This is a genomic window from Pararhizobium arenae, assembly GCF_001931685.1.
In the GTDB taxonomy this organism is placed as follows: domain Bacteria; phylum Pseudomonadota; class Alphaproteobacteria; order Rhizobiales; family Rhizobiaceae; genus Pararhizobium; species Pararhizobium arenae.
Map to the genome: position 1 here is coordinate 1 of NZ_MOOY01000007.1, position 56,574 is coordinate 56,574.

Annotated in this window: 57 protein-coding genes and 2 pseudogenes (1 of these 59 only partly in view); 26 read left to right on the forward strand and 33 right to left on the reverse strand. The window is 53.2% G+C overall.

From position 1 onward, the window contains the following. Positions 1-301: 301 nt before the first annotated feature. The 3 genes from BLX89_RS16055 to BLX89_RS16065 form a co-directional block, all read right to left on the reverse strand. Positions 302-565 (reverse strand): sunset domain-containing protein, encoded by a 264-nt coding sequence (locus tag BLX89_RS16055; RefSeq protein WP_075291977.1) that lies wholly within the window; start codon positions 563-565, stop codon positions 302-304. A gap of 315 nt (positions 566-880) precedes the next feature. Next, complete coding sequence (locus BLX89_RS16060; RefSeq protein ID WP_075291978.1) at positions 881-1,330, reverse strand: carboxymuconolactone decarboxylase family protein; 450 nt, start codon at positions 1,328-1,330, stop codon at positions 881-883. A gap of 89 nt (positions 1,331-1,419) precedes the next feature. Continuing rightward, positions 1,420-1,998: an RrF2 family transcriptional regulator gene (locus BLX89_RS16065; protein WP_075291979.1), complete on the reverse strand. Its 579-nt coding sequence runs from the start codon at positions 1,996-1,998 to the stop codon at positions 1,420-1,422. Between the two features lie 505 nt (positions 1,999-2,503). On the opposite strand from BLX89_RS16065, the pseudogene BLX89_RS16070 reads away from it, so the two are divergent. Continuing rightward, positions 2,504-2,725, forward strand: a pseudogene (locus BLX89_RS16070) (transposase); the annotation flags it as partial. A 139-nt stretch (positions 2,726-2,864) separates the two neighbouring features. Here BLX89_RS16070 and BLX89_RS16075 read toward each other — a convergent pair. The 6 genes and pseudogenes from BLX89_RS16075 to BLX89_RS16100 all read right to left on the reverse strand — a co-directional run bounded on the left by BLX89_RS16075 (position 2,865) and on the right by BLX89_RS16100 (position 8,727). Further along, entirely contained in the window at positions 2,865-4,919 is a 2,055-nt protein-coding gene (locus BLX89_RS16075) for a hybrid sensor histidine kinase/response regulator (RefSeq protein ID WP_075291981.1), read from the reverse strand. Then, positions 4,912-6,420: an ATPase domain-containing protein gene (locus BLX89_RS16080; RefSeq protein WP_075291982.1), complete on the reverse strand. Its 1,509-nt coding sequence runs from the start codon at positions 6,418-6,420 to the stop codon at positions 4,912-4,914. The genes BLX89_RS16075 and BLX89_RS16080 overlap by 8 nt, the downstream gene beginning before the upstream one ends. A 310-nt stretch (positions 6,421-6,730) precedes the next feature. After that, positions 6,731-6,961, reverse strand: coding sequence for a 30S ribosomal protein S21 (rpsU, locus tag BLX89_RS16085; protein ID WP_075291983.1), 231 nt, complete (start codon positions 6,959-6,961; stop codon positions 6,731-6,733). 133 nt (positions 6,962-7,094) lie between these two features. Continuing rightward, positions 7,095-7,613: pseudogene (locus tag BLX89_RS25055) on the reverse strand (cupin). Between the two features lies 1 nt (position 7,614). Beyond that, positions 7,615-7,845: a hypothetical protein gene (locus BLX89_RS16095; RefSeq protein WP_075291984.1), complete on the reverse strand. Its 231-nt coding sequence runs from the start codon at positions 7,843-7,845 to the stop codon at positions 7,615-7,617. 162 nt (positions 7,846-8,007) lie between these two features. Continuing rightward, positions 8,008-8,727 carry a Crp/Fnr family transcriptional regulator gene (locus BLX89_RS16100; RefSeq protein ID WP_075291985.1) on the reverse strand — a complete coding sequence of 240 codons (720 nt, stop codon included), beginning with the start codon at positions 8,725-8,727 and terminating at the stop codon, positions 8,008-8,010. Between the two features lie 94 nt (positions 8,728-8,821). Here BLX89_RS16100 and BLX89_RS16105 point away from each other — a divergent pair, with 94 nt between their 5' ends. After that, positions 8,822-9,049 (forward strand): DUF6894 family protein, encoded by a 228-nt coding sequence (locus BLX89_RS16105; protein WP_075291986.1) that lies wholly within the window; start codon positions 8,822-8,824, stop codon positions 9,047-9,049. Between the two features lie 122 nt (positions 9,050-9,171). Here the strand turns inward: BLX89_RS16105 and BLX89_RS16110 are convergent, their stop codons facing one another. The 6 genes from BLX89_RS16110 to BLX89_RS16135 form a co-directional block, all read right to left on the reverse strand. Beyond that, a complete protein-coding gene (locus BLX89_RS16110; protein WP_075291987.1) occupies positions 9,172-9,501 on the reverse strand; it encodes a hypothetical protein in 330 nt (109 codons plus the stop codon). 330 nt (positions 9,502-9,831) lie between these two features. Further along, entirely contained in the window at positions 9,832-10,194 is a 363-nt protein-coding gene (locus BLX89_RS16115) for a response regulator (protein ID WP_075291988.1), read from the reverse strand. Between the two features lie 175 nt (positions 10,195-10,369). Further along, complete coding sequence (locus BLX89_RS16120; RefSeq protein ID WP_075291989.1) at positions 10,370-12,391, reverse strand: PAS domain-containing sensor histidine kinase; 2,022 nt, start codon at positions 12,389-12,391, stop codon at positions 10,370-10,372. A gap of 124 nt (positions 12,392-12,515) precedes the next feature. Further along, positions 12,516-12,953, reverse strand: coding sequence for a DoxX family protein (locus BLX89_RS16125; protein WP_075291990.1), 438 nt, complete (start codon positions 12,951-12,953; stop codon positions 12,516-12,518). A 66-nt stretch (positions 12,954-13,019) separates the two neighbouring features. Then, on the reverse strand, positions 13,020-13,769 hold the full coding sequence (locus BLX89_RS16130; RefSeq protein ID WP_342587601.1) for an SDR family oxidoreductase: 750 nt from the start codon (positions 13,767-13,769) through the stop codon (positions 13,020-13,022). Between the two features lie 231 nt (positions 13,770-14,000). Further along, positions 14,001-14,900, reverse strand: a complete 900-nt coding sequence (locus BLX89_RS16135; RefSeq protein ID WP_075291991.1) for a LysR family transcriptional regulator — start codon at positions 14,898-14,900, stop codon at positions 14,001-14,003. Positions 14,901-14,992: 92 nt separating this feature from the next. Here BLX89_RS16135 and BLX89_RS16140 point away from each other — a divergent pair, with 92 nt between their 5' ends. Both BLX89_RS16140 and BLX89_RS24880 read left to right on the forward strand, forming a co-directional pair. Further along, on the forward strand, positions 14,993-15,823 hold the full coding sequence (locus BLX89_RS16140) for an SDR family oxidoreductase (protein ID WP_075291992.1): 831 nt from the start codon (positions 14,993-14,995) through the stop codon (positions 15,821-15,823). A gap of 650 nt (positions 15,824-16,473) precedes the next feature. Beyond that, on the forward strand, positions 16,474-16,743 hold the full coding sequence (locus BLX89_RS24880) for a hypothetical protein (RefSeq protein ID WP_210187156.1): 270 nt from the start codon (positions 16,474-16,476) through the stop codon (positions 16,741-16,743). A gap of 29 nt (positions 16,744-16,772) precedes the next feature. Here BLX89_RS24880 and BLX89_RS16150 read toward each other — a convergent pair whose 3' ends face one another. Next, positions 16,773-17,522, reverse strand: a complete 750-nt coding sequence (locus BLX89_RS16150) for an SDR family oxidoreductase (RefSeq protein ID WP_075291993.1) — start codon at positions 17,520-17,522, stop codon at positions 16,773-16,775. 94 nt (positions 17,523-17,616) lie between these two features. Here BLX89_RS16150 and BLX89_RS16155 point away from each other — a divergent pair, with 94 nt between their 5' ends. The 3 genes from BLX89_RS16155 (at position 17,617) to BLX89_RS16165 (ending at position 20,189) form a co-directional block, all read left to right on the forward strand. Continuing rightward, a complete protein-coding gene (locus BLX89_RS16155) occupies positions 17,617-18,513 on the forward strand; it encodes a LysR family transcriptional regulator (protein WP_075291994.1) in 897 nt (298 codons plus the stop codon). A 255-nt stretch (positions 18,514-18,768) separates the two neighbouring features. After that, a complete protein-coding gene (locus BLX89_RS16160) occupies positions 18,769-19,665 on the forward strand; it encodes an alpha/beta fold hydrolase (RefSeq protein ID WP_245292844.1) in 897 nt (298 codons plus the stop codon). Positions 19,666-19,775: 110 nt separating this feature from the next. Continuing rightward, positions 19,776-20,189, forward strand: coding sequence for a cupin domain-containing protein (locus BLX89_RS16165; RefSeq protein WP_198935163.1), 414 nt, complete (start codon positions 19,776-19,778; stop codon positions 20,187-20,189). A gap of 150 nt (positions 20,190-20,339) precedes the next feature. Here the strand turns inward: BLX89_RS16165 and BLX89_RS16170 are convergent, their stop codons facing one another. After that, on the reverse strand, positions 20,340-20,819 hold the full coding sequence (locus BLX89_RS16170; protein ID WP_075292275.1) for a carboxymuconolactone decarboxylase family protein: 480 nt from the start codon (positions 20,817-20,819) through the stop codon (positions 20,340-20,342). A 420-nt stretch (positions 20,820-21,239) separates the two neighbouring features. Here BLX89_RS16170 and BLX89_RS16175 point away from each other — a divergent pair, with 420 nt between their 5' ends. Next, positions 21,240-21,890: a cysteine hydrolase family protein gene (locus tag BLX89_RS16175; RefSeq protein WP_245292845.1), complete on the forward strand. Its 651-nt coding sequence runs from the start codon at positions 21,240-21,242 to the stop codon at positions 21,888-21,890. 136 nt (positions 21,891-22,026) lie between these two features. Continuing rightward, entirely contained in the window at positions 22,027-22,776 is a 750-nt protein-coding gene (locus tag BLX89_RS16180) for an SDR family oxidoreductase (protein WP_075291998.1), read from the forward strand. A gap of 141 nt (positions 22,777-22,917) precedes the next feature. Here the strand turns inward: BLX89_RS16180 and BLX89_RS24325 are convergent, their stop codons facing one another. Further along, entirely contained in the window at positions 22,918-23,178 is a 261-nt protein-coding gene (locus BLX89_RS24325; protein ID WP_143523652.1) for a hypothetical protein, read from the reverse strand. 206 nt (positions 23,179-23,384) lie between these two features. On the opposite strand from BLX89_RS24325, the gene BLX89_RS16185 reads away from it, so the two are divergent. After that, positions 23,385-24,932 carry a PAS domain-containing sensor histidine kinase gene (locus tag BLX89_RS16185; protein WP_075291999.1) on the forward strand — a complete coding sequence of 516 codons (1,548 nt, stop codon included), beginning with the start codon at positions 23,385-23,387 and terminating at the stop codon, positions 24,930-24,932. 4 nt (positions 24,933-24,936) lie between these two features. Here BLX89_RS16185 and BLX89_RS16190 read toward each other — a convergent pair whose 3' ends face one another. Further along, complete coding sequence (locus BLX89_RS16190; RefSeq protein WP_075292000.1) at positions 24,937-25,356, reverse strand: Rrf2 family transcriptional regulator; 420 nt, start codon at positions 25,354-25,356, stop codon at positions 24,937-24,939. A 105-nt stretch (positions 25,357-25,461) separates the two neighbouring features. On the opposite strand from BLX89_RS16190, the gene BLX89_RS23930 reads away from it, so the two are divergent. From BLX89_RS23930 to BLX89_RS16240, 10 genes are all read left to right on the forward strand, one after another. Further along, a complete protein-coding gene (locus BLX89_RS23930) occupies positions 25,462-25,950 on the forward strand; it encodes a preprotein translocase subunit TatC (RefSeq protein WP_198935159.1) in 489 nt (162 codons plus the stop codon). 196 nt (positions 25,951-26,146) lie between these two features. Further along, positions 26,147-27,358, forward strand: a complete 1,212-nt coding sequence (hmpA, locus tag BLX89_RS16200; RefSeq protein WP_075292001.1) for an NO-inducible flavohemoprotein — start codon at positions 26,147-26,149, stop codon at positions 27,356-27,358. Between the two features lie 54 nt (positions 27,359-27,412). After that, positions 27,413-28,558: a hypothetical protein gene (locus BLX89_RS16205; RefSeq protein WP_245292846.1), complete on the forward strand. Its 1,146-nt coding sequence runs from the start codon at positions 27,413-27,415 to the stop codon at positions 28,556-28,558. A 149-nt stretch (positions 28,559-28,707) separates the two neighbouring features. After that, positions 28,708-30,129, forward strand: coding sequence for a mechanosensitive ion channel domain-containing protein (locus tag BLX89_RS16210; RefSeq protein WP_158025960.1), 1,422 nt, complete (start codon positions 28,708-28,710; stop codon positions 30,127-30,129). 289 nt (positions 30,130-30,418) lie between these two features. Continuing rightward, positions 30,419-31,246: an alpha/beta fold hydrolase gene (locus BLX89_RS16215; protein ID WP_143523667.1), complete on the forward strand. Its 828-nt coding sequence runs from the start codon at positions 30,419-30,421 to the stop codon at positions 31,244-31,246. 262 nt (positions 31,247-31,508) lie between these two features. Then, entirely contained in the window at positions 31,509-33,044 is a 1,536-nt protein-coding gene (locus BLX89_RS16220) for an ABC transporter substrate-binding protein (protein ID WP_075292004.1), read from the forward strand. 30 nt (positions 33,045-33,074) lie between these two features. Next, positions 33,075-34,649, forward strand: a complete 1,575-nt coding sequence (locus BLX89_RS16225) for an ABC transporter ATP-binding protein (protein WP_075292005.1) — start codon at positions 33,075-33,077, stop codon at positions 34,647-34,649. Next, positions 34,637-35,491 (forward strand): ABC transporter permease, encoded by an 855-nt coding sequence (locus tag BLX89_RS16230; RefSeq protein WP_075292006.1) that lies wholly within the window; start codon positions 34,637-34,639, stop codon positions 35,489-35,491. The genes BLX89_RS16225 and BLX89_RS16230 overlap by 13 nt, the downstream gene beginning before the upstream one ends. Position 35,492: 1 nt before the next feature. Next, a complete protein-coding gene (locus BLX89_RS16235) occupies positions 35,493-36,485 on the forward strand; it encodes an ABC transporter permease (protein ID WP_075292007.1) in 993 nt (330 codons plus the stop codon). A gap of 100 nt (positions 36,486-36,585) precedes the next feature. Next, positions 36,586-37,047: a helix-turn-helix domain-containing protein gene (locus BLX89_RS16240; protein WP_083637572.1), complete on the forward strand. Its 462-nt coding sequence runs from the start codon at positions 36,586-36,588 to the stop codon at positions 37,045-37,047. Between the two features lie 5 nt (positions 37,048-37,052). Here BLX89_RS16240 and BLX89_RS16245 read toward each other — a convergent pair whose 3' ends face one another. After that, positions 37,053-39,332: a PAS domain-containing protein gene (locus tag BLX89_RS16245; RefSeq protein WP_075292009.1), complete on the reverse strand. Its 2,280-nt coding sequence runs from the start codon at positions 39,330-39,332 to the stop codon at positions 37,053-37,055. Between the two features lie 125 nt (positions 39,333-39,457). Next, complete coding sequence (locus BLX89_RS16250) at positions 39,458-40,105, reverse strand: response regulator transcription factor (RefSeq protein ID WP_075292010.1); 648 nt, start codon at positions 40,103-40,105, stop codon at positions 39,458-39,460. Between the two features lie 260 nt (positions 40,106-40,365). Here BLX89_RS16250 and BLX89_RS16255 point away from each other — a divergent pair, with 260 nt between their 5' ends. The 4 genes from BLX89_RS16255 (at position 40,366) to BLX89_RS16270 (ending at position 43,052) form a co-directional block, all read left to right on the forward strand. Then, positions 40,366-40,773, forward strand: coding sequence for an EF-hand domain-containing protein (locus BLX89_RS16255; RefSeq protein ID WP_075292011.1), 408 nt, complete (start codon positions 40,366-40,368; stop codon positions 40,771-40,773). A gap of 185 nt (positions 40,774-40,958) precedes the next feature. After that, a complete protein-coding gene (locus tag BLX89_RS24330) occupies positions 40,959-41,798 on the forward strand; it encodes a sensor histidine kinase (RefSeq protein ID WP_143523653.1) in 840 nt (279 codons plus the stop codon). Next, positions 41,795-42,427: a response regulator transcription factor gene (locus BLX89_RS16265; protein WP_075292013.1), complete on the forward strand. Its 633-nt coding sequence runs from the start codon at positions 41,795-41,797 to the stop codon at positions 42,425-42,427. The genes BLX89_RS24330 and BLX89_RS16265 overlap by 4 nt, the downstream gene beginning before the upstream one ends. A 220-nt stretch (positions 42,428-42,647) precedes the next feature. Continuing rightward, positions 42,648-43,052, forward strand: a complete 405-nt coding sequence (locus tag BLX89_RS16270; RefSeq protein WP_075292014.1) for a response regulator transcription factor — start codon at positions 42,648-42,650, stop codon at positions 43,050-43,052. 14 nt (positions 43,053-43,066) lie between these two features. Here the strand turns inward: BLX89_RS16270 and BLX89_RS16275 are convergent, their stop codons facing one another. Next, complete coding sequence (locus tag BLX89_RS16275) at positions 43,067-43,828, reverse strand: hypothetical protein (RefSeq protein WP_075292015.1); 762 nt, start codon at positions 43,826-43,828, stop codon at positions 43,067-43,069. A gap of 172 nt (positions 43,829-44,000) precedes the next feature. After that, on the reverse strand, positions 44,001-44,966 hold the full coding sequence (locus BLX89_RS16280) for an SDR family NAD(P)-dependent oxidoreductase (protein WP_075292016.1): 966 nt from the start codon (positions 44,964-44,966) through the stop codon (positions 44,001-44,003). A 39-nt stretch (positions 44,967-45,005) separates the two neighbouring features. Here BLX89_RS16280 and BLX89_RS16285 point away from each other — a divergent pair, with 39 nt between their 5' ends. Further along, positions 45,006-46,025, forward strand: a complete 1,020-nt coding sequence (locus BLX89_RS16285) for an AraC family transcriptional regulator (RefSeq protein ID WP_083637579.1) — start codon at positions 45,006-45,008, stop codon at positions 46,023-46,025. Positions 46,026-46,191: 166 nt separating this feature from the next. Here the strand turns inward: BLX89_RS16285 and BLX89_RS16290 are convergent, their stop codons facing one another. The 7 genes from BLX89_RS16290 to BLX89_RS16325 all read right to left on the reverse strand — a co-directional run bounded on the left by BLX89_RS16290 (position 46,192) and on the right by BLX89_RS16325 (position 53,390). Beyond that, the gene (locus tag BLX89_RS16290; protein WP_143523654.1) at positions 46,192-46,575 is read right to left on the reverse strand and encodes a hypothetical protein; all 384 of its coding nucleotides are present in this window, start codon (positions 46,573-46,575) and stop codon (positions 46,192-46,194) included. 1,073 nt (positions 46,576-47,648) lie between these two features. After that, positions 47,649-48,569 carry a TolB family protein gene (locus BLX89_RS16295; protein WP_075292019.1) on the reverse strand — a complete coding sequence of 307 codons (921 nt, stop codon included), beginning with the start codon at positions 48,567-48,569 and terminating at the stop codon, positions 47,649-47,651. Continuing rightward, on the reverse strand, positions 48,547-49,137 hold the full coding sequence (locus BLX89_RS25475; protein WP_075292020.1) for a ribonuclease H family protein: 591 nt from the start codon (positions 49,135-49,137) through the stop codon (positions 48,547-48,549). The genes BLX89_RS16295 and BLX89_RS25475 overlap by 23 nt, the downstream gene beginning before the upstream one ends. Beyond that, complete coding sequence (locus BLX89_RS16305) at positions 49,130-49,456, reverse strand: hypothetical protein (RefSeq protein ID WP_075292021.1); 327 nt, start codon at positions 49,454-49,456, stop codon at positions 49,130-49,132. The genes BLX89_RS25475 and BLX89_RS16305 overlap by 8 nt, the downstream gene beginning before the upstream one ends. Before the next feature lie 716 nt (positions 49,457-50,172). Further along, positions 50,173-50,982, reverse strand: coding sequence for a metallophosphoesterase (locus BLX89_RS16315; protein ID WP_075292023.1), 810 nt, complete (start codon positions 50,980-50,982; stop codon positions 50,173-50,175). 84 nt (positions 50,983-51,066) lie between these two features. After that, the gene (locus tag BLX89_RS16320; protein WP_083637580.1) at positions 51,067-53,070 is read right to left on the reverse strand and encodes an AAA family ATPase; all 2,004 of its coding nucleotides are present in this window, start codon (positions 53,068-53,070) and stop codon (positions 51,067-51,069) included. Then, positions 53,067-53,390 (reverse strand): uracil-DNA glycosylase, encoded by a 324-nt coding sequence (locus BLX89_RS16325; protein WP_075292024.1) that lies wholly within the window; start codon positions 53,388-53,390, stop codon positions 53,067-53,069. Before BLX89_RS16325 ends, BLX89_RS16320 begins: the two co-directional genes overlap by 4 nt. Positions 53,391-53,534: 144 nt before the next feature. Here BLX89_RS16325 and BLX89_RS16330 point away from each other — a divergent pair, with 144 nt between their 5' ends. Next, positions 53,535-53,810, forward strand: a complete 276-nt coding sequence (locus BLX89_RS16330; protein ID WP_075292025.1) for a helix-turn-helix transcriptional regulator — start codon at positions 53,535-53,537, stop codon at positions 53,808-53,810. A gap of 65 nt (positions 53,811-53,875) precedes the next feature. Here the strand turns inward: BLX89_RS16330 and BLX89_RS16335 are convergent, their stop codons facing one another. The 3 genes in view from BLX89_RS16335 to BLX89_RS16345 are tightly spaced (each overlapping or abutting the next) and all read right to left on the reverse strand, a layout consistent with a single transcriptional unit that may run on beyond the window. Continuing rightward, positions 53,876-55,522, reverse strand: a complete 1,647-nt coding sequence (locus BLX89_RS16335; RefSeq protein ID WP_143523655.1) for a phage integrase family protein — start codon at positions 55,520-55,522, stop codon at positions 53,876-53,878. Then, on the reverse strand, positions 55,509-56,099 hold the full coding sequence (locus tag BLX89_RS16340) for a hypothetical protein (protein WP_075292027.1): 591 nt from the start codon (positions 56,097-56,099) through the stop codon (positions 55,509-55,511). Before BLX89_RS16340 ends, BLX89_RS16335 begins: the two co-directional genes overlap by 14 nt. Continuing rightward, on the reverse strand, positions 56,099-56,574 hold the final stretch of the coding sequence (locus BLX89_RS16345; protein WP_075292028.1) for a hypothetical protein. The gene runs 1,909 nt beyond the window's last position; only the last 476 of its 2,385 coding nucleotides appear in the window; its start codon lies off the right edge, out of view; the stop codon is at positions 56,099-56,101. The genes BLX89_RS16340 and BLX89_RS16345 overlap by 1 nt, the downstream gene beginning before the upstream one ends.

Genomic DNA, 56,574 nt, shown 5'->3' on the forward strand with positions numbered 1-56,574 from the left:
AATGAAAATGGCTATGGAAAAACAGGCCGCATGAGGCCAGATTAAAAGCCCAAGACTCTCCCCAAAACTGGAGGAAGATTGGGTCTCAGGTCAGCTGAAACACCCGTTTTCGTTTCGCCAGATTTCACTTGGATGGCGAAACGTTGTCCGTTTTTTTCGCAATTATATCCGCACCGAAGTCCGGATTTTTTCCTCTGTGTAATTTTAAAACCAAGCTCAATAAGTCGTTCACCTATCTCATTTTCATAGGCGTGACGATCATTGTATCGGTGTGTTTAAGGCGTTGGGGAAGGGCGAGCCGTTACCGCCCTGCTTTGCGCCAACCAGCCGCGCGTGCGTCGGCCTCTGAACAAAACCAGCGCTCGCCGTACTCGACGCGGATAACTGTATCGAGGTAATTTTCCTGTCCAGGAACGTAAAAAATGCGTTCTCCGCTGCCGATGGAAATGTTGCCTTTGATGTCGCAGGAGCTGTCAAAAGTCTCCTTTGGAAAAAGAGCGTAGCCGCCCGCCCCAACAAAAGAGACAGCGGAGAGCCCAATTACGAGAAGGGTGAAGTTGCTCATTATGTGGGCTTATCATGGAAGGGTTGCTTTCACCTTGCTACGATTACTAGGATTTTGCACGTCTAACCACAACTTACGCTCCGGGAACTGTTGAAGTGCTTGTCGCCACCGGTTTTTCTAGGTTTTCCTGCTGGATATAACACGTTTGGAACTTGTAGCAGCTCGGTCCACTACGGCGGGATGCTTAACTGACGTGCAGGTTACAACAATCAGCCTTTGAACTCGGCTTGCGCGGATATGGAAGTCGCGCGTTGTTTAATCGCTGGAACACAAAGGACGGCGGAGCGGAGTGACCGCCCGCTGTGACTGCTTAATTTAGGCAGCCTTGGCTGATACAGGGAGACGGAAAGGTGCGCCCAAACGATTGAAAGCGTTCATGGCGGCGATGGCAATCGTGAGATCAACCAGGTCCTTAGGTTCGAACGCAGACGAGGCAGCCGCATACGCTTCATCGGATGCATGCGTTTCGCTTACCCGTGTGACTTCTTCCGCCCAAGCCAGAGCCGCTTGTTGTTGGTCGCTGAAAATGTGGGGCACTTCCTCCCAGACCGGTACTAGCGCGACTTTATCGACTGACATGGTCTTTCGAAGATCACGGCTGTGCATGTCAATACAATGGGCGCAACCGTTAATCTGGGAAACCCTGAGAAACACGAGGTGGATCAGCTCTTCAGGCAAATTGGTGTTCTTCATGACGTAACTATGGACTCCGAGCAGAGCCTTTGCGCCGTCCGGGGCAACTTCATACCAGTTCATGCGGGTCATCGGATGGTTCCTTTCGTTTTCTGATCGTTGCAGTTCTCTGCCGTCGATACGTCATGTCGCCGTTAGGTATCGTCGGATATGCAAGGCAGTTACCGGGGAGGGCGGCGTCCTCCCTTGACCGCCGTCATGCGAGCAATCTCACGTGCCTCAGTACGGTTGCGAAACCAGTCGGAAACTGAGTTCTCGAAGGCTTCGGGACGCCCCCCTTGGATCAAGTCGGCCAAGCTGGTCTTCTCCAGCTCCGCGCGCATTCGCTTTTCGGCCCGCAGCATCACAGCGTGAATACGGCAGACGCCGTCTACAGCCCAAGACGGCGGGCTGCCACCAAACAACACGCAACCGCGACGCACTTCCTTACAGTCGAACAGCTTTCGATCACCATCGATAGCGTCAACAACGTCCAGTACCGACACGTCCGCAGGAGATTTGGCCAACTCATAGCCACCACTAATTCCATCGGCAGAGTTGACGATCCCCGCCTTTTCCAGTTTCGGCATGATCTTTGCCATCATGGCAGCAGGTACGCCCTGCATCTCGGCCAGGTCCCGGCTACTGGCACGTTTTGGGCTCTCCGACACTAACCAGAGGAGGGTATGGAGACCGTATTCGACTGAAACACCGAAGAAACTGCCCCCCTTACGATGGCTTTGGCCTTCGTCGTCTCTCACGGCATGATCGTGTTCAATCCCGTTCGATGGACCTCTTTCCATAACGCAACCCATTTATATCCGCGTCCGTATATAACGCTACCTATATGAGTCCGCGTTATGGAGTCAACCAGAATTCAATCGGGCTGGCGATTATTGCAAAGCTCGGCCACTGTTTCGGCTACGAACAAATCGTGCTGGGTCAAAGGTAGCCACGCGAAACGCGCGTGAGGGATCGCAGAAGAGGTACGTTGGGGTTGAGGCTGCAGACGCTCGCAGTCGCGCCTGAGGCGACAGAATCAGAAGACCTATCCCAAGAGCGCCACCGCCAGCCCGGTCCGACACTCACACGCAGTCTGTAAACCAGTTGCGTACCGCGACCATCCCCATAGAATATACACGTCCCCAACCTCCCGTAGAGATCGCGCCTCCTTGGTCGCCTCGCCCCAATAACGTGACCTTCGACCATTCATGGGAATTGTGCTCGAATTCATCTGCATCGACGACAATGGCCAAAAGCAGGAAGATCGCTGCGTTCACTCTCCAGATCGTCAAGCGGACCGACAAGGCGAAAGGCTTCGAGGTTCTGCCGCGTCGCTGGGTCGTGGAGCGCACCTTTGCATGGCTCGGCAGGTGCCGACGATTGGCAAAGGATTGGGAAAAGTCCATCGCATCAGCCGAGGCCTGGACCACTATCGCCCACATCCGGGTCCTGACACGACGCTTGGCAAGGTACGGATATTGTTGAAACCTTTTTTGAGTCAGGCTCTAAGAAGCGTTAGTCGAGATAAGTGAGCTGAGCAGCTTGATTTCGAAAGATGTACATAATGGCCCAGCAAAGCGGGCTTTTACTGACTACCCGCGACGCTTCCCGGATGTGGCGTCTGTCAATCAATTGCGTCAGTGAGGGCTTTAGCGATTTCAATGGCCAGTTGGCTTTGCGTGTAAGGCTTTCCAAGTCTAGGCACTTCAAGGTCTGAACCAGGCGGGAGTTCTGCGTATCCCGATGCGACAAGAACTGGAAGGCTGGGTGATATTGTCCTTGCCGCTTTGACAAGGTCACCGCCATTCATGCCAGGCATCGAATAGTCAGTAATCATGAGGTCGAAATTTGAGTCGTCACGTAGATATTTGAGGGCCTCCTCGCCGGAGTGCGCTTCCATAACCTCATGCCCGAGGTCCATCAGCATATCGACGGAACTCATGGCGATTAGAATATCATCATCTACGAACAGTATTCGCTTTGGCCCAGTGGCCGCATGGGGGAGAATTTCAGAGTTGCGCTCCGGTGTGTCCCTACCCGCCGTCACCTCTGAGACCGGTATCCAAAGCTCTGCCGTCGTTCCGGTCCCCACGGTACTCGTAAGGCCGAGGTGACCATTTAGCTGTATGGCCAAACCATGGATCATCGAAAGCCCGAGACCTGTTCCCTTTCCCAGCTCTTTCGTCGAGAAAAATGGCTCCACTGCTTTTTGAAGCGTCTCCTCGTCCATGCCATGGCCCTGGTCTGCAACGGACATGACAACGTATTTTCCTGCGGAAAGCTGGCTGGTCGAGGATGAAACGTTTTCTTGCCTCAAGGCAATGCGAATGGTGCCGCCGCCCGGCATTGCGTCTCGCGAATTAACCGCAAGATTCAAAAGGGCGAGTTCGAGCTGATTGGCGTCAGCAGACACCGATGGAAGGTTTTCGGGCAGGTCGGTTACAATTTGTATCGAGGACCCAACTGAACGTCGAAGCATATCTTCCATGCCTCTAACCAGGTCACAAAGAGCAACGGGTCCGATCTTGAGGTCTTGGCGACGTGAGAAGGCAAGCAACCGTTGTGTGAGGGACGCACCGCGCCTAGCCCCCTGCAACGCTCCATCGATTAGGCGCTTCGCCCGGCTGTCGTCGCCGACGTGCCGCTCCAGCATTTCGAGATTTCCCATCACCGCCATTAGCAAGTTATTGAAGTCGTGTGCCACACCCCCTGTTAATTGGCCTATTGCTTCCATCTTCTGAGATTGACGCAGTTGCTCCTCAGCTCTTTCTCGCTGACTGACTTCTGCCATCACATCCGCATGCGCCTCCTGGAGCTGCCGAGTTCGCTCCGTAACTCGCTGCTCCAATATTTCATTCAGCCGACGCTGATCTTCTTGGGTTTGAATTCGGGCAGTTATGTCAGCTGACACGCCCACCAATTTAACCGCTGTCCCAGACCGATCTCTATATAACTGAGCGCGAATTTCTGCCCAGTGACTGGAGCCGTCTTGCCAGACGGTTCTGTACTCAATCGAATAATCATCGCCAGTTTCAACTGTCGTGCGGACCGCCGCCTGCATGCGCTCTCGATCATCGGGATGAATTGCGGATAGCAAATCCGCGTAGCTGAACAGCTGGTCCGGTCCACGTCCGAAAATGGCCTTACACGTCGCCGACGTCGTGAGCACTTGTGTTCCCAGGTCGAGTTCCCACGTGCCAAGCCTTCCCGCTTCAAGCGCCGTTTGAAGACGCCGCTCGCCTTCATCAAGCGCCTCCATTCTCAGTCTGGCGTCGTACTGCCTCCGTCTACCTCTCAACGCGGACCGGGCGACACTAATGAAAGTTGTAGCGTGGAAGGGGCGTTCAATGAAGCTTACGTTCCCCAGCACCTCGGATAGCCGAGCTGCAGAAGGATTTCGTTCCGGTCCACCCCCACGTGATGTGAGAACGATGAACGGCAAGTCCGACCAACTAGGCTGGTTCTCAATCCAGAAAGCTATTGACCGCAAATCAATGGAGCGTAGCGCTTCCTCAGTGACAACTGCAAACGCTACATCATCACCCAGGTCGAAAACGAAAGAATGTATATCCTCGACGACCTTCCCCTTTGTGCCTGCTTCTTCGAGAAGAGCCAAAGCGATCTGAGCGTCGCGCCCGTTTGGAGTAAAGACCAGCCCAAAAGCATCTTTGTTAGGAATCGCTGCTGTCCTTGTCTATGAGCTTGAGGACCGACGTCTGGTCGCCAACGAACGAAGGTACGCCACGCAAAACACCTTGAAAGGCTGTCAGCGCGTCGCCTAAGGTGAGCCCCCTGTGCGAAATACGATATTCTCGAATAGTATACTCATGTCTGCCGGTTCGCTTCTTGATGACCGACACGGCACGGCGAACTTGTCCTAATGCTTCGAAATATCGCAGCAAGACAACTGTGTCCGCCAGGTAGGTGACATCAACTGGCGACTTCATATCGCCTACAAGACCATGCTGGGCGACAGTGAGATAAGTGTTAACGCCCTGCCGGTTTAGATATTGCAGCAACTCATGCATGTGCAGGATGAGTGCGTTCTCTTCCGGCATAGACGCTTGGTAGCCATTGATGCTGTCAACTACGACGGCCTTGGCATCGAAGCTAGTGACCCTGTCTCTCACGCGCTGAGCGAATTCGCCCGGCGACAATTCAGCCGCGTCAAGCTGCTCGATATGTATCAATCCTTGATCGCGCAATCTCTCAAGATCGAGGCCCATTGCTTTCGTTCGCGAAAACAGCAGTCCTAGCTCTTCATCGAAAATAAAGATGGCTGCTTTCTCTCCGCGCTTGACCGCCGCGTCGACGAACTGCAAAGCAAAGAGGCTTTTCCCGGTACCGGCCGGACCGATTAAAAGCGTGCTCGATCCACGCTCGATCCCGCCACCGAGAAGTTCGTCGAACTCCTGAATTCCGCTTGGTAAAGTCGTCCGCTCAAAACGTGTTTTATGCTCGATAGCCCGTAGACGAGGGAAAACGGCTGCACCACCTGTTTGAATGACAAAATCATGAAATCCGCCGCGAAAAGATTGACCACGGTATTTGATTACGCGCAACCGCCTCCGTTCGGAGCCATAATCTGGGGCAAGCTGTTCTAGATAAACCACGCCGTGCACCACGCTGTGGACGGTTTTATCAAGGTTGTCAGCCGTCATGTCGTCAAGCAGCAGAACCGTAGCGTTCGACCTAGAAAAATAATGCTTCAGAGCTAATATCTGTCGGCGGTATCGTAGGGAGCTTTGAGCAAGCAAACGAATTTCCGAAAGGCTGTCGATCACCACGCGATTCGGCTTTACTCGTTCGAATGCCTCAAAGATCAACTTTGTTGTTTCACCTAATTCGAGGTCGGAAGAATATAGTAAGCTCTGCTGCTGATCAGCATCGAGAAGACTTTCCGGCGGTACAAGCTCAAATATTTCGATATTGTCGCTTATTCTAAGGTCATGTGAAGCTGCAACTTCACGAAGCTCCTCTTCCGTTTCGGAAAGACTAATGTAAAGACACCGCTCGTTTAGCCTCGCGCCTTCGCAGAGGAACTGCAATGCAATCGTCGTCTTGCCGGTACCGGGCGATCCCTCCAGCAGAAAAACGTGACGCCGGGTGAACCCACCAGCCAGTACGTCATCTAGGCCTGCGATGCCTGTCTCGGCTTTCTTTGTCAGAACGTCGTCCATTTTTTCTCCTGCTTCAGCCGATGTAGAGCGCCCCTTTACCTTCTCAAGACGAGGGCGCTGCTGAATGCATACATCAGTGCGCTCGAAACGTTTACCTTACGTCATACTGCCGCATAGGTACTTTTCGAAATGGGAGTGAAGGACATGACGATCAGTTGTTCGGCAAATGCTTGGAAAATTGCCTAGCTGGCATGACGAATTCCTCCCTAGAAGACGCCCGCCGCTCTCGCGCCAAGTAAGGCCATTTCAGCTTCGCGCAGCTCAAGACTATCTAGGCTCTTTAAGACGCAAGCAGCTCAGTACAGACACGTCATCTGCTCGTCCTCGCCTTCGAGGGAAGCAGGCCCTCACGCTGTAGCCTTTTGCGCGCATTTTTCCGTTGACGGCTCACGGCTTCCGCCTTTTCACGAGCACGCTTCACTGATGGCTTTTCAAACGCTTCACGCAACCGCATTTCGCGGAAAATCCCTTCGCGCTGCATCTTCTTCTTTAGTATGCGAAGCGCTTGATCAACATTATTATCCCGAACGAGTACCTGCATTTGCCCCTCTGGCGTTGTTTTCGCGCGTCAACATACCGTCGTTTTCACGAAAGCCAAGGCAGATCATTACTCACGTAGTCACGACTCCTTCCCGAGCCCTAAGGGTGGTTACCCGCCCGACCGGTACGCATTGTCACCTTTGTGGCTCGGCCAAGAAACGGATGTGCCAAGCCATCTGTAGCGGTCCTGCCACCCCTTGGTCTGGGTCACTTTCAGGGATGGGCAATTCGGATATTCTGGTGAGCATTTCTTTCGACGGAGCCGACGTCTGTACATCGGCATCCTGGCGAACTGGATATGCGCCGACAACTTCAAAGTCAGCAGAGCACCCCAAGTTCATATGGCCCGTTCCGGCCGGTAGGACCAAACAATCACCTATTTCCACTCGGATTGGATGCCCTTCTGGGCCGCCAATCAACAAAGTCGCGCTACCCCGGCCAATTCCCAGGACCTAGTGTGCCCCGGAATGATAATGCTGGTAGTCAAAAACTCCATTTCTCCAAATGCCACTCCAACCATTGTTGGCGAACAACTCCTCGAAATCGTCGGACGTCGATGCGCCGGACAGCGCGTTTTTGTAGACCAGAACTGGAAGTCGTTGGTTGTTAGGAACCCATTCGCTGACGGGGAAGATGATTTTCTCGACGTTCACGTCAGCGCCCATCAGGTTCGTCGCTCTCGTCGTTGAGTGACGGCAGAAAAGTTTCGACATCCCGTCTCTCACGGTCCGGCAAAGATGAAATGCGCTCCTTCCAGAATTTGCTGGCCTCGGGAGTATCCCCTTCCCAATCTCGCGATGAACCCAGGTTGTCGTCGATGACTGCGACACGACGCCCGCCAAGCCGCCGATATTCATCAGCAAGGTCTTTTGATGCGTTTTCCATTATCCACTCCTAGCAAAGGTTACAGTCTTGGGAGCAACGGATAAGCTATTGAACTGTTCCGGAGATCGGATTTCAAATAGTATTCGAAGAGAGCCATAAATCGAGGCACCTGGCCGTCGCAGAGTTCTGCGTTTCGCATCTCATTTTCTGTCACAAGAAGGGTCATCGTGCCTCGCGATTGAGGCAGAGGTACGCCGGATCAAATTCTGCTATCTGAGAAAGCTCTCCCCAGTCCAAGACCGTAATCTGGTGATCAACCCAGCGAATGAGGCCATCCGCTCTCAAAGTTTGCAATGTCTTGTTCAAATGGACCAGAGAGAGTCCTAGAACGTCGGCGACTTCGGCTTGGGAGAGTGGCAAGCGAATGGTGTTTTCCTCGACCATTCCGACAATAGATAGACGCGAGAAAAGCTCGCAAATGAGATGTGCTAGGTGAGACCTCTTGCTGCGACGTCCCATGGCAACGATCCATTCCCGATGGATTGCACCGTCAATAACGGTAGAAAGCCACAGGAGTCTCGTAAGATGAGCATTTGTGGCGGTGACACCACCTAGGTCTCTGTGCGCAGCCGTAGCAATTTTGCACTCCGAAAGCGCCAAGACGCCATGGTCCATCGTCTTCAGCAGAAATGCATGAAGGTCGACGAAATCTCCCGGTACATGCAAGGCGGTAATTTGCCGCTTGCCATCTTCCAGTACGCGGTACCGGGCTGCGAACCCGTCGAGGAGGAGCGTACTTTCAGCAGGACGTGAGCCTTCCACCACGATATCGCCGCCTTTGGGAACAAGACGATCATTTTTGATGATGCGTTGGAGAATGCCAATCTCGCTACTGCTCAAGGTATCTCGTGCCTCAAGATTTCGGACAAGCAATTCAATCATTAGCTTCTTCGACCCCGGGAACTCCTATCACATATTTGCTCCAGCGGAACAAAGGGGAGTCCTGCACATTGCCTTGCGAAATGGGTATACGCAAATGGCAAAATATTATTTCGATCTTCATAACGGCGGTGGCTTTTTAAAAGACAACGATGGGCGCGAGTTGCCCGACAAGCTGGCTGCCCATAAGGAAGCTGCGACAATTTTGATGGACGTCGCGGGTGATGAACTGAACGGTTTCGATCCATTCAGTGCTAAAGTCACCGTTCGAGATCACCAAGCTGCTGTGATATTCACAGCAACACTTTCCTTTCGCATCGATTAGGTACGAGAAGGGCATTAAAACCCTTCGAATTTACCCACCGACCGAAACAATTTTCTCGGCGTAAAGGTCACCGCGATGGGTCGAGACGGCAATCACACTTGGCCTGAAGCATCTTTCTGTCGTTATTTGGTGGGTGACAGAGATAAGAACCACTCCGCATAAGGGCTGCTTTTGGCCATGCGCCGGTTATAGTCTGGAGCACCGTCCGTCCACCAAGGCGCACCCCCTTCACCGAGCGCGACTTTAGCCTGATCTACGGCTTGGCGGGCTTGTCGGAGAAGGCGGACGTCATTTTTGTTTTCCCGGACGGCACGTCTCGCCGCCATCAAATCTTTAATCAAGAAGTGCCGGGATTCTTCGTCGAGCGACGGGTTGGTTGTACGCCACAATCGGCCACGAACCACAAAGTATCGCCCATCTGGCGTCTCGGGATATTTCTTTCTACCGGTCATTCATCGAACTCCCATCGCATGGGAACAATTGACCAGGCTTTTGGTTTCAAAATCGAGGTCGCGGCGTGTCAAGCCGACGCGATGGAGATGGTGAACACGGTGGTTTTTCGGCTTTCTCACCGTGGCCAACGAATAGGCAGTCGAGCGCCCCACCCATCCGCCGCGATCTTATCCAACCATAAACCTCCCAGTCACTCAATCTACACTCGACCGACCATTTTCGTTTAGGGGATGGCGGATAGCAGGCATTTCAATGTGGCGAACGCTTCCTCGCGAGATTCGTGTCATGAACGGAGGCCCTGTGGGAATTCTCTCTCGCCGACGCGTTAGTTAGCGACATGAACGTGAAATAGCGGAGAGAAGCGCGGAGCTATCGAATGGCTTTCGAAGGATTAAGCTGTCATCATCTGCCGATAGCCCTTCGATTAGCTCATATCGCCCCGTGATCAGAATCACGGAAATTTCTGGATTGGACAGATGCAAAATCCGCTTCAACTCGAATCCGTTAATCTCAGGCATGCCGATGTCGGTTACGACAATCGTAATTCGATAAAGCACTCCACTGTCGAGCAACGCATTCGGACTATCGAAGGGAAGCGCTTCATATCCTGCCGATTCCAAAAGCTCCAGTAAGGCCTGCAAGACCCTCTTGTCATCGTCCACAATTGCGATGACTGGGCTCGAAGAACACATGCTTTCGGTCTCCGTTGTAAGACATCGGTTTACAGGCCAACAAGCTCAACCTCCCGACCGATACGCTATATAGTAAATCTTCACCGTACAAAGACACCAGACACAGAGTTTCGTCTGACTCGCCGCTTGAACATCACCGCATGCAAATTCTTGCACATTTTAGCCTGCCGACATGTTAAGGTTTGGCATCGGTGAGGGGCAACGAAAAGCCAAAAACTGTCCCTCTTGGGAAGTTCGGTTTGTGCCAAATACTACCGCCATGGGCCTGCACCACAGTCTCGCAGATCACCAGTCCCATTCCCATGCCACCAGACTTGGTCGTAAAGAATGCCTGTCCCAATCTGTCGTCCGAAGGCAAACCAACCCCTTCATCAATGATCTCGATCACAACCTCTCCTGGTTGTCGTCGGCTGCGAACGATAACAGGCGGACTTGCTGAGTTGTGTGCGTTCACTGCTTCCAGCGCGTTTCTTACCAAATTGACCACGACCTGCTGGATTTGAACTCTGTCAATTGAGACCATAGGGAGGTCCGCGTCTAGAGCGGTGTGAATGCGGAGCCGCCCGCTCGATACACTACCTGAAACCATACGTGTAACTTCCTCAATAACCACATTGAGGTTTTCCATCGTTCGCTCGCGTGGAGTTCTTCGGAACAGGGAACGAATACTGCTGACGATTTCAGCGGCATCCTTTGAGTTATTGATCATGGCTTCCGTAGACGATAGCGCTCTGGCGACATTTGGCGGTTCGAGATTCAGCCACCGCCTACAAGCCTCGGCATTAGATAGGATTGCCGTCAGTGGCTGATTGATCTCATGAGCGATTGAAGCTGCGAGTTCGGCCAAGCTCGCGGATCGGGCTGCGTCGCCCAGTTTCTCCTGCATATTTTGTAACGACGCTTGGGATTGGACCTCTTCTTCGACATCAATTAAAAAGCCATACTGTCGTAGTGTCACGCCGGTATCATCCGTTAACCCAGCATAACGTCCTTCCACCCAGCGATAGACACCGTCGTTACGTCTCAGGCGAAACCTGGATATAACGACGCCTCGATCACCGGGGTTTCTCTCGTAAAGGCTGGCGAGGGTAGGCATGTCGTCTGGATGCACGAGTTCTGCCATGGCTCGTGTGGCATCTAAGCCGCGAATGTCCTCTCCAGTATCCGGTGTGATACCGGTAAACTCCAGCAATTGCTTGTTGAAATAGGTAATGCCTTTTTCACGCCCGACTGTCCAAATCATCATCGGGATAGCATCGACAAGCAACCTAAGCTCTTGTTCCCGGTAGCGAAGCGCATCCTCCTCCCGCTTTAGTTCGTCGATATCGATTGCGACGCCGTACCATTGAACGGGGTTGCCCTCATCGTCACGTAATAGTTCTCCCCGTTGCTGGGTCCAGCGGTAAACACCGTCATGTCGTCGCATTCGGTAACGACCAGAAAGGGGCTCCCCAGTTGCGAGACTATGTCTCAACAGGTCCTCGGCAAGCGCAGCGTCCTCCGAGTGAATGAGTCCCGGATTGCTTCGTGTGACGCGGCGTTGTTCAAAGGGTATGTCATCTAACTGACACCCGAAAAACTCTTGGAGCTGCTTACTGAAATGAGTCACATATCCGTCTAGATCGCAGCACCAAATGTTTGCTGGCAATGCATCAATGAGTATCTGCAGCTCTTTCTCACGCTTCCTTAGCGCAAGCTCGGCTACTTTCTGATCCTCGATATCGATCTGAGTGCCATACCAGGCCGTGATATTACCGTCCTGGTCACGCGAGGGGTGCACGGCAAGTCGATGCCAAAGGTAAACCCCATCATGCCGTTTCAGCCGGTACTCGTATGTGGCGGGCCTACCTGATTGAAGCGTTGCCGCCCAATGGTCTAGTGTACCTTGCAGGTCATCGGGATGGATGATGTGCGCTAACATTTCAGCGTAGGCTTCGTGGAAGTTGCCGACCGGATAGCCGCTCATCTTGATGAACGTGTCTTCAAGTCCGTAGTAACGAAGAGCCGGGGGGCTCACGTAGGTGAACCGTCCACTAGGGTCATTTGACCAACCATGCCCAGGCATGCCTTCGACAATAGCGCGCGCATACTTGTCGACGGTGCGTTCGCGGCGAGTGGACCACATGTGCCACACGTAACCGCCGATGAAGCCGAATATCAGGGCATGGACCACAATCACAAGCATAGACGTCGGCATTCAAACTTCCTACAAGCGACAGTGATCGCTGAGGTTAGCCTGCGCTTCAGTTTTAGTCACGATATTAGTGGCTTGGTCAGGCGTACGTTTGCCGATGTCGCAGCAACTAATTCCGAAATTGCAGCTACCTGCTTCGCAGAACGTCGACACTGAAGCCGCCCGGGCCAAACGCCGCAATCTGCAATAAGCCACCGGCTATCGCCAAGTTTTTCCAGAAATGAAGAAACTGGTTCTGGTCGGCGAAATCGCTATGGAAGACGACAGCTGTCAGCAGGCTAAATACTGCGAGAAGAAATGACGCTATCCGGGCACGGTACCCGACGACCAATGCCAAGCCGCCGCAAATCTCCAGCGCAATTGCGCCGAGCAGAGCGATCAATGGGAAGGGAAGCCCAGATGCCGAAATATAGGCCAAGTAGCCTTCGAAGCCTGTGATTTTCCCTATGCCTGATAGGACGAAAATTGGGCTGAGGAGTAGACGTCCGGTTATCGCCGCAATTGATGTGTAACGCTCCGTCGCGGTCACAATATTTCTGGACGCGGCTGTATCGTAGGTGTTCATTGAAACATCCTTGAGTGGGGCAGTGAAGGGATCGTTGACCGTCGAACCGGGTAATGCTGCTGCTATTCAGAGCGCGGACAGAAGCCACTCACTGAACTTCGTTTTTCCAAGGTGCACCTTGCCCTGCGGAACCAGCGTGTCAGGATCGAGCTTGGAACCGAAGTAGAGCGCTTCGGGATCAGCGGTGACTGACCGGCTATCAGCCTTCGCTTCGAGAAAGGTTGCAACGACGTCGCTCATCCGTCGCCGTTCGGGGCCAGCGACCTGGAGAATACCGCCAACCGGGTTCCCCAACAGCGTATCGCAAAGAAGTGCTACAAGATCATTCGCCGCGATCATCTGGACGTCAGCTGTAGGAATCCGGGTTTCGCTTAGCTTGCCACCCAGGTCGGCGATTGTCCCTAGGTACTCCATAAACTGCGTGGAACGGACAATCGTGAACGGTATGCCTGACGATTTGACCAACTGCTCCTGGAGATTCTTGCCCCGGAAATAGGGATTGTTGCCTAGCTTCTCTGTCCCAACAATCGACAGAACGACATGATGGCGCACATGTGCGGAATTTTCCGCATCAAGCAAATTCTTCGTTGAGGTTCCGAAGAAGTCAAGGATACCCTGGGGATCGAAGGTGGGGGAGTTCGTCACGTCGAGGACGGCATGGGTTCCGTCCATCGCTTCCGACAAACCTGCTCCCGTGATGCTGTTCACGCCGGTCTCCGGAGCTGCGGCTACCGCTGTGTGCCCTCTTTCCTTTAGAGCTGTCACAACTTGCGATCCGATGAAGCCTGTTCCGCCTACGACTACGTATTTCATCATCCAACGCCCTTTTGAAATTTTTTGTCAGACTGTTCCGAACAGGGCTTGAGGCCAAGACATACGCATGTATGCCTTCTATGCGTCGTGCGGCTTATGCTAAGTCACAGATAACATTGATACGACCAAACGGGTTTTCTGCGCACATCAGCCATCGTTCTGCGTCGCGATTTGTTGAGGAATGGGCACGGAGTTAATTCTCTATGGCTCATCTACCGCTACTTCCTTATGCGCTTATCGGTGCTCTCGACGCCATCGAGCGGCATGGTCGATAAAGGCTCGTAGGCCTGCGGAGGGAAGCCTGCTGCTGGGATAGTAAAGGCAAATGCCGGGATAGGGCGGTGTCCAGTCGTGTAAAAGCTGAATGAGCGCGCCGGTGGCAAGGTCCTGTTCTACAGCTCGTAGGGAGGCGTATGCGATACCCGCATGTTGGCGAGCGGCCAAAACGCTTAGCTCAGTGCTTCCTGCAATCAAGCGCCCCTTCACGTCTACCGACAGCGTCTCCCCGTTTCGCTCCATTTCCCAGGTCACAAGACTTCCGCTTGGAAGCCGCGCCCGAACACATTCATGTTGCAGCAAATCGCCAGGAGATTTCGGAAGTGGCTTACCCTGAAGATAGATCGGTGACGCTACAAGCACGAAAGACTCTGTCTGCCCGAGTGAAACACAAATCATGTCCTTTGGCACCACCTCTTGGAGGCGTAGACCTGCGTCAAAACCCTGAGCAACAATATCTACCAATCGGCCCTCAGTTACGAGATCGACTTTCATCTCGGGATAAGAAGCTAAGAAATCGAGCACAAGTGGAAGCACCCTTTCAGCGCCGCCCTCTGATGTGTTCAAACGCAATAGACCAGCGGGGACGCTTCGCAGCTGATCCACTGCCAAAAGCGCCGTGTCGATCTCGTTGAGGGCAGGGCGGACTTTGTTCAGTAAAGCTTCACCAGCTTCAGTCACTGAAACGCTTCTGGTTGTGCGGTTGAAGAGGCGAATCCCCAATCGCTTCTCAACGTTCGCAACTTGGTGGCTGAGCGATGAGACAGCGATACCCAACTCGCCAGCTGCAGCGCGAAAGCTGCCAGTTGCTTCAAGTACGGACACAGCTCTCAGGTCAGCAAGCGTCATCCCTGACATTGTCCAGTTTCCTTCAATGGTCTGTTCGATATTGTCCGGCTTATAACATGGATTCCCTAGCCCTATCTACGAATTCGTAAAAGGAGAATACTATGACAAAAACTGTTCTGATCACGGGTTGCTCGTCGGGTTTTGGCGAGGCAGCGGTACGTCTGTTCGCCGCGAAGGGCTGGAATGTTATTGCGACAATGCGTAATCCGACCGACGGGAACGAGCAGCTACCGAATGTTTTGGTCACACGGCTAGACGTTCAGGATCGACAAACTATCCAGTCTGCGGTGGCAGAAGGAATAGCAAAATTTGGTGGGATCGACGTTGTTGTAAACAACGCAGGATATGGCCTGTTCGGAGTCTTCGAAGGAACATCCAGGGAGAAAGTTCAAGACCAGTTCGAAGTCAATGTTTTTGGCGTAATGGACGTTATCCGCGAGACGCTACCGCATTTCCGCGCCAAACGCTCGGGGCTGTACATCAATGTTAGTTCCGGAGCAGGCGTGTTTGGCCTACCCATGATCTCGCTTTACAACGCATCGAAGTTTGCGTTGGAGGGCTTCTCGGAATCTCTGTCGTACGAACTCGCCTCGTTGGGCATTGGCGTAAAGATTGTGGAACCAGGCGGAGTGTTGGAGACCAAATTCGGGCATCGAAGCGGCGAAGAGTTTTCCTCCACAGCCACTCCGTCTGAGTACGACCCCTTCATCAAGGGTGCCAACGCTGTCTTTGAAGGCCTCCGCAAATCTCGTGGCCTTGCAACAAGCGATGAAGTTGCGGAGGTAATTTTTGAGGCGGCTACCGATGGTACAGATCAACTACGCTATGTTGCGACCGAGGACATCAAACCTTTGATCGAAAAGCGGCGAGGTAGCTCTGAAGACGAATACATGACGTTTATGCGCGAGCGGCTAACTCCGAAGCTCGCCTAACTGGATAGGGCGAGCGGTCAGAAGTGAACTTTTCGACTGCTCGCCCCTCCATCGCCAAGTCGATGTGTTCCGCTTTAGCTGTTCCAGGTACACCTGAGTATAGTTGTGTCACCCAGTTACTGCGACGATGCTTTAAATCTCACTTTTGAAAGAGATTTGAAATGCTCAGAACAACGGTAACAACTCTTGTGCTAGTGATGTCTGCCTCCCAGGCGAGTGCAATCCAGCGGTTTAACACAGCCCACGCTTCGTGTGATGTTATTCAGGAGACCATCGCAAAAGATGGCGAGGTAATCCTGCGCTTCCCATCCAAGCGTGTCGCGGGCCTCATCCTTTACACGCGCTTCGTCAGGAGCGGTCAACAGTGCGAAAGCAACAATGCCCGCGCCTCGTCGCGCGTCTCAACCGCTGGCGACGTGGGATGCCAACTCTTTACCTGCGCGCCACGAACACATTCACGGAAGTAGTGATGTCGACCAGGCGGCGGCACAAAGCCGCCGCATGATCAACTAGTCAACCTATCGTTTACGGGGAGGAAGAAAGCCGCTGACCGTGGCTAGGTCGGGCCACGGCACTACGGTTTCACCTGCAACTTTCCAATTGCCACCGAGCTTTTCGAGGCGCAACTCATTGAACGCGGCGGGGGTCGTTTGGCTCATCCGGCGGTAAAGGATCGCAGTCGCATCATTACCCTGTTCTTCGATGTGAAGAATGGGATTCTCAGTCGAGAGCGGTGGTTCGTTGGCATCCCGTCGGGACCGGAACTCGTCGAACATTTGTTGCTTAGAGAACCTGGATATATCACCCCCGGGAGAGAGAACGAGAAACGCCAGGTCATCCGTTTACAATGGTTCCATTTCCTCGATCCGATAGTTGCTGCCTGTTGCCGCCAGCACATTAATAAAATCGACGATTTCTGAATTCCTGCTCGGTGTCATCTGACAACTCCTTAAATTAGAGACATTCCGCCGTCTACGTTGAGTTCAATGCCGTTCACGTAGCGACCAGCATCCGAAGCGAGAAACAATGCCGCGCTCGCGAGTTCATCACTTGTTGCCAAGCGTCCTGCGGGAATCGTGTTAGCCATATGCTCTAGGAACGGACCGCGTTGATCCTCGGTGATCCCCAGTTTCCCAAGAATTTCCGTATCCGTAGGGCCTGGGCTAAGGATGTTGACCCGGATACGACGGTCCTTGAATTCGATGGCCCAGTTCTTCGCGAAGGCCGCAGCAGCCGCCTTGGAGCCCGCATATGCGGTGTGGTTAGGAAGAACTTTGGTGGCAGCCAACGAGCTGGTTATGATGATACTTCCACCATTGTTCATAATCGGCGAGATGGCTTGCACGCCGAAAAATACCCCTTTGGTGTTGATGCGGAAGTGCTGATCGTAAATTTCTTCCGTAATCGCATCGGAGGGCTTGAGGTCGATCACGCCTGCGTTGGCCATGTATATGTCGACAGCTCCAAACTCCTTAGAAATTTGCGCCGCAAGCGCTCTATGATGATCGAGATCACCAACATCACCTCGAATGCCAAACGCACCAAAGCCGATATCGGCGACCGCTCGGTCGAGTACGTCTTGCCGTCGAGCCGTTATGATAACTTGTGCACCCTGCTCGGCGAAAAGCTTTGCTGTGGCTTTTCCAATTCCGCTGTTGCCTCCCGTGATGAGGGCAACCTTTCCTTCAAGTGTTTTCATTTTCGTCTCCATGGTAAGTGCCATAGAGGTATGTCGGCTGCGAAAAGGGTATTAGCCCAATCACGAGCACATCATTTGTGCCTGGGAGATGCAGATGCCAAATTTGCTTGACGAGACGCCAGGTTTGATCGCGTTCGTCAGAACTGTGGAGTGTGGATCGTTCAGCGCTGCCGCAAAGATGATGAAAACATCCCCTTCGGCAGTATCGAAGAGCGTCGGCCGTTTGGAAAGGCTGGTTAGCGCAAGGCTATTTCTCAGATCAACCAGAGCTTTGGTTTTGACCGAAGAAGGGCACTCGTTGTTCAAAAAGGTCGGACCGCTTCTTCGACAATTCGACACCTCCGAGGAGATCACACACGACGAGGCAAAGCTAAGTGGTCGTCTGCGATTCAGCATGCCAAGCGAACTCGCGCAGTTCTTTATGACGCCGATTTTCCGAGATTTTGCGACGTCATACCCGGCCATAAAACTGGAGGTGGGTTTAACAGATCGCCACGTCGATCTTATCCGCGAAGATTATGATGTTGTGTTTCGAATTGGTGATGTGTCGAACGGCGAATTGAAGGTTCGGAAACTCGCCGACGTCAAGATGGTGATAGTTGCATCGCCCTCCTATGTCGAAAAGTACGGAATACCTCGCACGGCCGATGATGCGTCCAAAATTCCCTTTGCCCGCTATACCGTTCATGGAATGCCGATTCCTGTGTCTTTTACCGATGGAGCGCACTTCATTCCGAACGGGCGCGTAGACTGCGATACAGGGCAGGCCTTGCGAGCCGCCGCACTCCAAGGGTTAGGAGCCGCACTTATCATGCGATGTGCCGTCCAGGATGAGATGCATCGTGGACACCTTGTTGACATCTCGGGCCAACTTAATCTGCCACCCCTTCCATTCAATGTTGTTCATGCGTACGGCCAAATGGTGCCTGCACGGGTAAGGCGGCTCTCAGATTTCGTGGCTGCGCAAACGAAAGCAATTGCGAACCTTTAGTACAGTGATCTCCACTTCACCGCAAAACTACTGCAGACCTGTGTATATCTATCATCGTCTTTCATCCCCGCCTTAATGATTGTTCAGTTCGAGCCGACCCAGCATCGGCCCGAGGAGACTTCCTTGTCTGTTGTAGCAAGATAAGACCATCCGAAAGGCGGTGATATGGAACGGCGAGCTTTCATACTTGGCAGCGTGACGACCGCCTTGAGCACCCTTACTTCATCAGCAAATGCTCGATACCAAGAGGTTCAAATGTTTGACACCGCCAAGCAGATTAACGCCGGGGTTCTCGACGTCGGTTACTACGAGGGCGGTGCTGAAAATGGTCAAGCAGTCGTGCTTCTCCACGGATTTCCGTATGATGTTCAAAGTTATCGGGAGGTTGCCCCGGAGTTGGTTCGGCGAGGCTATCGGGTGATCGTTCCGCACCTCAGAGGACATGGCACCACCACCTTCCTCGATCCTGCAACGCCGAGGTCAGGGCAGCAAGCTGCGATAGGTCAAGACCTTGTGCACCTCCTTGATGCGCTTTCGATAGAGCGCGCAATCTTTGCCGGTTATGATTGGGGTGGCCGTGCTGCATGCGTCGGTGCCGCGCTCTGGCCCGAAAGGTGCAGTGGTTTGGTCTCCGTGAACAGCTATCTCATCCAGGATATTGCGAAATCGTCTGAGCCTGCGTCCGCAAAAGTCGAGCGAGGTTATTGGTATCAGTTTTATTTCCAGACGGAGCGAGGTCGCCGAGGCTTGAGCCGCAACAGGGCCGACATCGCAAAGATTATGTGGCGAGATAACTCACCAACCTGGGACTTTGACGACGAGACGTTCGTCCGCAGTGCGACCTCATTCGAAAATCCTGACTATGTGGATGTTGTAATCCATTCCTATCGCCATCGATTAGGTGGGGCGGACGGGTTTCCCGAATATGTAGGTCATGAGGACAAGCTCGCAAAGCAACCGGTCATATCCGTTCCAGCTGTTACGCTGGATGGCGGTGCTGATGGTGTTGTAGCGGCGACAGACGGCAAGGCGTCGGCTTCCAAATTTTCAGCAAAGCGAGTTCATCGTGTGATCCCAAACGTGGGACACAATCTTCCCCAGGAGGCTCCGTCGGCGTTCGTTGACGCGATACTGGAAGTTTCGTCGCTATAGCGATGCAATCACATACGAGACAGCGGCAAACCAACGTATATCTCTTCTTACTTCAACATCGCATTTAGCTTTGGGCCGATGCCGCTGTTGGCTCAGAGGAGATACGTATGATGTTGAAGTCAATTATCGCTGCTGCTGTCGTGATCGGTATGCTTGCCACCCCGACATTTGCCGCTCAAAAGGCGCATAACGCCAAAATCACCGTCGTTTTCGATCACAAACTCCCCAACTTGCCAGGGAAAAGCCTGCGCGGCGTTCTCGTGGAGTATGGACCAGGCGGGTACAATCCATCGCACACGCATGCAAAAAGCGCGTTCATTTCCGCCACGGTGATCGAGGGAGAAATCAAAAGCAAGGTCAATGATGGTGAGGAAAGGGTCTTTAAGACCTGGGAAAACTGGATCGAAGTTCCAGGTGACCATCATCAAGTCAGCGCGAATGCCAGCGACACGAAGCCTGCCAAAATTCTGGCTGTTTTCGTTGTCGACACTGATGAAACAGAATTGACGACTCCCGATCCCTGATTAGCGGCGTTGCTTCCATCGGTAGTCATGGGGAACTCGGCAAACGGCTAATCTGTCAGAAGCTGCATTTTGTGAGACGTGTGTCCCCCGAGATTTATAGTCTCGGGGGACGATGGCTTTGAGCTTCAATTTCCGATGAACATCATCGCGTCATTCGAGGTTCGCCTTGTCCAGCCCGTAGGCTTTATCTGCGGAGCCAGGCACAGTTTTGAAGGCAATACCAGCTCGGTTCCATGCATTGATAAGCATGATCACGAAAGTGAGATCAGAAATTTCTGCATCTGAGAACAGCCTTTTCATCATTGCAAACTGCTCATCAGATATCCCAGCTGTAGGTAGCTCTGTGAGAGCCTCTGTCCACTGAAGCGCCGCCCGCTCTCGTTCATCAAACAGGTGGGATTCTCTCCATGCAGCGACGTGATGGAGCCGCAGTTCACGCTCCCCTGCGAGCCGGGCTTCCTTGATGTGCATGTCAAGGCAGAACGCGCACCCGTTGATTTGGGATGCTCGCACCTCCACCAGAGCGACAAGCTTCTTTTCCAGCGGTCCCTTCTTAATGGCAAAGGTCGCTTCACCAAGCTTCTTGAAGACGTCGGGCGAATGCTGCGGATAGTTTAGTCGTTCGTGAATCATTTTCTGACCCTTCTAAATGTTGCGGATGAACATCAGGAAGCCGCTACGAGAGAAGGCGGAGATCGGAAAGATATCTATGGGTATACGGTTACTGACACGTCCGGACCATCTTCAAAAGCTGTTGTTTTTACGAAATAGAAGCCGAAGGTCACTGGCATCCAGGCGGAGATACATCAGTATACTTGTCACTGCCCGCTTTTCCATCACCCTAGAACGAGACTGCTTCCCTTCAACTAGGCAGATGGAGAGCCCAAAATGTGCGATAACTGCACCGATAAAAGCCGACGGTCGTTTTTAGGCAGCATTCTCGGGGGTGTTACAGTTGGAGCGATTGCTGCAACGGCTCAACGCCAGGCGTTGGCATCCGACGTGTCAGCTTACCAAGACCCCAGCAATCCCTCGCTCCCACGATCTGGCATGAAACTCGATACGAAGCGCGCCGCTCTTGTGGTGATCGATCCTCAGGTCGATTTTATGAGCCCCAAGAGCCCGGCTTGGCCCGTTGTTGGCGAGAGCGTGACTGAGCACAATACCGTTCCCAATCTGGTAAAGCTGTTCAGAGCGGCGAAGACAGCGGACATGCCAGTCGTTATCTCTCCCCATTACTATTACCCGCATGATCATCGGTGGAAAGTGCAGGGTCCGCTTGAAATCTTGCAGCATAAACTTGGCATGTTTGACCGGACCGGCCCTTTGACGCTCGATGGCTTTGAAGGGTCTGGCGCGGAATGGATGCCGGAGTTCAAGGAGTTTATCGACGACGGTAAAACTGTCATCTGCTCGCCCCACAAGCTTTACGGGCCACAGGCAAATGACTTGGTTCTTCAACTCGGCAAACTTGGTGTGAACCAGATTGTGCTCGCGGGAATGGCGGCAAATCTATGTGTTGAATCGCATCTTCGACATCTGCTTGAGCAAGGTTTTGAGGTGGCAGTCGTGCGAGATGCTATCGCGGCAGCAAAATTCCCCGAAGGCGATGGCTATCTCGCTGCACTGATAAACTTTCGATTTATCGCAAACGGACTTTGGAGTGCGGACGAAACAGTTGCGCACATAAATGGCGGGTAACGAGCGGTTTCCGGCGGCAAATTTGCGAACACTTTGTTCACAGCCGCCCGAGGGTTTCGCAAACTTCAGGCGTTGACCGTACGCCTATTATGGATAAATTATATCCACGATTGTCCAACTGAACGAGGAAAACGAAATGAGAGTTGTCATCATCGGGGGCAGCGGACTTATCGGCAGCGCTGTCGCGGAATTATTGAGTGAGGCCGGTCACGAGATTGTCGTTGCCTCAAGACGTAAAGGTATTGATGCAGTGACCGGCGAGGGACTTGCTGAGGCAATGACCGGGGCTGATGTCGTGGTCGATGTATCGAACTCGCCCTCATTTGAGGAAGAGGCCGTTCTGAACTTTTTCACGAGGTCTTCATCGAACGCTACCCGCTCAGCGAAGGATGCGGGCGTCAAGCTCTATGTTGCCCTCTCGATTGTCGGAATTGATCGCCTACCGCAGAATGCCTATTTCCGCGCCAAGTTGGCTCAAGAGGAAATCATCCAAAATTCGGGCCTGCCTTATACAATCGTGCGCGCAACGCAATTTCACGAATTCGTCGATGCGATTGTTTACACTTCCACAATAGGCAACGTCGTTCGTGTCTCAACTGCGTACATTCAACCGATTGCGAGTGAGGACGTGGCGAGATTTGTAGCTGCGGCTTCGACAGAGGAGCCAGCCAACGGGATCGTTGAGGTGGCAGGTCCTGAACGGTTCCGAACAGATGAACTTGTTGAAAGCTATCTGTCTTCGAAAGCAGACAGCTCCACCGTCGTTGGCGATCCTGAAGCTGAATATTTCGGAGCAAGATTGCAGCCGACTTCGTTAGTGCCTCTGGATGATTATAAGCCCGGTTTGGTTACCTTCGAAACCTGGGCGAAAAAATCAGCCGCGTAACTACCGCTCAAAAATTGCGACGCGCCGCGAAGTTCTCGGCGCGTTCATGCGTTCAAACGTCTGTTCGAGCCTGGATCGAGCTTGAAAGTGACCTAGCCAAAGCTTTGGCCACTGATGCGATATGGTAACCGACGCCAAAGGTCAGCGACCGCTCGTCACCGGCTGTGGCGACGGCAGACTGGCCATTTTCTCTCGATCCGAATGTAAGTAAACTTTCTTCATCGGGTAGTCGATGGCCTGCACTGGCAAGAGCACCTGCATTGTCGGGACTTTTGATGTTGCAGGAAGATATACAAATAAGTAAAACGAAATAACGCAGATGATTAAAACGATAGATATTGTTAGCGTTGCAGACGACGATTCTCGCGCGTTTTCGATTCTGTTGCTGTTTCTCTGCGACATGGTTTGCTCCTTTCCTGATAGTATATTATGACTATATTGCAGAATCAGAGAATATCGAGATATACGTAGGTGTGTGTTTCAAGCTTCTAGCTTGGCGCTTCGAGACAACAGTTGCGCTCGTGGCCATAAGTGAGAAACTTCGATTAAGGTCTGCCTGGCTATCGCTATAGGCCACTACCGGAGGTATCGCAGATAGGGAGAAGCACTTGAGTCAATCCACTTCGTCGAGAGAGCAGATCAGGCAAAAAGTAATTGATTTGGTTGAAGCGATGCCCGGGATCGGATGGGCGGCATGGCCAGATGGCGACTTCATGTGTTTCAGCTCAGCCATCACTGCCTTCTCAGGCAACTCAGTTGATTTTCTTTCGTCGAAGGACGCGAACGGCGACTTTGCCTGGAAGCAGTCATTAGAACCAGAAGATTACGATGTACTTTCGCAAGCTTGGCGTAACGCGATCTCGCAGGAGAGCGTGTACGAGGTTACCCACAAAACGAGAGCGGCGTCAGGAGAGTTCAGATGGGTTCGCTCTACCGGTCGTCCGCAAAGAGACGAAGCCGGGAACATCATCTACTGGCTTGGAACGACGATTGACATCCACGACGCAATGACAGCGATGGAGAAATCCCAAGCGAACGAACAGCGCCTAAACGACCTCATCGATGCTCTGCCAGGTTTGGTTTTCACTTTTGCTCCTGACGGAGAGCCAACCTACTTCAATAAGCGACTGGAAAAGTGGAGCGGAATTGCTCTCAGCGAACTTTCTTCCGGCACAGGAAGTCTTCTGTCGACCGTGCTCGCAAAGGCAGTTCATAGTGAAGAGCGGCCCCAAGTCGAAGCGGCGATAGCCCAAAGCCTCTCTACGGGCGCGCCATTCACAGCGCGGTTTCGTCAGTACCGTGCCGATGGTGTCTGGCGATGGGTGGAAGCCCGCATCGAAGCTCTCCGGGACCAGGCAGGCAAAATAGTCCAATGGTACGGATTGATGCTCGATATTGAGAACGAGGTGCGGGCGCAAGAGTCGCACCGCGATGCCTACGACAAATTGACGAAAGCCGCTCAATTTGCTGGCGTTGCTGAGCTTTCAGCATCGATAGCTCATGAACTAAGTCAACCTTTGGCGTCCGTCGTATTGAGTTCTGACGCTTGCCGCCGGTGGCTCACTATGGTCCCTCCAAAAGTGGATCGTGCATTAGCTAGCGCCGAAAATACACTTAGAGACGCCAATGCCGCTTCCGAAGTCGTGAAAAAGATCAGAGCCCTATTTCTCAAAAACGGGGGGATGAAAGAACTTTCCGACATCAACGAAATTATCATAACGACGAGTGAGCTTTTTCAGAAAGAGATGCTCACCCGACGCATTCGGCTTTCTGTCGAACCCGCGCCACATCTCCCTTTGCTGATGCTCGACAGAATTCAAATACAGCAGGTAATTGCTAACCTGATTAAGAACGGCGCGGATGCAGCTGCCGAAGATGAGCAGGATGAAAGAGCTGTTATGGTGCGGACCTCCGCGCTAAGGGGTGAAGTCCTGGTCGAGGTCTCTGACACTGGACGGGGCATTGTCGATCAGGAGAAAATATTCAACCCATTCTTCACCACCAAACCACACGGGATGGGGATGGGCTTGTCTATTTCCCGATCAATCATTTACGCGCACGGCGGCCGCCTCTGGGCACAAAATAACCCACGCGGTGCAAGTTTATGGTTTGCACTGAGCGCATCCGAGGTTGATAGAAAAGATGGTGGTCTCTGAACGTCTAAGCAACAGCTAGCAACGCTCGCAGTTGCGATCTGTTTTGCACTAGATCGGCTACCGTGTACTTGTCAAATACACTCACAAACGCTCGGGTCGCTTCGGACAAAACGGGTGGGAGTCCGCAGGCAGGCGCAATCATGCACCCGGCGCAGTCGAGGAGATCATCCAAACCCTCGGTGTGCCGAAGCACCGTTCCCAGATTGATCTCGCTGGCCGAAAGTGCCAGTCGAATGCCACCGTTTCGGCCTCTAACGGTTTCGATAAATCCGTTGCCTGCAAGGTCCTGAACCACCTTCATCATGTGGTTTTGTGAGATGCCAAACTTGCTCGAAACCTCGCGGATCGACCCTAACCCCTGGTCGCGTGAACCAAGGTATATCAATACGCGCATGGCGTAGTCGGTGTAGCGTGTCAGTCTCATAAGTCCGCCTGCGTCAAAATGACTACGTAGATAACATGCATTTAAATAGCATGTTTTGATGGAATGTAATAGATGCATTTCATATGCATATTATCGAGGTATGTGATGACGTGCGAACTGACTGAAAAGAAAATTACGGAAATCCTGCACACCTTTTATGAGAAAGTGCGGCGAGACCCATTGTTGTCTGTACCTTTCTCGGTCGTGACAGATTGGGATGAGCACCTTGTGAGACTGACGGAGTTCTGGTCGTCGGTGATGCTGACAAGCGGGCGCTACAAGGGCAATCCTTTATCCATGCACGTTATTCATGCCGACCGAATTCAACCGGCGATGTTCAACAGATGGCTCGAACTTTGGCAGATAACGACCACCGAAGGGCTAGCACCTGACGTCGCGCAGGAAATGCAAGCTAAAGCGACGCGAATTGCTTCTCGTCTTTCAGTAGCAATGTTTGGACATTCCACAGTGCGGTCCAGCAACACAACTCCAGAACGCTCTGCTCCAAGCCCATACAAGGTAACACCGTCCTTTGATCAGGCGTCTGTCCCTGCTGCACTGCTGCGTGACCATTCGCTGAAAGCAGGATCGTAGGGGCTAATCCGAGTGGAGGAAGGAAGTCTCCGGTACCGTGAGGGAGAGAACGAAAGCTTCTCGGCCCCGGCACGCTCGGAGTAATCCCGCCGCTGATCGAACACCATCTCGACCTCATCGGACCCGTCAGATTCCGCATCGAGTTCTACGACCGTCAGCCCCTACAAAATGTTCAGTAAAAACAAGGAAATTGGAAATGCCTCGTACATTGTCTCCCAAGACCATCGAGCTGGTCAAACTCAGCGTTCCGGCGTTAGCTGCACACGGCAGCGAGATTACGAAAAGGATGTACGCCAAGCTTTTCGAAGATGATCACATCAAAAGCTTGTTCAACCATGCGAACCAGGGGGAGGGTGGCTCGCAGGTGCATGCGCTCGCAGCCGCCATTCTCGGCTACGCGAGAAACATCGAGAACCTCTCCGCGCTGACGCCGGTGGTCGAGCGGATAGCCCACAAACACATCGGCTATCACATCCTACCCGAGCATTACCCATACGTTGCGACAGCGCTCCTCGCAGCGATCAGTGATGTGCTCGGAGATGCTGCAACTCCCGATCTGCTGGAAGCATGGGGGGAAGCTTACTGGTTTCTTGCCGATATCTTGAAAGGGCGGGAAGCAGCTTTGCGCGACACAATCGAGAACCAAAGTGGGGGCTGGAACGGGTGGCGCGAATTCACCGTTGCAGAGAAGACGTCTGAGAGTGACGTTGTAACTTCGTTTATACTGCGTCCCAGGGATGGTGGGAAGGTCGTAAGGCATCGGCCTGGCCAATACCTTACATTCAAACTGACCCTTGACGGCCATCAAGTCAAAAGAAACTACTCCATATCATGCGGTCCGAACGATGATTACTATCGGATTTCGGTCAAGCGTGAACCGAATGGTGAAGGCGGTTCGAAGTATCTTCACGATTGCGCGGACATCGGGACTGTCCTCGAAGTAACCCCTCCGGCTGGCGACTTCTTCTTGCCCGATGAGCCTCCCCGGTCGGTCGTAATGTTGTCAGGAGGCGTAGGGCTTACGCCAATGGTCAGCATGCTGGAGGCAATCGCTAGCGACTATCCTGAGCTAAACGCATATTTTGTGCATGGCGCACTCAACAGCTCCTCGCATGCGATGGATACCCATGTTCGCGCGCTAGCTTCGCGTCATGGACGCGTGTCTGTTAGCACCTTCTATAGTGACCCGCTGAAAAGCGACGCAACTGGTCTTTCACATGACCACGACGGGTTTATCACCGTCGAGTGGCTCCAGCAAAATACGCCCCTCATGGGGTCCGACTACTATCTTTGTGGTCCAAAGCCGTTCCTTAAATCACTGGTCCAGGGACTAGCACGCGCAGGTGTCCCAAGTAGCCGCATCCACTATGAGTTCTTCGGTCCAGCCGATGAGTTGATTGCGGCCTAACATCAACCGGCCCAGTGCCTCCGGGCCACATCTCTAATCAGCGAAGTGACAACCATGAATACGCTTCGAACTCCATGCATCACAATTCTTTTAACCTCATCTTTGGCCGCTATTTGGCCTGCGAATGCTTTCGCACACGTCAAATGGTTCGCGCCTTATATTGTTGGCGCACAGCCAGAGCCCATCTCTGACACGTTAACCGATACGTGGTTTTGGGTAGGCATCGGACTGGTGCTCCTGTTCTTTATTGCCACGCGCTTGATTGAAAAAAGCCGATTTGGTGAGATGGCAATTAGCGGCCTCAATTTCGCGACCGCGCCTCTATGGGAAAGGCAGGACGAGTACATTCGCGCGATTATCGCAGCCTTCTTCGTTGCGATTTTTGCCGTGGGAGGGGTTTATCTCACCCCCGACCTCAAAACCCCTGCTGAGTGGGTCTCTTGGATGCAGCTCGTCATAGCCTGTTTCGTATTTTCGCGAAGGACGATGCCCATCGCAGGAGTAGGAATCGTAGCCCTTTGGTTACTTGCTTTACGCGACTATGATTTGTTTCATCTCTTCGACTATTTGGCGCTCGGCTTAGGCGTGGCTCTCTACCTCATCTTGGAGCCAGCAAAGAGCGAGAACCTTCGCGCGCGCCGGTTCGAGGTGCTCCGTTGGGGCTTAGCCATCGCCCTGATGTGGTCAAGCTTGGAGAAATTTGCCTTTCCCAGCTGGTTCTATCCTCTGGTCGTGGAGAAGCCATTCTTGACTTTTGGCATGCCTCGCGATGTCTTCATCCCGATGGCTGGTGTTACCGAATTTACTCTTGGATTCGGACTTCTATGGACACCCCTAATTCGCAGGCTGTCAGCAATCGCACTTCTCGTCATTTTCACCGCAGCGGTCTGGCCCTTTGGACGGGTCGATCTCATTGGTCATGGATTGATTATGGCGATCCTCATTGCCGTAGCGGCCGACCAGAGACGAGGGGTCGATCTCCTGACGCTGTTGAAACAAAGGGTTGCCAGCATTCCCATAAGCTTGGCTGTGATGTTGGTCGTTTTTTGCACTGCATATTGGGGACTTCACACAGCGTTCTACGGCAATCAGCAGAATATCCCTGCTGACGTGTCGGGAAAAACAACTCATTCTTTCGATCCTGAACATCCTCATGACGCGGATACACAAGACAGTGGAGCTGAGCACCGTCATGATTGAGTTAGCAGTGGCTTGGGGCGTCGCCTCAAGCCACTGCTTTCGTAAACCTTGGTATAGTGGCGTGACGGTGCGCGCATCGATAACCGTTTCCAGTCATGCACCCATCTCTCTTCGAGCACCTGGTCATCCAAGTCGGAGCCTTGCTTATATTGACGATACCGCTCCGGTTCATCGTTCGATACATGGCGCGAACTAAGCTCATACTCGACGGTCTGGTGTTCGTCGCGCTTTCAGTGATGCTTCTTTCGAGGGGGATTGTACCCTATTCTCCTGGCCACCAAGGTGATCTCTCTGCGGGAATAGCAACGGGTGCAGCAAAGGCTGCCTGGTGGATCAGTCTTTCGCTTGTTCTCGTAAACGTCATACGTCATTTCGTAGTTTTCGAGCGCAGACCGCGCGAAGGGCGTCTCGTCCGCGATTTACTATCTGGTCTGGTCTACATTGGCACCGGATTGTCATTGGTTGCGTATGTATTCAACGTGCCAGTGGGCACCCTGATTGCTACTTCGGGTGTTTTTGCAATTGTCCTTGGTTTGGCCATGCAGAGTACATTGAACGACGTTTTCTCTGGCATCGCGCTCAATCTTGGCCAGGCCTATGTTGTGGGGGATTGGATTGTTCTTGACGACAGTCTGCAGGGGCGGGTCATAGAAACGAACTGGCGGTCCACCCACCTCCTCAGCTCCACCAACGATGTTATAATCCTGCCGAATTCGACGTTGGCGAAATCGCGACTGACAAATTTCAGCAGCCCGGACGAAAGCCACGGTATTACGGTCACCACACGTTTTCTACCCACCGAGCGACCCCACGTGATTGTCGATGCAATGAAGACGGTCCTACTCGGGTGCACAAAGGTAATGCGCGCGCCTCCTCCGTCTGTCGCGGTCGTTGGACTTGATGGAGATGCTATCACCCTCGAATTGGGCGCGCGGATCAAGAACGTTGAGAACGTCACTGAGGCAAAGAATGAGATATACGATCTTGTTTATCGACATTCTCGTGCGTGTCGGCTTTCGCTGGTAGCTGGCCCGATCAGAAGTGATATCAATGGTACTACTGAGACGAAAACAGGGGATTCAGCGCTGGAATGTCTGAATTCAATCCCGCTATTCCAGGTCATGCTGCCGCATGAGAGGGCTGCACTGTCCCAGCTTATGGTCCGCGTCTATTTCGCGAAAAACCAGATGATTGTGAAGCAGAACAATGCGTTGACATCGTTGATCTTGATCGAGAGAGGTGTAGTCCTGATCGAAAATCACGAGGGCGGACAGACAACCGAGATTGCTCGTGTGTCTTCAGGCGATTTTTTCGGTGAGAGAGGCGTTCTCATGGGCATGCTTGAGCACGGTGACATCTTTGCACTCACCCCAACTCATGGATACGAGATCGCCAAAGACAGGCTCGCAGGATTTTTGAAGGACCGCCCCTCGCTTACCGAAGAATTGGCCGCAGTTTTGTCACATAGGCTGGAACGCGAGCGGTACCTACTGGATCACGTAGGGGGAATTTCCCAACCAACACCGGCGTCGCTGTCGGCGAAAATCAGAAGTCTTTTCGGGTTGCGATGACCCATCCCAATATACCCATGTATATCTGAGAACGTTCTTTTTTTTATCCCACTCTCATTCTGTCCTATTCAGGATGCGTGCGTTGCCGAGGAAGTTCGTCTTCGCACGCGACGTTCAATCCTGCACGGCCATGGAGAGAATGATGACGGAAAAAAACGATTTCAGCACATCAAGTTTGATGCGGCGGGACGTGCTGGCGTTAGGCGTCGCGGCCGGTGTCGCGGCTGCATTTCCACCTATTGCACGTTCTGCCTCGGCGCAGACGACAACCGACGAAGGGAAACGAGATATGGGTACGGTAAAGACCAAAGACGGCGTCGAAATTTTTTACAAAGATTGGGGAACGGGGCAGCCAATTGTGTTTCATCACGGCTGGCCGCTCAGCAGCGATGACTGGGACGCTCAAATGCTGTTTTTTGTCAGCAAGGGCTTCCGCGTTGTTGCTCATGATCGCCGTGGCCATGGTCGCTCAAGCCAAGTCTCCGATGGTCATGACATGGATCACTATGCAGCCGATGCGGCAGCTGTCGCCGAGCACCTCGACCTGAAAGATGCAGTGCACATCGGCCATTCAACTGGTGGCGGTGAAGCAACCCGATATGTTGCCAAGCATGGTCAGAATCGGACGGCTAAACTGGTTCTGATTGGGGCGGTCCCTCCCATTATGCTTAAGACCGAAAACAACCCAGGCGGTATTCCGCTCGAAGTCTTTGACAGCGGCTTCCGCGCGCCACTGGCCGCAAATCGCGCGCAGTTTTTCCGCGACATTCCTGAGGGGCCATTTTATGGGTTCAATCGGCCCGGAGCAAAAGTCTCGCAAGGCGTCATCGACAACTGGTGGCGTCAGGGGATGATGGGCAGTGCCAAGGCGCACTACGACGGTATCAAGGCTTTCTCAGAAACCGATTTCACCGAGGACCTTAAGTCGATTTCCGTTCCTACGCTCGTGATGCACGGGGCAGACGACCAGGTCGTGCCAATCGACGATTCTGCAAAGCTTTCGGTGAAACTCCTCAAAAACGGCACCCTGAAGGTCTATGATGGTTTCCCACATGGCATGTGCACGACGGAAGCCGAGACAATCAACGAAGACCTTCTGGCATTCATCAAGTCGTGACCGAGAGTCTTTGACGACCCCTTGAAGGACACGGGCCGTCAGTCCCGCGTCCTTTCGAAAACGACCTAACGAAGAGCGCCAGCGCTACACATCGCACTGGCGCTCTTCGATTATGCGGCCTGAAGGCCATAGCTCTGTTACGAACGAACTCCCGACGCTGCTGCATCTCATGTCGTCAAAAATGGCTGGGAATCTTCAATCGCGTAATCTTGGAACCGATTATCTGAGTTCGACTGAAACAACACATCTACCAGGGCCCGGCATGCCGCACGCATTTATCCACCGTTTCAAGCCTGTAATCACCGCGATCTTCGGGGTCATTGCGGTTCTCGCTATGACGAATTTCTCGCCATCACAAGCCGAGACTTTGAGGGTGCCTGTCTCTTCTGACATTGGAACGCTTGACCCAGATAACGGCTTTGAGGTGGCAGGGTTGAGCGCGCTGAATAACCTCTACGAAGGATTGGTTGAGTACGAACCGGGGTCGATCAAAATTGTTGGCTTACTGGCAACAAACTGGGACGTATCAGACGACGGTTTGATTTACACGTTTCACATCCGAGACGGAGTAACTTTCCATGACGGGACCTCACTTGACGCCGACGCTGTGGTGAAGTCGGTTGAGCGTCGTCGAACTGGAAAGCTTGTACAAAATTACACGCTTGCAAACGTAGCATCTGTTAAAGCGACCAACTTACGCACCGTAGAGTTCCAGTTAAAGGCTCCGCAAACCTATTTTTTGGACACTCTCGCCAGCCCCTGGGGGCCTAAGGTCATCAGCCCGAAAGCAGTGAGCCAACATGACGCGGACGACGCTGCAACTGGGTGGCTTACCGATCATGCTGCTGGCACCGGACCTTTCAAGCTCGGGGAGTTCAAACGAGGCGAACGCTACACACTTGAAAGGAATGACGCTTACTGGGGTGAAAAGCCATATTTTGACAAGATAGAGCTGCCGGTTGTGCCGGATGTTGGCCAACAGATTTTGCAATTGAAGGCTGGCGAGATTGACGCTGTAGCGACGAACTATCCATTTGCGCAGCTGGATAACATACCCGATAGTCTCACCATAACATCGCAACCCAGCATGACCCAATTTGCTGCATTATTGAAGCCAGGTTCATCACTGGACGACCCTGCAATTCGAACAGCAGTGCTTACCGCCATCAATCCTAATCTCTGGGTAAGCGACGCTTTTGGAGCCTACGGCAGCGTATCACTGTCGGTGTATCCAAACGCCATGATGTCACCTGTTCATCCGATATCATTTCCGACTGATATGGCGGCCGCGAAAGCTACAATTTCTCGCTCACCCACAAACCTAAGAATAGGGCTTTACAGTTCCAACCCAAGCTATGGACGAATTGCGGACTTCCTAATCGTGCAGCTCGCGGCGATTGGTATTAAGGCGACAGCCAGTATCATGCCGCCCGGTGCCGCGTTCAACATGAAAGGCAGCGCATCAGCGCCTGATATGCTTCTAATAATCGCTTCGCCGGACGCTGCGCATCCAGAACATCAGGTTCAAGCGTTCTATGCCACTAACGCTCCGCTCAATCTTTATGGCCGGAGCTTAGCTGAAGCAGATTCCATTGTGGCGGTCGCGTCCGTTATGACGGATGTGAAAGAGCGGAACAAACTGTACGAGGACGCTGGCAGGAAATACTTTGACGCGGGGTTCGCGATACCCCTCGTTGATGTTGAGGATGTGGTTGTTCATTCCAAAGGGCTAAAGAGCTTGGGTCTTCGGCCTGTCTTTCCAAGAGGCTGCATCGACTTCGCAACTGTCACTCGCTGATCGGTTTGGTCAGCATTCAAGGAGGCGGCCTTGAAAGAACCGGCGGTATCGGTGCAAAACCTGTCTGTTAGCTTGCAACGCGATAGGCGCATCAATCCTGTGCTCCACGACTTAAGCTTTGAGGTCGGCCCTGGCAAAATACTCGCAGTTATTGGGCAAAGCGGGTCTGGGAAGACTACTCTAGGCGCAGCCCTACAAGGCCTGCTTCCCGCCTCCAGTCGGCCAAAGGTCTCAGGTTCTATTACGCTCGGGGATATCGAACTCGTCGGCGCTAAAAGTCATTCCCTACAATGGGTACGCCGGAATGTCGTTCGCTCGATCTCGCAAGACCCAATGAACGCCTTGAATCCTACGATGACGATCAGGGCGCAGCTTCGAGAGGCCGCTCGATGCGATGACGACCTAATTGAAGACTGGCTTCGTCGCCTGTCCTTTAGCGACATTAGCCGAATTGCCAGAGCTTTTCCTCATACGCTATCAGGCGGTCAGCGCCAGCGAATCTGCATAGCAATGGCATTGATGGCGAAACCTAAGGTCCTCGTCGCAGACGAACCAACTACGGGCCTTGACCATACTCTACAAAGATTGGTTTACGATCTAATCCGTGATGCGGCAGTTACACACAAAACTGCAGTGATTTTCATTACTCATAATCTCTCTGCCGCTACAGCTGTAGCAGACAGCATCTTGGTCCTGGAGAAAGGTCGTATCGTTGAAGCGGGTGGCTTAACCACTGTGCTGACCCGGCCACGGCATGCTTATACGCAACAATTGGTGACTTCACGTATTGAGCTGGAAACGGGCGTAGCTGGAGGAACTCTGCCGCACTTCCATAATAGGGACAGGGACCAACGGGAGAGTCGAAAGTCGGCGGCCCTTTCATTTCAGAGCGTGTCGTTTCAGTATGGCGTGACACCTTTTGAAGTAAGGCGCAGGGGACGGTTGCCCGTACTCCAATCGCTTACCTTGTCCGTAGCGGAAGGAGAATGCGTTGCCCTGGTGGGTTCCAGCGGGGAGGGGAAGTCCACTATCCTGAGGATAGCCGCTGGTCTCCTGCGGCCGAGCGCCGGAAGCGTATGGCGAAAGAGTGACTCGATCCCTCAGCTGGTGTTTCAGGATTCAGTTGCGTCGCTTACCCCTTGGCTCACGATAGGAGAGCAGATTGGGGAGCGTCTGAAGTCACTACAGCTGAGCCACGCGACGTACCGCCGCCAATTAGAGCAGGCCTTGGAAATTGTCGGGCTGGAACACAAGTTGCTAGATGCCTTGCCATCCCAAATGTCCGTTGGACAATGCCAGAGAGCATGCCTTGCCAGGGCCATCATCGCGCCGCCCAAATTGCTGCTCTGTGACGAGCCGACCAGTTCGCTAGATAGTGCTCTTGCGTTAGACATGCTGAAGCTTATCCGAGAGCTTCGCGAGCGTTTTGGGATGACCGTACTTTTTGCCACACATGATCTGGCGGTCGCAAAGTTTGTCGCAAATCGAGTTGCGATCTTAAGGGACGGTCAGATCACTGGCGTCGGCGAGCCCGAAAGGATCATTGAGACCCTCAAGGCGACGCGGCCCTCCCTAATAGAACAGAGGGCGGAATGGCTCCCTTGAAGGTGCGTCAACGCTCGATATTCCGACCTGTCTTAAACGCTCTAGTGAACATGACTTGGGCTGAACGCCTTGGCTTGATAGGTCTGGGCGTAGTCACGATCATTGCCTTAGTCGCGCACTGGGTAACTCCGTTTGATCCTCAAATGCGGGTAGGTCCCGCCTATCTTCCGCCTGGCTCGCTGCACTGGTTCGGCACTGACGAGATTGGAAGAGACCTCTTTTCGCGTGTTTTGTTAGGTGTCCAGGTCACATGGCTCCCGGCTCTCGGATTAGTTTTGATTTGCTTGGTTGCGGGTACACTGATCGGACTAATTCCTAGCATTGTGTCCGAGCGATTGGACGGAGTTGTCCAGCGCATCGTGGACCTGTTTCTCGTCTTGCCGGGCACGCTCGTCGCATTGGCCGTGATTGCATCCCTTGGTCCAGGTTTGACGAATACGATGATTGCGATAGGCGTCGCGTGGTGGCCCTGGTATGCGCGCATATCGCGAGATGAGTTTCGACGTATTCGGGGGCTGCCCCACTTTGAAGCGGCATTGTTGGCTGGGGTAGGGCGTCTTCGATTAACGTTCCATCATGTGCTCCCCGGGGCGTTCCCGGCCTTGATCGTGTTTGCGACAGTAGATGTTGGCAACGTCATAATGACAATATCGCTGCTGTCATTTCTGGGATTAGGGCAGCCCGCGCCTGCTCCGGAACTTGGTATAATGACCTCAAGAGCGTTAGATAGCCTTTCGGAATTCTGGTGGCTGCCGGTGCTGCCCGCGACAGCGATTTTCGTCATTTGCTTTCTGTCAAACTTGGCGGGAGACGGCTTAAGAGCGGCACTGAAAGGCAAATAGAATGTACGCGCGCTTTTTACTCCGACGCGTTGGCGGCATGATTTTGGTGCTACTGGCAATGACATTCGGGGTGTTCTACCTTCAAAGTGTCGTTCCTGCTGACCCGGCCCGCGCAATTGCTGGACCGACTACGCCGCTGACCAAAGTGGAAGAAATCCGGAAGGAATTGGGTCTCGACGATCCACTTGTCGCGCAATATTTTCGCTACGTCAGCCGTTTAGCTCATGGCGACATTGGTACGTCGGTGCGAACGCGGCGGCCAGTAGCGCAGGACATTCGGCAATATTTTCCGGCATCACTCGAACTTTTAATTGCTGCACTCCTCATTGGAGTGGCTTTCTCCATGTTATTCGCGCTCTTGCCATTGATCGTTCGAGCAGGACGGTCGATCAATTTGATGTTCATCGCTGCCGGGTCGCTACCGATCTTTGTTTCATCGTTGCTTTTGACTTATGTCTTCTGGTTTCGCCTACAATGGCTTCCTGGAGGAGGGAGAATGGCGGACCGCTCTTTCGAAGGCCCGACTGGAATGAACGTGATCGATGGCATCATCACAAACGAACCGGTCGCAAGCATTGACGCTATTGAACACCTCATTCTTCCCGCGTTGGCTCTTGCATTCCCAATTGCAATAGCCGTTGGAAGGGCCCTGAGCAGTGCGCTCTACAATGTGCTTCAGCAGCCGTTTATTGCCACGGCGAGGGGGAAGGGCCTCCACGAACTCAGCGTTGTGCTATTCCATGGGATTAGGAATGCGTCACCGCCCGCGCTTGCGATGCTTGGGCTTCAAATCCGGCTTCTGTTCGGGAACTTGCTTGTCGTTGAGCTTGTTTTCAGCTGGCCCGGATTAGGCTTGTACATGGTTCAATCTCTGGCAAGCGCTGATCTGCCAGCAGTGTTAGGAACCACGACTGTTCTTGGCGCATTTTACCTCGCTGTGGGCGCTGCGGTGCAGCTTCTGCAAACTTTGGCCGACCCAAGGATCGAACTCTGAGAGCTATCCTTGGGTATAGTCAAACTATGCGTCAGGGCACTAGATTTTTGCTGTGGTGAGCGTTGATGTACCTGCAGGGTACAGGCGGGGAAGCGCGGTAATGGGTTCCAGTCATCATTCGTCGTCGGGCGGCACGAAATCTTCACAGCCGCCCACGGCGCATGAAATGTTGCGGCGTGACGTTCCGATAGAAAAGTATGAGAGACCCCTTCGTTCAGGTCTCTCGCCATGGCAGCTCAAGCGCGTCATTGAATTCGTTGATAGTCAGCTCGAACGCCCCATTCGCATAGCAGACCTCGCGGCGACGATAAGTGTTAGTGAAAGTCATTTCACCCGCTCGTTCTCAATTAGCGCAGGCGTGACGCCTTATCAGTTCATTATGAAAGCACGCATTGAGCGCGCGCAGACGTTAATGCGTCAGTCGAAAGCGGAAATGGCTGACATCGCGATTGAATGCGGCTTGTCAGACCAGCCACATTTCAACCGCCTATTTCGACGTTTTGTGGGAACCACTCCGCTTAAGTGGCGGACGCTGAATCCCTTTCCAGAGTTGCACGCCTGAATCTGCTAGGCTGCCTCGGAGTTCGCTTTAATAGGGAGGTTTCCGGGATCATTTGCTTCCGATGGTCTGATTGGAAGGCTAAAAGTCAATGCTGCGCCATTTCCGTCAGCGAGGCTTTCTGCCCTCAGCATCCCCTGATGGGCCTCAATGATTGAATGGCAGATGGCGAGCCCCATGCCCATCCCATCTTGTTTGGTTGTGAAAAACGGTTCGAAAATCTTATCAGGATCGACGATTCCGGTACCATGGTCGCGCACCTCGACCTCGATCATGTTGCTTCTGCTTACGCGGGTGGAAATGTTAACGAGATGGGGAGCACTAGCCCCGTCCTGCATAGCTTCAACGGCGTTTCTTATGAGGTTCATCAGAACCTGTTCCAATTGTATTCTGTCTGCACTGGTGGTCGGCAGTTCTGGATCGAGATCAAGCTCGACTTTGACTTTTTGGGTAAAGAGTTTGTCTGCGAGCATATCGCAAACATCACGAACCAGTATATTTATATCCACTTTGTGACGCGGGAAAACGGCTTTACCGAACAAGGCTCGGATTCGGCTCACCACTTGCGCAGCCGCATCGGCGTCTCGTACAATCCACTCAGCGGTGCGATTTGCCCGCTCGACGTTCGGTGGCTCGGCTTGCAGCCAGCGCTTGAATGCGTGTGCATTGGCCACCAGTGCCTGCAGGGGTTGGTTCAATTCATGGGCGATGGACACCGAAAGCTCGGAGAGGCTAGCGGCACGAAGGGCGCGAGAAAGCCGTTCGTCAGACCGTCGAAGCGCCTCCTGCGCTCTGACCTCGTCGTCAATGTCAAGATTCACCCCGTACCAACGTACGATGTTCCCGTGTTCATCCCGTAGAGGTTCTATACGAGACTGCATCCACCTGTACTGCCCGTCTTTTCGCAGGAGACGACCTCTGTGACTCAATGGCTTGCCTACCGCTATCGTATGCTTGATAGCCGCCTCTACTGCTTTGCGGTCGTCAGGATGAACAAATCCATTTAGCGTTTGCTGATCTCCATTGAGAAGGGCTATTGAAGCCGAGGGTCCAGACCAATCGACGAACCGCTTGTTGAAGTAGTACGGCACCCCCTCTGGCGTCATAAGCCAAATGAGGGAAGGCACAGTGTCTATGAGTAGCCGAAGTTCATCTTCGCTGCGCTTCATGGCTTCCGTGGCTTCAACTTGTTCATGAATATCAAGGCAAACCCCGTACCATTGAATGATGTTGCCATCACAATCACGCAGAGGTTCAGCTTTGCCATCGATCCAACGATAAACGCCGTCGTGTCGTCGTTGGCGATATCGTAAGGCAAACGCCCGTCCTAGAATTCGCGCCTCTTCGAGTGAATTTAGCCAGTTCGCTCTATCATCTGGATGAACTGCATCCAGGATGGCTTTGGTAAACTCCTTGGACGCGTGCATGTCTCCCGATGCCAAGGATACGCCCGTCCATTCTTGTAGACGAGCATTGATGTAAGAGGGGTGCCCATCAGGTGTCGCGCACCATATCAGGGCGGGGACAGTGTCGGTCAGCTGCTGCAGTTGCCGCTCACTTTTTCGTAGAGCGTCCTCTGCACGACGTTGGTCATTGATATCAACGGTGGTCGCAAACCAGGCGACAATATTCCCGTGCTCGTCGCGGGAGGCGATTGCGGAGTCTCTCAACCACCTGTAGGTCCCGTCGTGCCGCCGAACCCTCTGCTCCTCAAAGATTGGCTCTCCGGTCCGCATGCTGTGTCGCCACCGCTCAAAACAGCCCTCTAAATCGTCAGGGTGAATGAACTTGCTCCACCAGGAATGGTCGTCGAGCTTCGCAAGTTCACTCATCTCTTCAGCTGTAAGGCCGACGTAGTCCAGTGCCTTCGGATTTAGGAACCTAAGCCTACCATCTGGGTACGCAGACCACCCAAACCCGGGTATATCCTCAACATTTGGCTGAACAGTTTGATAAACGCGATCAAACAGTGTCTTTGCATTCGCAAGCTTCAGGAGAATCGCCAAACTGGCAGCACCCACAAAAAAACCGAGGAATCTTTCCGTCGGATCGACGCCTTCGTAGAACGGTGAATACAAAAATGATGCCGTGGCTAAGCTGATTGCAAACAAGGTTGGAAGCGCAAAGCGGCATTTGGCTATGATGCATGTGGCCGCCACAGGAGCCAGCATCCCGGTCGGGTCGGAAAAAACGAACGTGAATACTACGCCGATGGCTCCGATGGCGACGACCAGAGCACGGCGGCCACTAGGCGTCGAAATCACTTCGCGTGCCTTGGCTAGATTCACTAGGCTAGTCCCGTCTCCAATAATTGAAAGGCCTGAAGTATTGCGGCGAAATTATATGATATTTCGCACGACAGCATCTATCCCAAAGGATAGCGTAAATCTGGGCGGAAACGCGGGCTCACCCGTTAAACGCTGTCTCGGAGATCGTCAGGAAGAGACTGCCAAGCAGCATAGAGGTGCGCAAATGATGTCACCTGCATCTTTTTCATTCCGTTACTGCGATGCAGCTTGACCGTAACCTCGCTGATACCCAACGTGTAGGCAATTTGCTTGTTCAGCTCGCCCGCAACGACCATGCGCAAAACTTCGCGTTCCCGCGAAGATAAAGCATCGTATAGGCCAACATATTTGTTAGAGACGTTGGCTACCTCTCTTCGACTGATGTCTATCGCGATAGCCTTCGCCACCGCGTCGAGGAACGTCTGCTCCCTTACAGGCTTGGTGAGGAAGTCATGCGCACCGGCCTTCATGGCCTGGACACTCATCGCAATGTCCCCATGAGCAGTGAGAAACACGATTGGGGTCGAAACACCATTCCGCATCAGATGCGTCTGTAGATCAAGGCCGCTTAAACCGGGCATTCTCACGTCGAAGACGAGGCAACTTGGCCGATCCGGCAATGACGCGTTTAGAAAAGCTTGTCCAGATTGGTATGTAATCGCGTCAATGCCAACCGAGTTCAACAGGTTTCCAAGCGATTCGCAGACGGCAACGTCATCGTCCACCAAAATAGCGACCGGACTGTTGATGTGTTCCGTTCCCGCGAGCGCCATTGTCCCCTCTAAGCAATCTCCGTAAACCGCCGCAAGCACGGTTTCTTTGTAGTGATCGTATATGGAAAGTGCCGGAATTTGAAGCGGTCACACTTCAAATCTGTGTGGTGTCGCTGGCACTTTTTCCGCTCGTCGCCGGGAAGCCACCGGTGGTTGCGACAATTTGGCCGTTGATCGTCTTGCGGCATCTCTCGACAGCTCCGCGCAAGCCATAGGTTGCATTCCGTGAGTGTTCCTAACATTTGAGATTTGAGGATTTCATGAAAATCGGGTCAAGTTCTGATTCAATTTATCAACTTTTCTTGCCGCGCAGCAAGACAGAGGCTGCCTCGGATTCCGGAGCTGAGCAATTCAAACAGCCGTTGAGGACTAGTGGTGTCACATCTTCCGACGACTCTCTTGTCGCCGCGTTTCAAGCGCGATTGGCCGAAAGCAGTTTCAATCGTAACGACACGAACGGTGATGGGTTCGTCGATAGGGAAGAGTACATTGACAATAACCTCCAGGAGCGAGCGGATGGATACAAGCCGGAATTAGCGGACGTTCAATCCACCTGGAACCAAATTGATGCGAATGGAAAAGGCCGATTGTCAGAGGACGAATATAAAGAGGGCTTCAACTCCATTCTGAAAGTGTCAATGGGACACTTCGACAAGCCGATCCGGTAAATGAATAACCTGCGCCCTGACCAGGCGCAGGCTGTTTTCCAGGATCATTGTTTCAGGCCTACACTCAAGGACAGGTAAACCGATCCTCTTGCGTGCTGGCAAGCCTCCTGAAGCCATCATATCTTTGCTTCCGAATGGCAGTGCCAAGAGCCGAGGTCTCGGTTGGCGTTTGCGGAGGGATGGAAATGAATGTCGCAGCTTCACCTCAATGCAATGAATTGCATCGTGATCTGAATTTCTCGCGCTTTATAGCGAGTGATGCACAGGCGGCGCGGTTGGAAACACTGAGCCAGATGGCGTCATCAATGGTTCTGGAGCTTCGCCAATCGCTTGCAGTTATCGCTACAGATTGCACTACAAGTTCAATCCTTCTATCGAAAACGAGCCCCGACCTTTCCAAAGTGTTCCCCTTGCTAGACCGGATAGCTGAATGTGTCCAACGGGCAACTGACGTGATCTTGCCAATCGACCTGGCTGCTGTGCGCAGAGAGCCTACCTGTGGTGAAATCGACGTAGTCAACCTACTTCGGGAAACGGCACAGATTGTAAGCTCCGAAGGTGTAGCACGCGGCGTCACGGTCAAATGCTTGCAGAGGGGACCATCGGCCATCGTACTTGCTGACAAGTTCTTGCTGCAACAAGCCTTCGTTGCAGTGCTCGTGATTTTGATGCGAACAGCCGTATCGTCTTCACCAGCCACGCCGCGAGCCCTGGAAATCGACATAGCCTTACGTAGCCAAACCTTACATATCGTATTCCCTGAGCTGGTCTATTCTGAGGGGCATGAATGCCATCCTGGCGATCCCGCTAAAGTCTTTGGTGTCAACAACCAGGACGGTCACCATGAAAGTCTGAAGGCGTGCGAGGCAATTCTGGAGGCGCACAGAGGCGGCATATCCGCTAATGAACGTCCTGAAGGAGGCTTTGTAGTGACTTTGCCGATCCATCGATTGCAGTCACCGGAGACGATTGTTTTCCAGACCCAAGCGATTGACGCAACTGAACTTAGTGGGAGGCCGACATGAGCAGTGAACGCACGGCGCAGCTGGAGCCTACAATCTACATTATTGACGACGAGGTCCACCTGGGATCGTCCCTGGTGAACCTCTTCGAATCCATGGAGCGCAACGCTCGGAGCTTTAGAAGCGCCAATGATTTTCTGGCAGCTGTTGGAACAGAGGCACCAGGTTGCATTCTTCTGGATGTACAGATGCCGGGGATGAGTGGGTTAGAGCTGCAGGCCCGACTTACAGACCTCGGCAACCCGCTTCCAGTTATCTTCATGACGGGAAATGGAAGCGTGTCGGTCAACGTGTCTGCCACGATGGGAGGGGCTTTCGACTTTCTCCTCAAACCGTTCGTAAGCAGTGCGGTAATTGCATCAACGGATAGGGCACTCCAACGAGACGCCGAAAACCGCAGACGTCTCGCGACTCGGCGGGAGATACAGGCGTGTACCGACAAACTGACACCACGCGAAACCGAAGTGCTCAAATTCGTAACGCAGGGGCTGATGAACAAGCAGATAGCTCACGAGATGAGCATCAGCGAGATCATGGTCAAGCTTCATCGTGGGAGGATGATGCGGAAGATGAAGGCCAGATCGATTGTCGATATCGTCCGAAAGTACGACTACTTAAGCGTCCCGGCGTGAATTTCGGCTAAGGGGTTCCGCGTCTCGATAGCCAGATTGCCTTCATCGCAATGACGCTTTTTGAGTCATGTTGTCTCGCTACATCTAAGTATATGTATTCTGCCTGCCATTTCATTCTATGGTTGAGCAATGTCTGGCTATCGGTTTTTATCCAGTCCCCTGGTTTGGAAACTTCGGCGCAGAATGTGTGGCAGTCAGCTTAGGCAAGGCAGACGCGGTAATGGTTACATCGAATGAATGGGTAGCTGCGGTGGTCGATGATGATGACAGTCTTCGCGAGTCGCTTCGAGACCTCCTTGAGAGTGCAGGGGTCGCCAGCAAGCTCTATTCCTCCGCTGATGCATTCTTGTTGAGCGAGGGATATTTAGGAACCGACCTAATCTTTTCTGATTTTGAAATGCCCGGACTTAGCGGCATTGATCTACTCAGGCAGCTACAAGGGCTCTCCGACGTCCCCCCAATCATACTGATGACGTCACACACTGATCCACACGTGGTTTCGAAGGCACTTTCTTACGGCGCAGTTGCGGTTTTGTCTAAACCCATCGACACCTGCGAGTTGCTCAAATCCTTGGAACATTTACTGAATCGCGATGAGCGGGCCGACGAAACCAAGCCCCGTTGACGCGACCTCAACTCTTAGGTCGCAATTTTCCGTGCTTGGTGACTGAGCTTTATAAATCTCAAAATTTGGGTCGTCACGAAACAGATCGGGCGCGACTGCCCTTGGCCGTTTTCAAAGAGTTCGCCGTACATGTAGGAGCGCGACTGCTCAGCTTCTATGTCGAGCAAGCGGTGAAAAGCGACATGCGAAAGACGCCATCCGCTGGATGAAATAGGGAGCGCCACTGCGTTGTTGGGCATGGCGAACATTTCGGTCCTAACATTCTCGCAGAGGTAAACCATTAATGTGGACTCGGTGACTTTTTCTGCGAAGGCCCCGCACAGCTCGCCAAACACGATAAGAATGTCTGTAGTGCGTCGAGGCGCAATCTGCATAGACGGGCCGGTGCTTTCCAAACGGCAATTCTCGTTTGAATCCAGCAGATCGACCTGTGCGCGTACGTGGGAGGAAAGGATCAACTGGAGCGCCTGAAGCTCTTCATTGAACCTGTGGCTTCCCGTCAACGTGACCTGCCTGGCCCGCGATATTGCAAGGCCAATTTCGGCCAGGGCCGAGGTCCATGTTGTCGCGCTGTACCGGTCGCTGGCAGGATCGTATCGCATCGGAAACGATAGTGAGCCCAACCGAGAGAGGGAATCTTGCGGCCAGGCCATCAATTGAGAGACAGGGTTGGTCGCAAAAAATTCCGGTCCGGCACCTTTAGGGCGGAGCGCGGCCCCGCCTATGCTGTCGCCATCAAAAACCTGCGATCCTAGCGTCGAAACGTTTGCTGTCATAAGCTTCACTCCAATTGTCCTGGTGTTCCTGCTGCGATCACCGCGCACGCAGACCTGAAAAAGCCGTCTCCTTGCGGAAACGGCTTTCGAGCGTAGCGTTTGTCTCACCAGTCTAAAGCTATACGAAGGTGTGCGGCACTGCGGTCATCGGACCTGCAGATTCAGCAAATTCTCAAGATATCTTGAGGCCGGTCAGGCGCTCACTTTCCGTCCAGAGCTTTTCTGCTAGTCCGAGGTCGATTGCATACGGCCGGACACCCGTGCCTCCGTCAGCGTCAACCGCCGCGACATCGCAGTTTTCGCAGTATACGCCCCCTATCCCTTCTAGAAGCGGGCTGGTTGCGCACCAGACGGTGGTGGCCGCGCCCTGCGCGAAGTTCTTCCGATCCGTCGCTGGATCGATGATCGGATTGCCGTCCGCGTCCAACGCATTGAAAGAGGCAATTTCATCCGGAGAAAGATGGCGAGCCAAGGGACCAACAATCGAACCCGGATGTACCGCGTAAGCACGAATTCCAGCAGACTTTCCTTTTCGGTCAGCAGATACCGCGAACAACGAATTCGCGGTTTTGGCCTGACCGTACGCTGCCCACTTATCGTATGGCCGCTTCTCGAACCGAAGGTCGTCCAAGTCGAAACCTGGGATCATGTGTCCCCTTGAAGACAATACTACGATCCGGGACTGAGACGCGGCCTCAAGCGCAGGCCATAAGCGAACGGCAAGTCTGAAATGACCTAAATGGTTGGAGGCGAACTGTCCCTCGTTTCCGAATTCATCTCGAAAAAGCGGCGTCGCCATCACGCCAGCGTTCAATATCAAACAAGACAGTGCCCGCTTGGAATTCAAAAACTCTTCAGCGAAACCGTCTATGGAGTCTGGCTTCAATAGGTCGAGTTCATGAACCTCAACCCGAGGGATATGTGTGACAGCACCACGAGCCTTTTCAGTGTCTCGCGTGGCGACTACAACCGTCGCACCAGCCGCCGCAAGGACTTTGGTGGTTTCAAGTCCCAAACCTGATGCCCCGCCTGTCACGATGACAACACGGTCGGTCAGGTCCACACCAGTTGCGACCTCAGTCGCGGTGGTCTCGGGCCTCCAGCCAGTATGAAGGGGGGTCTGCGTTAAAGTTTCCATATGACAGCTCCTGTTTGAACCATCTGAATTTCGTGTATAATGACCGGACAATCCATATTCGATTTGCCGGATTTATATAGCGAAAGTCCTATTATGGCGTCCGATCCACTTTCTGAAGTTTTGAACCTAACCAGTGCGCGGGGAGTCTTGTCCACCGGCTTGAAAGCGTCCGGCAGGTGGAGCATGTCGGTTGAGGTTGGTCCGCAGCTAAAATTCAGCGCCATCACGGAGGGGCAATGCTGGATCACGTTCAACGACTTGGCCACGCCAACAGTCCTACAAACTGGCGACTGCTTTTTATTGAAAGGGCCGCTGGGGTTTACTCTTGGGAATGACCAAGAGATTCCGCCGCGTCCAGCTACAGAGGTTTTCTCCAAAATTGTTGACGGTTTTGCGATCTTGGAAAATGGAGCCTTTCCGACTGTTACCTGCGTCGGGGGTAAGATGACGGCCGATGAAGGAATTGAGCTTCTCACAGCCTCGCTTCCTCATTTCATGATACTCAAAAGTGGCACGAAATCAGCGACGCGCGTTCGCTGGTTGCTTGAACAGCTTGAAGCAGAAACTGCTGACGTAGCTCCAGGCGCGGATGTTATGTGCGAGCAGATAATGCACATGATCTTCGTCGAGATGATAAGAATATGCATTGCTCAAGGCCAACTAGACGCAGGATGGCTTTCAGCCTTGTCCGACCCGAGGGTAGGGAAAGCGCTTCAGTTGATGCACTCGGACTTCAGAAGGCAGTGGCGGCTTGAGGAGTTAGCTCAGCACTGCAATCTTTCGAGATCGCAATTTGCTGCGCGGTTCGCGGAGGCGGTAGGCATGTCACCAATGGATTACTTGTTCCGTTGGCGGATGCATATAGCAAGGCGGGCGCTGCAAAGACCCGACAGCGTAATTTTGAATGTGGCCGAGCAGGTTGGCTATCATTCTGAAGCGGCATTCGGGGCTGCGTTCAAACGCATGTTTGGCATCGCGCCCCGCCGCTACTCCGCCTCGAAACTTACCGACGGCCACAGACTGGACGTCGGAAACGGTCTGTCAGAAAATCTGTTCTAAGTCTCTCCAGGCAATTCGAGTATGGGATTCGAACAATGGCTTGAGGCAATACGCGCTTCTCGCCATTCGAACAGTTTAGAGCCTGTTTTGTGATCAATGACGAGGATGTCGCGGTAGCATTCCTCGAAAAATTCCGTATGGATGGCATCATGAAGCCCCGCGAAGATCATTCGCTGTTCCCAGCTTCTCCCTCCGCTACAAAAAGAAACATCAAATAGTGCCACTCTTGCGTCCCAGTGCGGAACCTTAATCGGGTTTCTTTCATCGCTGAGACACGCCGTCGAAAATGCAGCATATGGGGGAGGGAAATAAACGCATCCAACTCTAAGAGGAACCTGCGTTCAAGATCGCCCTGCCAGGAACCAGAGGTCATGGCGCGCCTCCAGAATCCGTTTGAATTCGGATCGTCATAGCGCTCTACCCGTCGATGCGCGTTTCCGTTGCGGCAGATCATGATCTCGATGGACGCTCGTGTCTGCTCATTTTCATGTAAATTGGCCATCGTCCTTCCAAGACCACGTACATATTCGAGGTAGCTTGTCGCTGCCATAGTCTACCACTCTTAATGGGAAATTGGGTGTCAAACCGCTGTTAATATTAGCATCTGTGAGGGCCAGGTTGTGCAGCCTCCTGATAAGATGACCTATCCAGCCCGTCTTGCAGCAGTTGTCAGAAGCGCAATGAATGAACTTCTGTCGACACTGTCGGCTGCATTTACGAGAGCAATAAGAGGGTCATCAATCAATTCACTTAGCGTGAATTCTATCTGATCAGCGGCCTGGCGCGGGGTCACCGGAGGCACCACCTGTCGGCCGTCTCCGTCAACGAGGTTTCGGGAGGTCAAACCACAATGACGCTTGCTATACATTTTTAGGATCACTGCTTGGGGACAACTATGTTGAGCTTGATGAACTGTGATTATTTGAGAAGATATTGCAGTTTTTGTATCGCTGCATACACCGATACGATAGCATACTTAAGTTCACTTCTATTTATTCCATAATGCTGCAAAGCTCTCACTGCTGCTTGTACCGCACTCCTCCCAACAGGTGGCATTGTGGTTGGCTCGATGTCTCCCCTCCATCGAGCACCCAGCGGACTAGGTCCGCTTTAAGGGCCGTCTTCTCCCGCGAAGACGGCCCCTTTTTATGCGTGCTAAGGCAGGAAGGTTGGTAGGCAGACGAGCGAGATAAAGAAGCTCTTCAAAAGGAAACAGGCTGCCTGCTGGAAGGCAGCCTGTTTTGGATCATTGATCCAATGCCCCGACAGGGGGACGAGGCATTGTAGCTGGCGGTGCTACAGCTACCTTGATGAGGTCAGGTAGCGGGACAAGATTATAATGGATGTCACCCTGCACCAGCTAAACTCGGGTATATATTGCGCGGGCCGAAGTTACTAATTCAGCACAAAGCAAGCGTCAATTATCATCGCCTGGGCCGCGAATAAAGAATATCCCGGACATGCCGATCAGGTCGATTGCTTGCAGAATGAACAGAGGCCATTCGTTTGACATTCCTTGATTATGCAGGCCCGCGTGTAAACAATCCAAGGTTAAGGTCGAAAGCTTGCCGACTTAGACGATGTCGAACTTTCCATCACTGGACATGGTAATCGTAGTCTACTCTAATCCAAAGGATAACTGATGTACGCGAGGTGCTTCGAGTCCTTGGACCAAGAGGTGACGTTGATGGTTCCTTGGCCGCCATGGAGATCAACAAGTTCGCGTATCGTGCCGTTCTCCAAACTTAGAAGCCGGAGCTTCACTGGCTGATCGGCGGGGTGTCCTACGGTTCCTGGCTCGTAGCTGAGATAAGCGAGCATACGTCCATCCGGCGATGGGTGCGGAAACCAATTCACACGCTCATCTGACGTCAACTGGTCCACCTTCTGATCGGCAAAACTCACTTGAAAAATCTGAGCGTGGCCCTCAATAGCCGAGTTATATTCGGAGTTGAAAAATAGCGATAGCCCATCGCGGGCGAAATCAGGTCCGTCAGCTGGCGAATAACCATCTCCGATCTGCGTTTCCGTACCGCTGTCAAGATCGAGCATCCATAGAGCCCGACGCCCCCATTCATCACCGTTCAAATCTTCCACACCCACGTAGGCAAGTTTAGCGCCGTCTGGGCTAATCCCATGCAGGAAATGCTTGAAGCGTCTGGTTGCGGGCTTGGCGACGGTAATTTGCTGCGCATGGCCGCCCTCAAAGGGAAGCCGATAGATATGCCCGTCATTTGCTGACAGATAATGCCATTTTCCATCCGGCGAGATCAGATGGTCGTTGTTGAGTTCCGGTAGACCGGTCGAGGGAATTTCCACCAACTTTGGGTCTTTCAGATCAATACGAAACAGCAGTCCATCGGCGTTGACTAGGATAAACCTACCGTCGGGGTGCCAATTCGGAGATTCGAAAAGGCGTTCTCCAGACGAGAAGACAAGGCTTGCTACCCCAGTCGTCACGTCAATAATATGTAACTCCGCGCGCTGCTGTGGGCCAAGTTTGCGTGCCCAGCGGACTTGCTCAGGTGTCGCTGGCGAGATCATTTGTATTACTCCAATTTGATGGGTTCCCGAACGCCAGAGGAGGACCCTCTGTTTTTGACAGTAGCGCGGGGGAAGCTAAATTCCGACCCTGGAATGCTAGAGCGTCAGCTCGGATGTTTCCTACATTGTCCTGATGCCCCTTGCACCATTCGATGGTTAAGCGGGGCAGCATTTGGAGCAGGGTATCAATCTCCTGCCATATTGACGCGTTCGGAATGCTTCGCGAGCGTCCGCGTAAACCCGGTTTTCTTCTGCGCCAAGAGTTCGACCGCCAACCATGCCGCCACTCGTTACAGCCCCGGACGATATAGATGGAATCGGAGAACAGGGTAACGACTTGGTCTTTGGTATTTGCAGCAATCCAGGTGAGCGCCATCGCAACCGCTGTCAGTTCAGCTGCGCTGCTGTCGCCACCACGGGTACGACCACGGTCTTCTGCAACGAGGATTCCCGACCTGTACACCACGAAACCCCAGCCACCTCTTCTTGCCACAGGATCGAACGAGCCGTCAGTGTAAGTTGTGAGGTGAGCGCTCTCAGCTGCCCGGGCGTGGTTTGCTTCACACACCTGCGTCGAAGCTCTTGGCTATGATGTTAATTCCCGTGCCGGTGTCGAGTACCACCCGAAGGTCGCGGATCATTTCAGCGGCGTGAAGCAACGAGTGATGCCATTCATCAATCGGCACGCGATCCACACCTGCTGCCACGGTTTTGATGTAGATAATTGCATCTCTTCCTCGTATCGGGACTATACCCGCCTCGGCCCTGAGGTCGGCGATTACGGAAATCGACCGGTCGAGTAGCGATTTCACTTCCGTCGGATGAAGTGAATGCGGTTCATTTGCTGCGCGCACAAGTCGGGAGACAAAGTCGGTCGTCGTGGTCACCGGTTCCTCCCTATCTCATGCGGCTCCGATGTATCTTACGCACGGTTTCAGGGCTGCCAAGTGGGCCAGCCTGCGATCTTTATGCCTTCACTTCGACAGACGAGAGCTGCGGCGGGTTCCATCGAAAAACCCTGGAGGTTTTCTCTGTACCCATTTCACAAACTTCAAAACCGCCTCGTTTTCCAACAACGCCTCAACCGTTGAATAATTTTTCTCCAGTTCCACTTCGGAGAATAGCGCATGGAGCTGGCGATGGCAGATGCGGTGAAGCGTCTTGGTCTCCCTCCCGCCGCGACTTTTGGGCACGAGGTGGTGCTCGTCGCGTTGATCCTCTGGAATAACGCGTCCGCACAAGGGGCAGGTGACCGGCGGCGGTGCCTCGTACCAAGATATTATGTGACGCTTCGATTTTCGAACCATTTGAGAGAAGCGAGGAGCTTGTTTGTGGGGCCATGGAGTTTTGCGGCGGGGCTTGACGCTTAAGGAATTGGCTCTGATCCTTTAACCAGGAGTCAATTGGTGAAGCCGACCATGTCACAGAGAAGTGTTGCATCGCAAGAAGCTAAGCGGGATGTGGAGCGCGTCGCAGCCCAACTCCTCGAAGAAGCGCAATCCGGTGGCGTCGGTCACAATCGTATGGAAAGGGAGGATGCGGCGGCAATCGCAAGCGTCTTGAGAGATTACCATTCCCGTCGCGGGCGCGCCGGTCCCCAAGTTTAGAGGTCGACGACCAGGCCAGGCACAAATCCGGTTTGAGCGCGTTCACGCTCATACCCGCGCGGATTGCAGATTACCCGAGTGATGCCTTCCCGGTAATCCCGAAAATGATGAATGTGACCATGGACCCAGAGGTCAGGTTTTCCTTGCGCGATCATCGCAGACAGGTCCGAAGCGAAGGCGGCATTGCTTGGGAGACCTCTGAAAGCGGGGTGGAGAGATCGAGCCAGTGGCGCGTGATGGGACAGGACGACAGTGCGGCCATCGAATTGGTCTTCCAACTCGCTCGCTATGAAGTCGCGGCTCTCCATGTGTCGTTCGATCAGTTCCTTCGCCGTCAAGAGGCCGGGCATTCCTGTCTCTGGCCAATCCGAGCGATAAATCGCGTGGAAGTCCATCATGTAACGTTTGCAGATGTTGATTGCGTAGGATTTGCGTTCAGGAAGCGGCAGTTCATTTTGAATGCCGTGCTCGATTTCGAAATCAGTCCACAACGTCGCGCCAATGATACGGATTTTACCAAGCACGATGGTCTCGTTTTCTAAGACCGTGACGGTAGAGCGCCTTGCCATCCTTCGCGCTGTTTGGAGACCTGCGTGGATGGCCGCCTCGTAGAACTCGTGATTGCCGAGCACCATTACGACCGGCATTAGTGGGCTGATATAGCGGAGCACGAATTGCATCGACATCTCAACACTACCCGACACATCACCCGCGCAGATACAGATATCTGCGTCAGGAATTTCGAGGTCGGTCCAAGAAAGCTCGGAATTTTTGACGTGAAGATCGCTGACGATCCAAGCTTTCATGGGTTCGCCTATCGGTGAACGAGGAGTATGGAAGGGGGCGGCGGAACCTGGTCGACATTGACAGGTCCTCGATCAATCGGAGCGTCAGCCGGTAAATTCCAGCCGCTGTATTGAGACGTCGGCAACGCAGAGACCTTGTAGAAGGGTTTTCAGCCGTTCATCCTCCAATCTCTTTTCTTGTTGCAGCGCTCGGGCTAGTGCGATCATAGCGTCGAGGTTAGCTTCAAGCAGGCTTTTTGCGCGGGAATATTCTGCCCGTAGGATGTCGTCGACGTCGCTTCGAAGTCCGGGTGAGGTTTCGAGAAGCTTTTGAACGGGACGATCAACGTCGTCGGGAAAAACTGAGAGCCGTTTTCCGAGACCAAATCGAGTAATCATGAGCGCAGCAGACTCGGTCGCACTGGTCAGGTCGCTTCCGCGTGAGCCTCCGGCGGTCGTCGAGCGATTTTTAAAGACAAGCTCTTCGCCGACCATCCCGGCTAGGCTAATCGCGACGTCCTGCCGAAACCATTGCTCAGTCCGCAGCGGAGGAGTTGGACAATCCGATGATGTTCGACCAAGCGCATCGTGTACGTCAACGTTGTCGTGGTAATCGTCAAACAGCTCAACGGAAGTCACACTTCCTGGATTCGAGAGTTCGGTAAGGACAACATGCGCGGCTTCGTGAATGCAGATACGCCATCGCTCGTCGTCGCTGAGCGGTGTCTGCTTTGGGACGACGGCCCATACGTCGTCAATCATCACACTGCGGTTCTGAATGCGAGCCACTTGCTTCGCTTTACGAGCGAGGCGCTCAAGGTCGGACCCGGTCTTGCCATTCAAATGCCGCGCGATTTCACGAAATTCCTTTGAGGCGGTCAACTCAGGGAGGTAAAACCGAAGGATTTCCGCCCGTTCACTTGTGCCCGGTCGCTTCATTTCCACATGCGTTTCCAACCTGCCCGACCTCAAAATTGCGGGATCAATGGCCTCGGGGAAATTTGTGGACGCAACGACTACTACGCCCTCGCGACCGGCGACGCCGTCCAAAGCCTCCAGAAGTCCATTGACCACCTCGGTACAATAGTGCCGGTTATCGCCAGAAAACGCTCGGCGATCTCCAACACTGTCGATTTCATCGATGAGCAATATCGACGGGGCTCTGTCCCGAGCTTCCCCGAAATCCTGTCTCATCGCTTTTAGCAGGTCCCCCAAATGGCCGGTGGCCTGCCACTTGGCAAGCGACGTCGGAACAAGATGTGCGGCACACTCGTGCGCGAGGGAAGCGGCAAAAGATGTCTTGCCGACACCAGGGGGGCCGTAAAGGAGAATCCCCCGGTCTAGATCACACCAATCCAACTGACCGGATCGCCACAGCCGTAGATCGCTTTTGAACTTCTCACCCCATTGACCAGCTTCACCGTACGCAGCCAGCGGGACCAATCGTGGGCCCTTCGCAGGTTTAGTTTGAAGCTTTTCAAGCCTAGTCAGGGCAGCGGCGGCCGACCGACCTTTTCGGAAAATGGAATTGATGAAAGCGGGGTCATGGTGCCTGAGGCGCTCTTTTTCGTCCGCTGAAAGCGGACCGGTTTCAAGCTGGCGCGTTAGACTGTCGAGATGTCGATCATCAAGAATTTCAAGGTCGACAATGGTATCGGCGCTGATTTCGAATTCTGGGTGCAATTCCGCGCCCCGTGGGACGAATACAATAAGCTTTTGAGCATCGAGGTAGCCGTCAGGGCTAAAGTCCCAGCTTCCTTTCTTGGTCCGAGGCGAATGGCAGAAGGATTTTATCTTCGAATTTCCTCGCCCGCCCGACTGCAGGGAAATTTCGGCCGCATAGTCAAAATCGTCGATGGGCCAGTTTCGAGGAACGCTGATCACCAGAACCGATGTCGCGTCAGCGAAAAAATCCTTCTGCTGTCGCATCAATCGCACGAATGCGCAGAATGCCAGAAACTTTCGAGGACTCGCCGCCAATGCAGTTGGGGCCGACCGACGATTGAGCTTCCCCGAGGTTCGGGAAATTACGGCTTGAAGGTTTGATGTCGCGTTCATCAGATGCTCGATAGCTTCGTCGAGCAATTCCTGTTCCGGATCAGATTTCACTGGTTGCTGCCTCCGATCAATGGACGGCCAAGCCGATACCAACGGTTAAGCGTACGAGCGAGTTGCCAGTGTTCGTCCCAGTAAACAATTTCTGTAGACGCCGCAGGTTTCCCATCTCTCACCGTTGGATGGCCGAGAACGGTACCTAACAAGATTGGGACGGCGCGCTTGGCGATTATCCAATCTGAAATCGAGACCTCAGGAGCAATAGACTCGGGTCCGTCCCGGCCAACCTGTTCGAGGTCGTTTGCCAGGCGTCGGTAGATTTCAATCAATTCCTTCGGTGATGAAAACGATAGCTCAGCCTCTGAACGCGGCATGAAAGGTCTCCCATGATTCTTTAAATAGCCGCGCCTTCTGGTTCGACTGTTACATCATGGATAATAAATGCGGCAAAATGTCAACTATGTTAGGCAGGATGTAACATATGTTGACATTTTCTTTGAAGGCGCATTTTTCGGCCTATGGCCATTGCTTACTCAAAAGACGTCATCCGGGCGGCTCGGCTTATGGTCGACTGGAATCAAAGCCAGTTGGCTAAGGCCGCGAAGGTTTCGCGGCAGACGCTGGCTCGCATTGAAGACGGTGATAACGCCACGGTGGAGACCGTGAAGAAAGTGATTGCGGCTCTGGAGAAGAGAGGCCTCGAATTCATCGAGGCGACCGAAACCCGTGGTGCGGGTGTTCGGTTTATTGATCCAAATAATCGGCGTAAGGACGACGCCGATCAGAAGGGATGAAGTGCAGGGGCATCCCGCGCTTAGAACTTCAGCTTCAAAGTTTAAGCAACGCTGGCCACCTCAGATCATTTTCGCGTGTTGTCGACGACCAGGCGTGGGAACGGCGGGCGTCTTGTAACCTCGGACATCTTGATGATGCCTGCTGGGTTCAACTGGGGGTCGGCCATCGCGTCGGTAAGTAGTTCATACAGCATGCTGTCTTTGGGCATTTCGGAAAACACCTTGAATGCACTGGCACAAAGCCTGATGCGTTCATCATCGAGCATATCCTTTCGGTCACTCTCCACAAGCATGTCACAAACCGCCATGACCTTGTCGCGCTGTCGCTTATGATCGAGCCCTGAGGCTGCCGCGATGGCCAGGTTGGTATAGTGCTGGGTTGTCGTGTTAACCGAAGAGTGCCCCAACGCGTCGGCTACCTCCGACAACACGGTGTTCAGAACCGCGTGCGTGAAGTATCCAAACGTTTCGAGGTTGCGCCTGAGTATCTTCGCAGCGATGTTTGTGGCGTAGTTTTTGCGAAGATCGTGGCCACTGCCGCTGACATTTGCATCTTTAAAAGCTTGGAGCATGATGTCGCTAACGGTGCTCTCGGTGAGAGGTTCGCCGGTTTTGAAGGACAAGAATAGCGTATCTTCCGGAATGTATGCCGGATCAGCGGCCTGCCACCTTTTTATCAAAATGTTTCGTCCACCCCAGATGACGACTGTCAGAAGATCATATAGCAGATCAACGGTGAATCCGGCTTGTCTTTCCTTGCTCCCCTTTCCCAAAATCCGAACGCCGACGTAGAGACGATTTTTTTTATCGGTGAAGTGCTTGAGGGCCTTTAAGACAATTTTCTGGGCCTCAGGGTCATCCGCAAGCTCGGCAACTGACTCCATGTTGGCGATACGCTGTTGACCCAAACCTCTTAGAAGTTGCTCGTCCTTCATGGCCTTTGTCAGGTCTCGAAGGGAAAGGGCAGGTACTTCGTGCGCGCGTAGGCCCGCACCTACCATCACACGTCCCATACCCCAATCGCGTTCGCATTTTATGATGCTATCGATATCGTGAATATCTTTTTTACGATTGGAGGGGGAACGAAGCTCTGAAAGGACGAGAGCGCAATCGGCGTTCACCACCACCTTCAGTTTGGGCTTCATCTGCTTCACCGATTTAGAGCCGGACCAGACTGTTACCCATTTACCGGTTTTTGTTTTCACTTCCTTTGTAGATATCGGGAATTTCGTGGGCTGCCCTCGTCTGTTTTCGCCGACGAATTCTGGCGTCAAGGTTCCGTCCGGCTGGCAAACCATGGCATCAGGGATATGCCGATAAAAATGGAAGACGCGCTTGAGCTTGGCCTCAATCTGTTCATGACTGACGCCCTTTTTACGCTCATGCTCTCGCCACTGATGCATTTTGAGATCATCGGCCTCGTTCCAGGGAATTCCGCGTTCGCCAAGGTAAGCGAACCATTCGCGCAGAGAATAGGCGCGGGGCTCCATGGATTTGATGCCCTCGAAGTTTTTCCTGCAAAGATGTCCGAAGAAAAAGACCAGCGGTTCACAAAGGGTGCCATTTGGCCACCGAATGATAGGCATCCCAGGCCTTGTCTCTCCGAACCATTCGACATCGGGACCTGCAAAGGTCATTGAGAATGTGCTGCTGGGGAGTGGTGTAACGACCGGACGAGGTTTTGTACCGGTTTGAGATTTAACGCCTGGCATCACGTTTCCCCACCCCGGCCCCTAGCATGGCAATTTGGTTCATAAGTTCAAAATTTTGCGCTTCAAGGTTGGCTACTATCCGCTCCAGCTCGTCTATCCGCTGCTGCAGCCTGAATTTCTTCCGCTTGTCAGCTGCGTCGACCGTAGCTAGCGCTTCGTAGTAAAGTGATATCAGTTCACCGTACCGACCGTCGGGCTTATCGACGACAGGGTCCTTCCAAGGCCAGAGCTTTCGGCTGTGATCTGTCCACGCTCGGAGTGCCGTGCGGTCCTTGTAGTTGTCTGGCATAACAAGTGCACGAAGTGGCTGGTCGTCAATCATGTCGATGAGCAAGCTGACCTTCCTCATGGCGGACACGAGGGTCCGCTTTCCCTTGTCGGCAGGGCTGGTCCGGAAGACGTCAGCCTGTTCCATAGGTCGGTCCCAGACTTCTGAGGTTTCGTGCCGAGTAACGCCGATTTTTACCTCGAAAAGCTCCAGACGACGACGAATGTCGGCGGCTTGTATCGAGCCCTTCGGTTTGTCCTCAGACGCGCGCCTGGTCCTGATTGCAAGTGATGGTGCACGACTTGCCATTATGCGATCTCCGCTTCTTCTTTACGGGCGCGAATCTTGGCTTTGCGCTCCTCCAAATTTGTCAGTCGCCGCTTTTGCTCACGCTCATTCGGTGCCGTTGCGATGGCGGCTTCCTCTTTCGCAACGTGCTGTTCGACGATGCGCTGGTTTGCCTGGAACATAACCCCGTAGATGCAGTCGAGGCAGGGGTTGATACCGCTAAAAGCCAAATCGACTTTCGAGCATCGCCCCGTTACCCCCTCCGAATCCGGCGATTTCGCAGCAGCCGAGAGCTTGTTGCATTCGGCGAGGGATAGGTCGTCACCACCATTAAGGTTGGCCGTGCAATGCGCTATCCCACCTGGTACAGGCTCAAGAAAGCGGTTGAAGGCTTGCGTCTTCAATCGTTTCGCAAGTGCGTCCAAAAACTTTTCTTCATCGTTCGTAGCGGACGTAATTCGGACGTCAGCCGCCGCCGCCGCGATCATGGTCTCCA

Bases quoted from the DNA above. Each gene is read 5' to 3' on its own strand.
- BLX89_RS16055 (WP_075291977.1), bottom strand. From the start codon at position 565: ATGAGCAACTTCACCCTTCTCGTAATTGGGCTCTCCGCTGTCTCTTTT.
- BLX89_RS16060 (WP_075291978.1), bottom strand. From the start codon at position 1,330: ATGACCCGCATGAACTGGTATGAAGTTGCCCCGGACGGCGCAAAGGCT.
- BLX89_RS16080 (WP_075291982.1), bottom strand. From the start codon at position 6,420: ATGGACGACGTTCTGACAAAGAAAGCCGAGACAGGCATCGCAGGCCTA.
- rpsU (WP_075291983.1), bottom strand. From the start codon at position 6,961: ATGCAGGTACTCGTTCGGGATAATAATGTTGATCAAGCGCTTCGCATA.
- BLX89_RS16095 (WP_075291984.1), bottom strand. From the start codon at position 7,845: ATGGAAAACGCATCAAAAGACCTTGCTGATGAATATCGGCGGCTTGGC.
- BLX89_RS16100 (WP_075291985.1), bottom strand. From the start codon at position 8,727: ATGATTGAATTGCTTGTCCGAAATCTTGAGGCACGAGATACCTTGAGC.
- BLX89_RS16105 (WP_075291986.1), top strand. From the start codon at position 8,822: ATGGCAAAATATTATTTCGATCTTCATAACGGCGGTGGCTTTTTAAAA.
- BLX89_RS16110 (WP_075291987.1), bottom strand. From the start codon at position 9,501: ATGACCGGTAGAAAGAAATATCCCGAGACGCCAGATGGGCGATACTTT.
- BLX89_RS16115 (WP_075291988.1), bottom strand. From the start codon at position 10,194: ATGTGTTCTTCGAGCCCAGTCATCGCAATTGTGGACGATGACAAGAGG.
- BLX89_RS16120 (WP_075291989.1), bottom strand. From the start codon at position 12,391: ATGCCGACGTCTATGCTTGTGATTGTGGTCCATGCCCTGATATTCGGC.
- BLX89_RS16125 (WP_075291990.1), bottom strand. From the start codon at position 12,953: ATGAACACCTACGATACAGCCGCGTCCAGAAATATTGTGACCGCGACG.
- BLX89_RS16130 (WP_342587601.1), bottom strand. From the start codon at position 13,769: ATGATGAAATACGTAGTCGTAGGCGGAACAGGCTTCATCGGATCGCAA.
- BLX89_RS16135 (WP_075291991.1), bottom strand. From the start codon at position 14,900: ATGTCAGGGATGACGCTTGCTGACCTGAGAGCTGTGTCCGTACTTGAA.
- BLX89_RS16140 (WP_075291992.1), top strand. From the start codon at position 14,993: ATGACAAAAACTGTTCTGATCACGGGTTGCTCGTCGGGTTTTGGCGAG.
- BLX89_RS16150 (WP_075291993.1), bottom strand. From the start codon at position 17,522: ATGAAAACACTTGAAGGAAAGGTTGCCCTCATCACGGGAGGCAACAGC.
- BLX89_RS16155 (WP_075291994.1), top strand. From the start codon at position 17,617: ATGCCAAATTTGCTTGACGAGACGCCAGGTTTGATCGCGTTCGTCAGA.
- BLX89_RS16160 (WP_245292844.1), top strand. From the start codon at position 18,769: ATGTTTGACACCGCCAAGCAGATTAACGCCGGGGTTCTCGACGTCGGT.
- BLX89_RS16165 (WP_198935163.1), top strand. From the start codon at position 19,776: ATGTTGAAGTCAATTATCGCTGCTGCTGTCGTGATCGGTATGCTTGCC.
- BLX89_RS16175 (WP_245292845.1), top strand. From the start codon at position 21,240: ATGAAACTCGATACGAAGCGCGCCGCTCTTGTGGTGATCGATCCTCAG.
- BLX89_RS16180 (WP_075291998.1), top strand. From the start codon at position 22,027: ATGAGAGTTGTCATCATCGGGGGCAGCGGACTTATCGGCAGCGCTGTC.
- BLX89_RS24325 (WP_143523652.1), bottom strand. From the start codon at position 23,178: ATGTCGCAGAGAAACAGCAACAGAATCGAAAACGCGCGAGAATCGTCG.
- BLX89_RS16190 (WP_075292000.1), bottom strand. From the start codon at position 25,356: ATGAGACTGACACGCTACACCGACTACGCCATGCGCGTATTGATATAC.
- BLX89_RS23930 (WP_198935159.1), top strand. From the start codon at position 25,462: ATGACGTGCGAACTGACTGAAAAGAAAATTACGGAAATCCTGCACACC.
- hmpA (WP_075292001.1), top strand. From the start codon at position 26,147: ATGCCTCGTACATTGTCTCCCAAGACCATCGAGCTGGTCAAACTCAGC.
- BLX89_RS16205 (WP_245292846.1), top strand. From the start codon at position 27,413: ATGAATACGCTTCGAACTCCATGCATCACAATTCTTTTAACCTCATCT.
- BLX89_RS16215 (WP_143523667.1), top strand. From the start codon at position 30,419: ATGGGTACGGTAAAGACCAAAGACGGCGTCGAAATTTTTTACAAAGAT.
- BLX89_RS16220 (WP_075292004.1), top strand. From the start codon at position 31,509: ATGCCGCACGCATTTATCCACCGTTTCAAGCCTGTAATCACCGCGATC.
- BLX89_RS16230 (WP_075292006.1), top strand. From the start codon at position 34,637: ATGGCTCCCTTGAAGGTGCGTCAACGCTCGATATTCCGACCTGTCTTA.
- BLX89_RS16235 (WP_075292007.1), top strand. From the start codon at position 35,493: ATGTACGCGCGCTTTTTACTCCGACGCGTTGGCGGCATGATTTTGGTG.
- BLX89_RS16240 (WP_083637572.1), top strand. From the start codon at position 36,586: ATGGGTTCCAGTCATCATTCGTCGTCGGGCGGCACGAAATCTTCACAG.
- BLX89_RS16250 (WP_075292010.1), bottom strand. From the start codon at position 40,105: ATGGCGCTCGCGGGAACGGAACACATCAACAGTCCGGTCGCTATTTTG.
- BLX89_RS16255 (WP_075292011.1), top strand. From the start codon at position 40,366: ATGAAAATCGGGTCAAGTTCTGATTCAATTTATCAACTTTTCTTGCCG.
- BLX89_RS24330 (WP_143523653.1), top strand. From the start codon at position 40,959: ATGAATGTCGCAGCTTCACCTCAATGCAATGAATTGCATCGTGATCTG.
- BLX89_RS16265 (WP_075292013.1), top strand. From the start codon at position 41,795: ATGAGCAGTGAACGCACGGCGCAGCTGGAGCCTACAATCTACATTATT.
- BLX89_RS16270 (WP_075292014.1), top strand. From the start codon at position 42,648: ATGGTTACATCGAATGAATGGGTAGCTGCGGTGGTCGATGATGATGAC.
- BLX89_RS16275 (WP_075292015.1), bottom strand. From the start codon at position 43,828: ATGACAGCAAACGTTTCGACGCTAGGATCGCAGGTTTTTGATGGCGAC.
- BLX89_RS16280 (WP_075292016.1), bottom strand. From the start codon at position 44,966: ATGGAAACTTTAACGCAGACCCCCCTTCATACTGGCTGGAGGCCCGAG.
- BLX89_RS16285 (WP_083637579.1), top strand. From the start codon at position 45,006: ATGACCGGACAATCCATATTCGATTTGCCGGATTTATATAGCGAAAGT.
- BLX89_RS16290 (WP_143523654.1), bottom strand. From the start codon at position 46,575: ATGGCAGCGACAAGCTACCTCGAATATGTACGTGGTCTTGGAAGGACG.
- BLX89_RS16295 (WP_075292019.1), bottom strand. From the start codon at position 48,569: ATGATCTCGCCAGCGACACCTGAGCAAGTCCGCTGGGCACGCAAACTT.
- BLX89_RS16315 (WP_075292023.1), bottom strand. From the start codon at position 50,982: ATGAAAGCTTGGATCGTCAGCGATCTTCACGTCAAAAATTCCGAGCTT.
- BLX89_RS16325 (WP_075292024.1), bottom strand. From the start codon at position 53,390: ATGCCGCGTTCAGAGGCTGAGCTATCGTTTTCATCACCGAAGGAATTG.
- BLX89_RS16330 (WP_075292025.1), top strand. From the start codon at position 53,535: ATGGCCATTGCTTACTCAAAAGACGTCATCCGGGCGGCTCGGCTTATG.
- BLX89_RS16335 (WP_143523655.1), bottom strand. From the start codon at position 55,522: ATGCCAGGCGTTAAATCTCAAACCGGTACAAAACCTCGTCCGGTCGTT.
- BLX89_RS16340 (WP_075292027.1), bottom strand. From the start codon at position 56,099: ATGGCAAGTCGTGCACCATCACTTGCAATCAGGACCAGGCGCGCGTCT.